The organism is Sporofaciens sp. St.21A7, from assembly GCF_059728535.1.
This window is the reverse complement of the sequence record NZ_BAAGFN010000001.1, coordinates 229,703-287,373: the sequence shown is the minus strand read 5'-3', so window position 1 is coordinate 287,373 and position 57,671 is coordinate 229,703. Positions and strand designations below refer to the sequence as shown.

The 57,671-nt window shown below is 46.9% G+C and carries 52 protein-coding genes, 1 other RNA gene, 2 pseudogenes and 1 riboswitch (2 of these 56 running past the window's edge); of the genes and pseudogenes, 7 read left to right on the top strand and 48 right to left on the bottom strand.

Annotation, left to right across the window (positions count from 1 at the left end):
- The 16 genes from dusB to AC6I3O_RS01380 form a co-directional block, all read right to left on the bottom strand.
- Positions 1 to 107, bottom strand: partial view of a tRNA dihydrouridine synthase DusB gene (dusB, locus tag AC6I3O_RS01455; protein ID WP_497849463.1) — the start only. 847 nt of this gene lie to the left of the window's left edge; the window shows 107 of its 954 coding nt (coding positions 1–107); it begins with the start codon at positions 105 to 107; its stop codon lies off the left edge, out of view.
- Positions 88 to 876, bottom strand: coding sequence for a type III pantothenate kinase (locus tag AC6I3O_RS01450; protein ID WP_497849462.1), 789 nt, complete (start codon positions 874 to 876; stop codon positions 88 to 90). Before AC6I3O_RS01450 ends, dusB begins: the two co-directional genes overlap by 20 nt.
- Before the next feature lie 36 nt (positions 877 to 912).
- Positions 913 to 1,236: a DUF6145 family protein gene (locus tag AC6I3O_RS01445; RefSeq protein WP_497849461.1), complete on the bottom strand. Its 324-nt coding sequence runs from the start codon at positions 1,234 to 1,236 to the stop codon at positions 913 to 915.
- Complete coding sequence (locus AC6I3O_RS01440) at positions 1,229 to 2,215, bottom strand: biotin--[acetyl-CoA-carboxylase] ligase (RefSeq protein WP_497849460.1); 987 nt, start codon at positions 2,213 to 2,215, stop codon at positions 1,229 to 1,231. The genes AC6I3O_RS01445 and AC6I3O_RS01440 overlap by 8 nt, the downstream gene beginning before the upstream one ends.
- Positions 2,212 to 4,308, bottom strand: a complete 2,097-nt coding sequence (gene argF / locus AC6I3O_RS01435) for an ornithine carbamoyltransferase (RefSeq protein ID WP_497849459.1) — start codon at positions 4,306 to 4,308, stop codon at positions 2,212 to 2,214. Before argF ends, AC6I3O_RS01440 begins: the two co-directional genes overlap by 4 nt.
- Before the next feature lie 63 nt (positions 4,309 to 4,371).
- The gene (locus AC6I3O_RS01430) at positions 4,372 to 5,175 is read right to left on the bottom strand and encodes a TrmH family RNA methyltransferase (protein WP_497849458.1); all 804 of its coding nucleotides are present in this window, start codon (positions 5,173 to 5,175) and stop codon (positions 4,372 to 4,374) included.
- Between the two features lie 233 nt (positions 5,176 to 5,408).
- Complete coding sequence (locus tag AC6I3O_RS01425; RefSeq protein ID WP_497849457.1) at positions 5,409 to 6,152, bottom strand: SDR family NAD(P)-dependent oxidoreductase; 744 nt, start codon at positions 6,150 to 6,152, stop codon at positions 5,409 to 5,411.
- 94 nt (positions 6,153 to 6,246) lie between these two features.
- Positions 6,247 to 6,936 (bottom strand): response regulator transcription factor, encoded by a 690-nt coding sequence (locus tag AC6I3O_RS01420; RefSeq protein WP_497849456.1) that lies wholly within the window; start codon positions 6,934 to 6,936, stop codon positions 6,247 to 6,249.
- Positions 6,929 to 8,425: a HAMP domain-containing sensor histidine kinase gene (locus tag AC6I3O_RS01415; RefSeq protein WP_497849455.1), complete on the bottom strand. Its 1,497-nt coding sequence runs from the start codon at positions 8,423 to 8,425 to the stop codon at positions 6,929 to 6,931. Before AC6I3O_RS01415 ends, AC6I3O_RS01420 begins: the two co-directional genes overlap by 8 nt.
- A gap of 106 nt (positions 8,426 to 8,531) precedes the next feature.
- Positions 8,532 to 9,719 (bottom strand): methionine adenosyltransferase, encoded by a 1,188-nt coding sequence (metK, locus tag AC6I3O_RS01410; RefSeq protein WP_497849454.1) that lies wholly within the window; start codon positions 9,717 to 9,719, stop codon positions 8,532 to 8,534.
- Between the two features lie 116 nt (positions 9,720 to 9,835).
- Positions 9,836 to 9,934: riboswitch (SAM riboswitch) on the bottom strand.
- An 80-nt stretch (positions 9,935 to 10,014) separates the two neighbouring features.
- A complete protein-coding gene (locus tag AC6I3O_RS01405; protein ID WP_497849453.1) occupies positions 10,015 to 10,692 on the bottom strand; it encodes a Fic family protein in 678 nt (225 codons plus the stop codon).
- A 92-nt stretch (positions 10,693 to 10,784) separates the two neighbouring features.
- Positions 10,785 to 13,238 (bottom strand): DNA helicase RecQ, encoded by a 2,454-nt coding sequence (gene recQ, locus AC6I3O_RS01400; RefSeq protein WP_497849452.1) that lies wholly within the window; start codon positions 13,236 to 13,238, stop codon positions 10,785 to 10,787.
- Between the two features lie 243 nt (positions 13,239 to 13,481).
- On the bottom strand, positions 13,482 to 14,420 hold the full coding sequence (locus AC6I3O_RS01395; protein ID WP_497849451.1) for an N-acetylmuramoyl-L-alanine amidase family protein: 939 nt from the start codon (positions 14,418 to 14,420) through the stop codon (positions 13,482 to 13,484).
- Positions 14,421 to 14,532: 112 nt separating this feature from the next.
- Positions 14,533 to 15,825, bottom strand: a complete 1,293-nt coding sequence (murA, locus tag AC6I3O_RS01390) for a UDP-N-acetylglucosamine 1-carboxyvinyltransferase (RefSeq protein WP_497849450.1) — start codon at positions 15,823 to 15,825, stop codon at positions 14,533 to 14,535.
- A 210-nt stretch (positions 15,826 to 16,035) separates the two neighbouring features.
- The gene (locus AC6I3O_RS01385) at positions 16,036 to 16,533 is read right to left on the bottom strand and encodes a shikimate kinase (protein WP_497849449.1); all 498 of its coding nucleotides are present in this window, start codon (positions 16,531 to 16,533) and stop codon (positions 16,036 to 16,038) included.
- A gap of 139 nt (positions 16,534 to 16,672) precedes the next feature.
- Positions 16,673 to 17,029 (bottom strand): hypothetical protein, encoded by a 357-nt coding sequence (locus tag AC6I3O_RS01380; protein ID WP_497849448.1) that lies wholly within the window; start codon positions 17,027 to 17,029, stop codon positions 16,673 to 16,675.
- 284 nt (positions 17,030 to 17,313) lie between these two features.
- Between AC6I3O_RS01380 and AC6I3O_RS01375 the strand changes: the two genes are divergently transcribed.
- On the top strand, positions 17,314 to 17,910 hold the full coding sequence (locus AC6I3O_RS01375) for a VanZ family protein (protein ID WP_497849447.1): 597 nt from the start codon (positions 17,314 to 17,316) through the stop codon (positions 17,908 to 17,910).
- A 261-nt stretch (positions 17,911 to 18,171) separates the two neighbouring features.
- On the opposite strand, the gene AC6I3O_RS01370 is transcribed toward AC6I3O_RS01375, so the two are convergent.
- The 14 genes from AC6I3O_RS01370 to AC6I3O_RS01305 form a co-directional block, all read right to left on the bottom strand.
- Positions 18,172 to 18,831 (bottom strand): V-type ATP synthase subunit D, encoded by a 660-nt coding sequence (locus AC6I3O_RS01370; RefSeq protein ID WP_491866115.1) that lies wholly within the window; start codon positions 18,829 to 18,831, stop codon positions 18,172 to 18,174.
- 222 nt (positions 18,832 to 19,053) lie between these two features.
- Positions 19,054 to 20,427: a V-type ATP synthase subunit B gene (locus AC6I3O_RS01365; RefSeq protein WP_497849446.1), complete on the bottom strand. Its 1,374-nt coding sequence runs from the start codon at positions 20,425 to 20,427 to the stop codon at positions 19,054 to 19,056.
- Positions 20,428 to 20,429: 2 nt separating this feature from the next.
- The gene (locus tag AC6I3O_RS01360) at positions 20,430 to 22,199 is read right to left on the bottom strand and encodes a V-type ATP synthase subunit A (protein ID WP_497849445.1); all 1,770 of its coding nucleotides are present in this window, start codon (positions 22,197 to 22,199) and stop codon (positions 20,430 to 20,432) included.
- 124 nt (positions 22,200 to 22,323) lie between these two features.
- A complete protein-coding gene (locus tag AC6I3O_RS01355; protein WP_497849444.1) occupies positions 22,324 to 22,644 on the bottom strand; it encodes a V-type ATP synthase subunit F in 321 nt (106 codons plus the stop codon).
- Positions 22,637 to 23,605: a V0D/AC39 family V-type ATPase subunit gene (locus AC6I3O_RS01350; protein ID WP_497849443.1), complete on the bottom strand. Its 969-nt coding sequence runs from the start codon at positions 23,603 to 23,605 to the stop codon at positions 22,637 to 22,639. The genes AC6I3O_RS01355 and AC6I3O_RS01350 overlap by 8 nt, the downstream gene beginning before the upstream one ends.
- 9 nt (positions 23,606 to 23,614) lie before the next feature.
- The gene (locus AC6I3O_RS01345) at positions 23,615 to 24,208 is read right to left on the bottom strand and encodes a V-type ATP synthase subunit E (protein WP_497849442.1); all 594 of its coding nucleotides are present in this window, start codon (positions 24,206 to 24,208) and stop codon (positions 23,615 to 23,617) included.
- 182 nt (positions 24,209 to 24,390) lie between these two features.
- Entirely contained in the window at positions 24,391 to 24,876 is a 486-nt protein-coding gene (locus AC6I3O_RS01340; protein ID WP_016225858.1) for a V-type ATP synthase subunit K, read from the bottom strand.
- Entirely contained in the window at positions 24,873 to 26,894 is a 2,022-nt protein-coding gene (locus AC6I3O_RS01335; protein ID WP_497849441.1) for a V-type ATP synthase subunit I, read from the bottom strand. Before AC6I3O_RS01335 ends, AC6I3O_RS01340 begins: the two co-directional genes overlap by 4 nt.
- 50 nt (positions 26,895 to 26,944) lie before the next feature.
- Complete coding sequence (locus AC6I3O_RS01330) at positions 26,945 to 27,253, bottom strand: hypothetical protein (protein ID WP_497849440.1); 309 nt, start codon at positions 27,251 to 27,253, stop codon at positions 26,945 to 26,947.
- 192 nt (positions 27,254 to 27,445) lie between these two features.
- Positions 27,446 to 27,940: a tRNA (cytidine(34)-2'-O)-methyltransferase gene (locus AC6I3O_RS01325; protein WP_497853400.1), complete on the bottom strand. Its 495-nt coding sequence runs from the start codon at positions 27,938 to 27,940 to the stop codon at positions 27,446 to 27,448.
- 86 nt (positions 27,941 to 28,026) lie between these two features.
- Positions 28,027 to 29,196 carry an aminotransferase class I/II-fold pyridoxal phosphate-dependent enzyme gene (locus AC6I3O_RS01320; RefSeq protein WP_497849439.1) on the bottom strand — a complete coding sequence of 390 codons (1,170 nt, stop codon included), beginning with the start codon at positions 29,194 to 29,196 and terminating at the stop codon, positions 28,027 to 28,029.
- Positions 29,196 to 29,678 carry an Lrp/AsnC family transcriptional regulator gene (locus AC6I3O_RS01315; protein WP_497853399.1) on the bottom strand — a complete coding sequence of 161 codons (483 nt, stop codon included), beginning with the start codon at positions 29,676 to 29,678 and terminating at the stop codon, positions 29,196 to 29,198. Before AC6I3O_RS01315 ends, AC6I3O_RS01320 begins: the two co-directional genes overlap by 1 nt.
- 27 nt (positions 29,679 to 29,705) lie before the next feature.
- Entirely contained in the window at positions 29,706 to 30,587 is an 882-nt protein-coding gene (locus AC6I3O_RS01310) for an AIR synthase-related protein (RefSeq protein WP_497849438.1), read from the bottom strand.
- A 253-nt stretch (positions 30,588 to 30,840) separates the two neighbouring features.
- Entirely contained in the window at positions 30,841 to 32,604 is a 1,764-nt protein-coding gene (locus AC6I3O_RS01305) for a B12-binding domain-containing radical SAM protein (RefSeq protein ID WP_497853398.1), read from the bottom strand.
- A gap of 216 nt (positions 32,605 to 32,820) precedes the next feature.
- Between AC6I3O_RS01305 and ffs the strand changes: the two genes are divergently transcribed.
- An RNA gene (gene ffs, locus AC6I3O_RS01300) (signal recognition particle sRNA large type) lies at positions 32,821 to 33,083 on the top strand.
- A 471-nt stretch (positions 33,084 to 33,554) separates the two neighbouring features.
- Here the strand turns inward: ffs and AC6I3O_RS01295 are convergent.
- From AC6I3O_RS01295 to AC6I3O_RS01265, 7 genes and pseudogenes are all read right to left on the bottom strand, one after another.
- Positions 33,555 to 35,825 carry a S8 family peptidase gene (locus AC6I3O_RS01295; protein ID WP_497849437.1) on the bottom strand — a complete coding sequence of 757 codons (2,271 nt, stop codon included), beginning with the start codon at positions 35,823 to 35,825 and terminating at the stop codon, positions 33,555 to 33,557.
- Positions 35,818 to 36,867 (bottom strand): AAA family ATPase, encoded by a 1,050-nt coding sequence (locus AC6I3O_RS01290; RefSeq protein ID WP_497849436.1) that lies wholly within the window; start codon positions 36,865 to 36,867, stop codon positions 35,818 to 35,820. The genes AC6I3O_RS01295 and AC6I3O_RS01290 overlap by 8 nt, the downstream gene beginning before the upstream one ends.
- A 205-nt stretch (positions 36,868 to 37,072) precedes the next feature.
- Positions 37,073 to 37,147, bottom strand: a pseudogene (locus AC6I3O_RS01285) (protein adenylyltransferase Fic); the annotation flags it as partial.
- Positions 37,148 to 37,194: 47 nt separating this feature from the next.
- The gene (gene tadA, locus AC6I3O_RS01280) at positions 37,195 to 37,677 is read right to left on the bottom strand and encodes a tRNA adenosine(34) deaminase TadA (protein ID WP_497849435.1); all 483 of its coding nucleotides are present in this window, start codon (positions 37,675 to 37,677) and stop codon (positions 37,195 to 37,197) included.
- Between the two features lie 41 nt (positions 37,678 to 37,718).
- Positions 37,719 to 39,167: a DUF6128 domain-containing protein gene (locus AC6I3O_RS01275; protein ID WP_497849434.1), complete on the bottom strand. Its 1,449-nt coding sequence runs from the start codon at positions 39,165 to 39,167 to the stop codon at positions 37,719 to 37,721.
- 68 nt (positions 39,168 to 39,235) lie between these two features.
- On the bottom strand, positions 39,236 to 40,660 hold the full coding sequence (locus AC6I3O_RS01270) for a deoxyguanosinetriphosphate triphosphohydrolase (protein ID WP_497849433.1): 1,425 nt from the start codon (positions 40,658 to 40,660) through the stop codon (positions 39,236 to 39,238).
- Between the two features lie 10 nt (positions 40,661 to 40,670).
- A pseudogene (locus tag AC6I3O_RS01265) lies at positions 40,671 to 40,871 on the bottom strand (hypothetical protein); the annotation flags it as partial.
- A gap of 1,913 nt (positions 40,872 to 42,784) precedes the next feature.
- Here AC6I3O_RS01265 and AC6I3O_RS01260 point away from each other — a divergent pair.
- A complete protein-coding gene (locus AC6I3O_RS01260) occupies positions 42,785 to 43,495 on the top strand; it encodes a hypothetical protein (protein ID WP_497849432.1) in 711 nt (236 codons plus the stop codon).
- 72 nt (positions 43,496 to 43,567) lie between these two features.
- Here AC6I3O_RS01260 and AC6I3O_RS01255 read toward each other — a convergent pair whose 3' ends face one another.
- Positions 43,568 to 44,047, bottom strand: coding sequence for an RloB family protein (locus tag AC6I3O_RS01255; RefSeq protein WP_497849431.1), 480 nt, complete (start codon positions 44,045 to 44,047; stop codon positions 43,568 to 43,570).
- Entirely contained in the window at positions 44,044 to 44,958 is a 915-nt protein-coding gene (locus AC6I3O_RS01250; RefSeq protein WP_497849430.1) for an AAA family ATPase, read from the bottom strand. The genes AC6I3O_RS01255 and AC6I3O_RS01250 overlap by 4 nt, the downstream gene beginning before the upstream one ends.
- On the opposite strand from AC6I3O_RS01250, the gene AC6I3O_RS01245 reads away from it, so the two are divergent.
- Positions 44,930 to 45,751 carry a hypothetical protein gene (locus tag AC6I3O_RS01245; protein WP_497849429.1) on the top strand — a complete coding sequence of 274 codons (822 nt, stop codon included), beginning with the start codon at positions 44,930 to 44,932 and terminating at the stop codon, positions 45,749 to 45,751. The genes AC6I3O_RS01250 and AC6I3O_RS01245 overlap by 29 nt on opposite strands.
- An 81-nt stretch (positions 45,752 to 45,832) precedes the next feature.
- Here AC6I3O_RS01245 and AC6I3O_RS01240 read toward each other — a convergent pair whose 3' ends face one another.
- From AC6I3O_RS01240 to AC6I3O_RS01230, 3 genes are all read right to left on the bottom strand, one after another.
- Complete coding sequence (locus AC6I3O_RS01240) at positions 45,833 to 47,632, bottom strand: glycoside hydrolase family 2 protein (RefSeq protein ID WP_497849428.1); 1,800 nt, start codon at positions 47,630 to 47,632, stop codon at positions 45,833 to 45,835.
- A 44-nt stretch (positions 47,633 to 47,676) separates the two neighbouring features.
- Complete coding sequence (locus tag AC6I3O_RS01235) at positions 47,677 to 48,300, bottom strand: 4'-phosphopantetheinyl transferase family protein (RefSeq protein ID WP_497849427.1); 624 nt, start codon at positions 48,298 to 48,300, stop codon at positions 47,677 to 47,679.
- A gap of 242 nt (positions 48,301 to 48,542) precedes the next feature.
- Positions 48,543 to 49,673, bottom strand: a complete 1,131-nt coding sequence (locus AC6I3O_RS01230; protein WP_497849426.1) for a transposase — start codon at positions 49,671 to 49,673, stop codon at positions 48,543 to 48,545.
- A 558-nt stretch (positions 49,674 to 50,231) separates the two neighbouring features.
- Between AC6I3O_RS01230 and aroF the strand changes: the two genes are divergently transcribed.
- The 3 genes from aroF to AC6I3O_RS01215 are packed head-to-tail and all read left to right on the top strand — an operon-like array spanning position 50,232 to position 53,080.
- Positions 50,232 to 51,245 carry a 3-deoxy-7-phosphoheptulonate synthase gene (aroF, locus tag AC6I3O_RS01225; RefSeq protein ID WP_497849425.1) on the top strand — a complete coding sequence of 338 codons (1,014 nt, stop codon included), beginning with the start codon at positions 50,232 to 50,234 and terminating at the stop codon, positions 51,243 to 51,245.
- Between the two features lie 9 nt (positions 51,246 to 51,254).
- Positions 51,255 to 52,316 carry a 3-dehydroquinate synthase gene (gene aroB / locus AC6I3O_RS01220; protein ID WP_497849424.1) on the top strand — a complete coding sequence of 354 codons (1,062 nt, stop codon included), beginning with the start codon at positions 51,255 to 51,257 and terminating at the stop codon, positions 52,314 to 52,316.
- A 20-nt stretch (positions 52,317 to 52,336) separates the two neighbouring features.
- Positions 52,337 to 53,080, top strand: a complete 744-nt coding sequence (locus AC6I3O_RS01215; protein ID WP_497849423.1) for an SDR family NAD(P)-dependent oxidoreductase — start codon at positions 52,337 to 52,339, stop codon at positions 53,078 to 53,080.
- A gap of 162 nt (positions 53,081 to 53,242) precedes the next feature.
- On the opposite strand, the gene AC6I3O_RS01210 is transcribed toward AC6I3O_RS01215, so the two are convergent.
- From AC6I3O_RS01210 to AC6I3O_RS01185, 6 genes are all read right to left on the bottom strand, one after another.
- Positions 53,243 to 54,268, bottom strand: coding sequence for an ABC transporter permease (locus AC6I3O_RS01210; RefSeq protein ID WP_497849422.1), 1,026 nt, complete (start codon positions 54,266 to 54,268; stop codon positions 53,243 to 53,245).
- Position 54,269: 1 nt separating this feature from the next.
- A complete protein-coding gene (locus AC6I3O_RS01205) occupies positions 54,270 to 55,262 on the bottom strand; it encodes an ABC transporter permease (protein ID WP_497849421.1) in 993 nt (330 codons plus the stop codon).
- Positions 55,259 to 56,110, bottom strand: a complete 852-nt coding sequence (locus AC6I3O_RS01200) for an ABC transporter ATP-binding protein (RefSeq protein ID WP_497849420.1) — start codon at positions 56,108 to 56,110, stop codon at positions 55,259 to 55,261. The genes AC6I3O_RS01205 and AC6I3O_RS01200 overlap by 4 nt, the downstream gene beginning before the upstream one ends.
- The gene (locus tag AC6I3O_RS01195; protein ID WP_497849419.1) at positions 56,103 to 56,258 is read right to left on the bottom strand and encodes a hypothetical protein; all 156 of its coding nucleotides are present in this window, start codon (positions 56,256 to 56,258) and stop codon (positions 56,103 to 56,105) included. Before AC6I3O_RS01195 ends, AC6I3O_RS01200 begins: the two co-directional genes overlap by 8 nt.
- 121 nt (positions 56,259 to 56,379) lie before the next feature.
- Positions 56,380 to 57,480 carry a sensor histidine kinase gene (locus tag AC6I3O_RS01190; RefSeq protein ID WP_497849418.1) on the bottom strand — a complete coding sequence of 367 codons (1,101 nt, stop codon included), beginning with the start codon at positions 57,478 to 57,480 and terminating at the stop codon, positions 56,380 to 56,382.
- A gap of 2 nt (positions 57,481 to 57,482) precedes the next feature.
- On the bottom strand, positions 57,483 to 57,671 hold the 3' portion of the coding sequence (locus AC6I3O_RS01185) for a response regulator transcription factor (RefSeq protein WP_497849417.1). It continues 474 nt past the right edge of the window; the window shows 189 of its 663 coding nt (coding positions 475–663); the start codon falls outside the window, past its right edge; it ends in the stop codon at positions 57,483 to 57,485.

The following is a 57,671-nucleotide window of genomic DNA, read 5'->3' as shown; positions in this document are numbered from 1 at the left end:
AGACCTGCCCCCTGCTCCTTGCACAAAAGCCGGAACGGCAGATCCGTGACCCCCGCCATCGGAGCGAGGATGTATGGGTTTTCAAGTTCAACATTTCCTATCTTCATACCGCTTATTCTTTTCATAAATAAAACGCAATCCCTTTAGCGTTAACTGCGCATCGTAGATATCAATCACATCCGTCTCCGCCGCGATCATTTTCCCAAGGCCGCCGCTGGCGACCACTTTCGCATCCGCATAACCGGATTCTTCCTTAATCTTCCTCACAATATATTCCGTCTGTCCAATCTGCCCATATACCAGTCCCGCCTGCATGCTGGCCACCGTTTCCTTTGCAATGATAGAGTCAGGCTTTTTGATTTCAATCGCCGGCAGCATTGCCGCCTGTTCGGTCATGGCATGGGCAGAAATCCGAATACCCGGTGCAATTACAGCACCCTCAAAGGTTCCGTCCACGCCCACGATATCGTAAGTCGTGGCAGTCCCGAAGTCAATCACGATGACCGGACCTCCATAGAGTGTATACGCCGCCACCGCATCCACAATCCGGTCCGCGCCCACCTGCTTAGGGTTTTCCGTCACAATCCGGATGCCTGTCTTAATCCCTGCCGACACCACCATTGGCTTGATGCCGAAATACTTGATAAGCGCGCTCCCAAGAGAATGCATGATATCCGGCACAACGGACGAAACAATCACAGCGTCAATATCTCCGCTATGGATTCCCTGCCGTTCAATCAGCTCCTTCAAAGTAATCCCATATTCGTCAGACGTCCTCGGCAGCTTCGTTGTCATGCGGAATGTACCCGACAGCTTCTTCCCTTTGAACACTCCCATCGTAATATTCGTATTCCCCACATCTATGACTAATAACATCTTCTCCTCCATTCATCTTTACAGCCGTCCGACCGCTTACCCTTCCAGAAAAAACACCTTGTAATACATCTGCAGAGCCTCTAACAAATCCTGCTTCTCCCGCTGCAGCTGTTTGATCTTCAACTGGCTCCCAATCTCGTCAAACATGGGGTCAAATTCCTCCGCCGTCACTTCAAAACACAGATTCCCGTCCTCCTCATAGACCAATGTAAGGATTCCTCCCACATCATTTACATAGAGTACGCACATAATCTTCAGCTCATCCTTGACGCTCCCCGGCAGCTGCTCAAAATCCGGGTTCAGATAATATTTCTCCTCATAGGAATTCGCGCCGCAGAGCACCACTTTCCCATCATACATAACCATATACCCCTCTCACGGACACTTCTCCGGCATAGACTGCCCTTTCCTGCCCCTCTGTCCGCACAATCAGCTCTCCTGTGTCATTAATCCCGACTGCGTGCGCCTCATACTCATTCCCCGGCTCTAAGACCCTCACATCCTGATTCCGGTTTACCAACAACTGGTTATACTTCTTTCTCACACCAGACAAATCTTCCGTCTCAAGAAATGTCCCATAACAAGACTCAAACTGCTCCATCACAGCGGCAATCAGCTCCGCGCGCCGGACGTTTGCGCCCAGCTCCAGTTTCAATGACGTTGCCTTATCCCCCAGTTCTTCCGGGAACGTTTCCTGATTCACATTAATCCCAACGCCAATGACGACATAATTAATAAAACTGACCTCTGTACTCATCTCCGTCAAAATCCCGCACAGTTTCTTTCCCTGGTAAATGACATCGTTGGGCCATTTAATCCCGCAGGCAAGTCCCGTGACCTTGCGAATCGCCTCTACCACGGCCACCGCCATCAAAAGCGTCAGTTGGGGCGCCTTGCCCGGAAGGAACTTGGGGTGCAGCAATATGGTCATATAGATGCTGGTTCCTGCAGGCGACTCCCATCCCCTGCCCCTTCGCCCTTTTCCCGCCATCTGCCGTTCCGCCACGAAAAGCGTACCGTGTACGGCGTGTTCACCGCCTTTCTCCCCGGCGTCCTTGGCGCGGATATTGGTAGAATCCGTTTCTTCATAATAGACCACCTGCCTGCCCGCCCACTCTGTCCGGACCAGGCTTTCAATCTCCGCCTTAGACATCACATCCGGGCTGCCCACCAAACGATAACCCTTGTTGCGCACAGCCTCAATCTGATATCCCTCTTTCTTCAAATGCTCAATCACTTTCCACACAGCCGTCCGCGACACCTGAAATGCGTCACAAAGCTGCTGTCCCGACACATAGCCATTACTCTCCTTTAACAAACGCAAAATCTCTGATTTCATGCTCTCTCGCCCAATGTTGCAGCCATTACTGCCTTAATCGTGTGCATCCGGTTCTCCGCCTCGTCAAATACCTTCGACTGCGCTGACTCGAATACCTCGTCCGTCACTTCCATATCCTCAATGCCGAACCGCTCATGAATATCCTTACCAATCTTCGTCTTCAAATCATGGAATGCAGGCAGGCAGTGCAGGAAAATCGCCTCTTCCTTCGCATTCGCCATGACGTCCTTCGTCACCTTATAAGGGGTAAGCTCCCGGATTCGCTCTTCCCAGACTTCATCCGGCTCGCCCATGGATACCCAGACATCCGTGTAGATGACATCCGCACCCTTTGTCCCTTCCGTCACATCCGAAGCCAGCGTAATCGTTCCCCCGCTTTCTTTTGCATATCCCCGGCAAGTCTCCACCAGTTCCTCATTGGGGAAATATTTTTCCGTCGTACACGCCACAAAATGCATTCCCATCTTCGCACAGGCAATCATCAGAGAATTGCCCATATTGTACCTCGCATCCCCCATATAGACCAGTTTTATTCCTTTCAGATATCCGAAATGCTCGCGGATCGTCAGCAGATCCGCCAACATCTGCGTCGGGTGGTATTCATTAGTCAGGCCGTTCCAGACCGGTACGCCCGCATATTTTGCCAAATCCTCCACAATCTCCTGTCCAAACCCACGATACTCAATTCCGTCATACATCCTGCCAAGAACCCTTGCCGTGTCCTCGATGCTCTCCTTCTTGCCAATCTGGGAGCCGCTTGGGTCGAGATAAGTCGTTCCCATGCCCATGTCGTGGGCCGCTACCTCAAAGGAACATCTGGTTCTGGTACTTGTCTTTTCAAAAATCAAGGCAACATTCATTCCCCTGTACTTGTCCACCGGCACGCCGTTTTTCTTCTTTTCCTTCAAATCCTCCGCCAAATCCAACAGATAAGTAATCTCCTCCGGCGTGTAATCCTTTAACGTCAAAAAGCTTCTTCCTTTTAAATTCATCGCCAATCCCTCTCTTAATCCTGTTAGTATATGGACGAACCTTGGAAGGTTCATCTTATCGTTCAACGCTTCGTATTTTTTCCAGACCAGATCGTATAGCTGGTCTACGGTGTATATCTGGTATTTGGGAATCTGCAGCAGCTTTGCCGCCGCCTCCAGCATGCCCATAAATAAGTCTTTACTGCTGAAACCAAGGGGTAATTTCAGGACAAATCCAATCTCTGCCTTTTCAATCTCCCGCATATCCGTGAGTAGCCCGTCGAAATACGCCTCGTCATGGGTCTGCTCCAAATAGTAAATGGTTCCTTCCAGTCCATACAGCATCCGTTTCGCATCGTAATAGCCAATCACAAGATTCTGCCGGCTGCGTTTGCCCGAGAATTCAATGATACTCCCAAGCTTTACCCTTGGGGCAATCTCGTACTTCTCGCTTTCCTGGGGCATCCGTACCCGCGGCTCCCGCCCAGGGCCATAGATGCGCACGGCTATAATGTCCTCGTATCCCCGTTTTACCAGTGAATTTAATGGTACATTATTCACCACGCCCCCGTCAATATATTTCTTGCCCTGAATTCTTTCATTTTTAAATCCGATCAGGTAGGCGCTGGCCAGCAGGAAATCTTCCAGAAACCCCTCCGGGATATCTTCAATACTCAAATCCAACTCCTTGAATTCTGACAGGGAAAATGTAAGCAGGCAGAATTCCTTACCGCAGCGCCGAATCGCCTCCTCATCCACCGTCTCATGGATTAATTGGCGCAGCGGCGTCACGTCTACGCCTCCGTCTTTCAGCATCTTCCATCCTTCATTCAGGAATTCTTTGACGGTCGTCTGCTTCCGGAACAGACGTTCCATCCACTCGTCGTCTACGTCCATGACGGTCGAAAACGTCATCTCCCGCCAGATTCCCTCAGCCTTCTCAATATCGCCCATGCAGATCAACGCGCCGTTCAATGCGCCTACCGAAGTACCGGCAACGGCATTGAACTTCACTCCCGCTTCCACGAGAGCCTTCCATGCGCCAATCTGGTACGCGCCGCGCGCTCCGCCGCCGTCCAGTACCAGTCCATACTCTTTTGAAATATCTATCACAGGTTCCATAACATCACACCTCTTTCCTGTCTGCTGCAATTTGTGCATCTGCCTATTCCTTAACTTCTATAATTAGCCGCGTCTCTGCCGCGCAGCCTCAAACATCAGCACAGAAGCCGCAATCGCCGCATTCAGCGACTCAACCTCGCCCTTCATCGGTATCTTAATATAAGTATCCGCCAATTCCGCAATCTCTTGCGTCAGCCCGTTTCCTTCATTCCCAATCAGGAACGCACAAGGTTTTTGGTAGTCTTCCTTATCATAATCACAGATTCCCTCCAGATGCGCCGCATAAGTCCGAACACCTTTTGCTTTCAGGAATCTGACGGCATCCGCCAGATCTGCCGTATAGCAGAACGGCATCCGGTAGATGGAACCCATGGTCGAACGGATGGTCTTTGGATTATAAATATCGACACTCTCCTGATTCATGATAATCCCGGTGACGCCGGCTCCTTCCGCAGTCCGGAAAATCGTCCCCAGATTGCCGGGATCTTGCAAATGGTCTAACACGATAATGTGGGGAATCTCTCCTTTCGCCACATCTTCCACCCCATACTCCTTCTGTCTGGCCACACAGAGTATCCCCTGAGGCGTCTTGGTATCGGACACATAGCCGAATACCGTATCCGATAATATTTCCACAGCGGCTTTTTTCCTTCCATTCTCCGTCAGGAATTGCCCTGTCATGTCACGTTCTTTCTTATAAAATGTCTCCGACACATAGACTTCTTTCAATATTTCCGATGGCATCTCCCGGAACATCCGGATTCCCTCCACCAGAAATACCTTCTCCTCGTCCCTTGCTTTACGCTTCTTTTTCAGATTCACCAGACGTTTTACTTTCGCGTTGGATGTGCTTGTTATCTTATCCATTCCTGCCCTTTCTGCTTCCATCTCTCCAAACTTATCACGCTATATTATAGACCATCCCGATAGTGAATACAACTATTAGTATTTGTCTTTAAAAGCAATCCTCAACGCGGCAGGCGTCAACCTCACGGATATCGACGAGTTGAAGGAATAACCAGACGGGACTGTTGATGAAAGGAAATATCCATTCCCCTTAATCAACAGTCCCGTCTGAATCATTCACAGCGCCGTCCTTATTACGCTCTCATCGCTCCATCCACAGACAGCACTTCTCCCGTCACATAACTAGCCATATCGCTTGCCAGGAACAGGAACGCATTGGCAATATCCTCTGGCTCGCCAATCCTGCGCAGCGGAATTGCCCCAATCATCGGCTGTATCATCTGTTCCGGCAGAGCAGCCACCATATCCGTCTTCGTAATTCCCGGAGCCACCGCATTTACCCGGATATTGCTCGGCCCCAGCTCCCTTGCAAGAGAAAGGGTCATACCATTTACCGCAAACTTACTGGTGGGATAAGCAACGCCGCCCGGCTGTCCGGATATGCTGACCATGGAGCTTGTATTCAGGATACATCCGCCGCCCTGTTCCCTCATAATGGCAACCGTCGGCTGTATCGTATTGAACAATGCATTGACGTTCAGCTTCATCACCTTCTCGAACTGCCCCTCGGCATAGTTCTCGACCTTTGTGCTGTCAGAAATACCGGCATTATTAACCAGAATGTCAATCCTTCCGAACTGCTCCTTAATCTTTTCAATCGCAGCCTTCACCGCTCCTGCGTCCGAAAGATCCGGGCAATCCCCCGCTACTTCCCAGTCTGCGTTCTCCGCTTTCAGCGATGAAAGCGCCTTATCTACCGTTTCCTGTCTGGAACCGAACAGTACGACCTTTGCGCCGTTTTCCAGATACTTCTTCACGATTGCATAACCAATCCCTCTCGTGCCGCCCGTAACAACAGCCACTTTTCCTTTTAACATGTAACATTCCTCCTGTCTGTCCTGAAATTTGCCCAGGCATCTACCGCCAATCCCTTGGGACATACGGACAATTTTTTATTATAAACCATATGGTCTACACCTTAAATCTGTATCCAACCCCCCATATCGTCTCAATATACTGCGGATTGGAAGTATCCATCTCCACCTTCTCACGAATCTTCTTGATATGCACCGTCACCGTAGCAATATCCCCGATAGACTCCATATCCCAAATCTCCCGGAACAGCTCCTCCTTCGTGTACACATGGTTAGGATGGCTTGCAAGGAAGGTCAGCAAATCGAATTCCTTCGTGGTAAACGTCTTCTCTTCCCCGTTAATCCACACTCTTCTCGCCGTGGTGTCAATTTTAAGGCCCCGGATTTCTATGACCTTATTCGCCTCCACCGCGCTCCCGGTCAGCCGGTCATACCTTGCAAGATGCGCCTTCACCCGCGCCACAAGCTCGCTGGGGCTGAATGGCTTCGTCATGTAATCATCTGCACCAAGGCCAAGCCCCCGAATCTTATCAATATCATCCTTCTTCGCCGAGACCATAATAATCGGCGTATTCTTCACATCCCTGACCTGACGGCAGATGTCGAATCCGTCCACTCCCGGCAGCATCAAATCCAGGATGAACATGTCATAATCCTCTTTCAAGGCTTTCTCAAGCCCTGTTTCCCCGTCATTAGCCACCTCTACCTGAAAACCGCTCAGTTCCAGATAATCCTTCTCCAAATCTGCTATCGCCTCTTCGTCTTCCACGATTAAAATCTTACTCATACACCGGCACCTCCTGATATTTTCTAAGGACAAAATACATCGTCGTTCCCGTCTCTTCCCTGCTGGTTGCCCAAATCTTGCCGCCATGCTCCTCGATAATCTTCTTCACGATAGAAAGCCCGATACCGCTCCCTCCCTTAGAAGAATTCCTCGAAGCGTCCGTCCGGTAGAACCGGTCGAATATATTCGGCAAATCTTTTGCCGCAATGCCTCTCCCATTATCCTCTAACTCAACCTGGACAAAATCCCCCACGTCCTTTACCCGCAGGTTAATCTTTCCCTTGGGCTTGTCCATATATTTCATAGAATTATTCACAATATTGTGGACCACCCGCTTGATCTGCTCCGCATCCGCAATGACCTTCACGCCTCCATCCACATAATTAAAATACCCGAACTCCACGCCCCGAGACTCAAGCTCCACGGACAAATCCTCCGCACAATCTTCAAAATACGCATCCACAGACAGCGTATTAAAATTATAGGGAATCCGGTTGGTATCAATCTTGGTATACAGTGTCAGCTCATTAATCAGCGTGTCCATCTCACTGGCTTTGTTGTATATCGTACGGATATACCGCTCCATCTTCTCCGGGGTGTCCGCCACACCGTCCATGATCCCTTCTGCATACCCCTTAATCGCCGTCACAGGGGTCTTGAGGTCATGGGAAATATTGCTGATTAACTCCTTATTTTCCTTATCAAACTTAATCTTCTCCTCCGCATTATCTTGAAGACGTTTCCGCATATCCTCAAGGCTCTGGCAGAGTTCCCCGAGTTCATCGTCTGCCTCCGCTTCCAGTTCAAAATCCAGATTCCCATCCTTAATCTTCTGCGCCGCAACCTGCATCTTCCCAAGAGGGCGCATCACGCCCCGGTAAATCCAGAGAATCAGCACTGCCGCCGTCAGGATCAGCACCACGACAATTCCGGCCACCACTTCCATGTAAAGCCGCTCAACCTCCGGAATCACGCCGCGCACATTTACCACCACGAACGCGCTCCCCTCTTTCTCATCGGGGTAACAAAAATCCACCTGCTTCACAAGCACCTGCGCATCCCCGCCCAAATAGAGCCCGTTCTCAGGCTCCAATTCCGAAGCTCCATATCCCGGAAGGTTTGCGATGACAGGCTCAGCCTCTTCCATATCCGCGCCGACATAGATCAGCATACTGCCTTTGCGCACCAGAAGATACGCCTGCCTTTTTCTCAATTTCTGGTTAAATTCTTCCAAAAATGTAGCGTCTTCCATCTTGTCAGGATTATCGTCAACCATCTCGTCAAGTTCATGGTAAAATTTTTCCGTAAGGCTGGACAATACGGTAACAGAATTCGACAGACTCTCCGTCGTCATACCGGTAATCTCATAGGTTTTCTCGATTGCGCTCATCTGGTATTTTCCAAACAGACATGCAATTGTCGCCGTCAAAAGAATCGGGATTAAAATAACCGTCAGAAAAGCGATGATCAATCTTGTCTTTAACTTCATCTTCATGCCTCCCGTACAGCAATAAATAAAGTATAGCATGAAAAAGGACGCTTTACAGCAAAGCGTCCATAAACTTTTATAAAATTTTTATAAATAGTCAGACAATCTATAGATATTTCTTCAAAATCTCTACCTTATTCGTCTTCTCCCACGGCAGATCCAGATCCGTGCGGCCGAAATGCCCGTAAGCTGCGGTCTGTTTGTAAATCGGCCTGCGCAAGTCAAGCATCTGGATAATTCCTGCCGGACGAAGGTCAAAATTCTCACGGATCATGTCTACCAGCTTTTCATTGCTAATCTTGCCAGTCCCGAACGTGTCTGCCATGATAGAAGTCGGGTGTGCAACGCCGATTGCATAGGACAACTGAATCTCGCACTTCTTCGCCAGGCCTGCCGCAACAATATTCTTTGCAACATAACGCGCCGCATATGCCGCCGAACGGTCTACCTTCGTGCAGTCTTTCCCTGAAAATGCACCGCCGCCGTGGCGCGCCATTCCGCCATAGGTGTCTACGATAATCTTCCGCCCGGTAAGCCCGCTGTCGCCGTGAGGCCCGCCGATGACGAAACGTCCGGTGGGATTGATGAAGAACTTCGTATCATCGTCCACCATATCCGCCGGGATGACTGCGTCGAAGACATATTTCCGGATATCCTCGTGAATCTGCTCCTGGGTCACATCCGGGTCATGCTGAGTAGACAGAACGACCGCGTCCAGACGTACCGGGATTCCTTCCTCATTGTATTCTACCGTTACCTGTGATTTGCCGTCCGGCCTTAAATAAGGCAGTGTGCCCTCCTTCCTTACTTCCGCAAGCTTTCTGGAAAGCTTATGTGCCAATGCAATCGGATACGGCATCAGTTCCGGCGTCTCGTCGGAAGCGTAACCGAACATCATTCCCTGGTCCCCTGCGCCGATTGCCGCGATTTCTTCCTCTGACATCTGATTGTTCTTCGCCTCTAACGCTTTGTCAACGCCCATTGCAATATCGCTGGACTGCTCGTCGATTGCCGTGAGCACGCCGCAAGTCTCGGCGTCAAATCCATATTTTCCGCGCACATAGCCGATTTCTTTAATGGTTTCCCTAACGATTTTCTGAATATCCACATATGCCTTCGTTGTAATCTCGCCCATGACAAGGACAAGCCCCGTGGTGGTACTCGTCTCGCAGGCAACCCGGCTCATAGGGTCTTGCTCCATCAATGCGTCCAGAATCGCGTCTGAAATCTGGTCGCACATCTTGTCCGGGTGTCCCTCTGTTACTGATTCTGATGTGAATAAATGTCTCTCCATTTTTATTCCACTCCTTTTCTTCTTGATGGCGTACTTTCTCTTCGTCAATGACCGGACACATATGGCATAAAAACAGCCCGCCATAAGCGGACTGTTTTATATCTCATAAACCAATCCTCTTATTGTTCGATTACTCGCTCAGGTTGGCACCTTCCCGTGTCGGGGGTTGCCGCAGCTTCATAGATCCTTTGTATCTCCACTGCTCTGAATAAGAGAAAGTCAGCATGATTAAATTGTCTGTTTTCATATATGAATATAACCTATTTGGAGTGAATTGTCAATATAATTTCTGTTGTTATTCATGTTCCGTCAAAGGTTTAAACTCAATCCCGTCAATACAATTTTCATATAAAAAATGTTTTATCTCTTCCATATTGTTTGTTTCATAAAACTCAATTAACAATTTCGTAAAAGTGGGCTGTAACTCAATAGGGACGGAGATGATCCCACATCCATTTGCAATCATACCATGGTTTCCCGCCAACATAGACGTCCGCTTGTTGCCGTCCAGAAACATCTGTTTCCGAACCAGATAAAGCATCATAGTAAGCGCCCTGTCTGTCGGGTTATCTATCCGGTTAATTTCCGCCATTTCCTCTTTTATCTGTGATTCAATAGGCATATCAGGTTTCCAAGTCGTACCGCCGATACTGACCGGTACATCGCGCAGATATCCGGCACGTATAATCAGATTATCCCCGCCCACATATTGGTTAATCTTACAGACAAACGGATAATCTGTAGGATAATCTAATGTATCAAGCACGAACTGCCATGCATGTTTCAAATTATTCACGGCTACAATATCCGACACCTTAACTCCCTGAACACTCATTCCATTATAAATCGCTTCTGTATCAGGGTAAGTCACTGCCAGTCCTTCCAATCTTGCACTTTTCCAAATATAATCTACAATATTCCTTTTTGCAACAAAAATGTTCTCTTCCCGTGTCATATGGTATTTTGCTTCCATAATCACTCCCCCGTTTCCAATATATCAACAATTCCGTTAATCTATTTGCATCACCCATCATAACAGAAAAATTGCTGCATATCAACAGATGCTTACACAAGCCCATGCTTTTGCAGCCTCGCCCTGATTGCCCCGTTTGTCCTGCCATGTTTCACGGCAATCTGTGACATCTTCATGCCCGCCTTAAATTCACTGACCAGCCGCGCGTCTTCATCCTGCGTCCAAGCCGACCTTGCATTCGCCTGCTTTCCAAGCGCCGCCGCCTCGTCGCCGCTTACCCCTCTTTCGCCGATAAAATAATCTACAATCATCTTCTGGACAGCCTCCGGGTACATAAAGACCTGGTATGGCGTTCCTCTCTGGCTCACTTTATCAATGGCCTTTATTCCCTGTTCCCCGCCTTGTTCTGTCCGGGATTTGAGAAATATGCCCTCTTGTTCTTCCTCTGCCATCAGGCCTTCTGTCATCAAGTAGTCCCATATAACCGTCGTTGTCGCCTTCTTTATATTCCCGGCAGTACTGACAGCGTTCAACCTGTCCCTGATTTCACTAATCGTATAATACTCGGCATATTCAAAATTCTTTGCGTCCTCCGGCTGAATGTAAAAAAGAGCTTTGGAACTTGCGGAGCCTGCCTGGCTATACATATCCGTACCAGTCTGGTTATACATCGCCGCACCTTCCTCTTCCACGTTCGATGTCGTTGCAGAATTGGGATGAGCCGCAGCAAACGACTTGATTGCATCAATAAACCTCTGCCCGTATTTATGGAATTTATTTTCCCCAACTCCGGACACGCCAAGCATATCCTGCCTATTCTCCGGCATCCTGACGCACATCTCAATCAGAGTCTTATCGTTGAAAATGATATAGGGCGGCATTCCTTCTTCTTTGGCAATCGTAAGACGTAACTGCCGGAGTTCTTCAAATAACTTATATCCTGCGCTGGTAAGGGAATCCGTACTTCTTGCCTTTTTCTTACTGGCGGCAGGCATCTCCTTTTCTTCAAACTTCCGGATCATCACCCTTGCGTCTTCTCTCTTTAACCCGGTGATATCCCCCATCTGAAGAACCGGGTACTCCCCGCTGGTCTGGACAATATATCCGTCCCGCTGCATTTGGTCGATCAGAAGATGGAGATCCTTCTCCTTCATATGCTCCAATGCACCATAGGAGCGATACGCATTCGCCCCGACTTCCCGTATGCGGGCGCGGTTCGCCCCAAGCAGCGTACCGACTACAATACTCTGCCCGTATCTCCCTCTGGTTTCCGCAATACAGTTAATAACCCATTTCGCTTCGGTGGTCATATCCACCTCTGTGTAATCTCGGTGGCAATTCCCACAGTTGTCGCAAGGGACGCCTGCGCGCTCACCGAAGTATTCCAATATGTAATTCCTGAGACAGGACGTGGTCTTGCAGTATCCTTCCATAACCTGAAGCCTGTGGGCGTCCCTCTGACGAATCAGTTCGATGTCCTCAGCGTCCATTTCCTCAAAACTCTTCTTCTCAAGCAGGAACTTATTGATCATCACATCCTGCGCCGAGAACAGCAGGATACATTGGGAATTCTCACCGTCACGCCCGGCGCGTCCCGCCTCCTGATAGTAGTTCTCCATACTCTGGGGCATGTTGTAATGGATAACAAACCGGACGTTCGACTTGTCAATTCCCATACCAAAGGCATTGGTCGCCACCACTACCGACGCCCGGTCATAGATAAAATCATCCTGATTCTTCTTGCGGGCCTGATTGTCGATTCCTGCATGGTAACTGGTCACAGGCACGCCCCGCCGGGCCAGGTCTTCAAACAACATATCCACATTTTTCCTAGTCGAACAGTATATGATTCCGCTCTCATCGGGATGTTTTGCGATATAATCTGCCACAAAACGGTCCTTCTGCTTCCCGGTCAGATGCTCCACACGGTAATACAGATTCTCCCGGTCGAACCCGGTCACGGTAATATTGGGGCGGTCAAGTTTTAAAATGCACTCAATGTCGGTCTTTACCTCTTTCGTTGCCGTTGCGGTAAATGCGCTCACGATGGGACGATTTGGCAGGGAATCGATAAAGTCTACGATTTTCAGATAGCTCGGCCGGAAATCCTGCCCCCACTGGGAGATACAGTGCGCCTCGTCCACTGTGACCATGGAAATCTCCCCGTTTAATGCAAAGCGCAGGAACCGGTCGCTTTCCAGCCGCTCGGGCGCCACATAGATAATCTTATACACACCCTTTGCCGCAAGATCCAGGGCTTTAGATATCTGCGTCTCGGTCAGGGAGGAATTGATAAATGCGGCGTGGATTCCGGCTTCATTTAATGACTTGACCTGATCCTGCATCAGGGAAATCAACGGGGAGATTACCAGCGTGACGCCGGGGAGCAATAATGCAGGGACTTGGTAGCAGATGGATTTGCCTGCGCCTGTAGGCATGATTGCCAGAGCATCCCTCCCGGATAGGATTGCCTTTATGATGTCCTCCTGCCCGGTTCGGAAGGAGGCGTATCCAAAGTATTTTTTTAATATATCGACGGCATTCATAATATCATCATTTCCTCCTTGCTTATTGAAGTCCGATTCAAATACTGACTGACATTTATTATATTACAGAATTTCTTTCGTGAAAAGCGATAATTGTATTTGCTGAAAAATAATAGAACCACCGGACAGGACTGGCGTCCACTCCGTTTCTTCATATATTTAAGAAAACAAAAAAAGACAGTCATCACCGAAAAAATGACAACTGCCTCATTTTACATAAACTATTTCACGTCTAACTCAAAATCACCACAGCAAATACTGGTCAATCCCGTCCGCAATCCCCACTGCAATCTTCACCTGATACTCCTCCGACGCCATCATCTGATCCTCCTGCGGGTTCGTCATATACCCCATCTCCAGAATCGTAGTCGGAACCTTCGCCCAGTTAATTCCGCTCATGGTATCCGTCTCCCACACCCGCTCATAACGCGCCCCCGTAGCCGCCACCGTGCTATTCAGTACACAGTCCGCCAGCGCCCTGCTCTGGGCATAAATCGCCCCGTTATATGGATTCTCCGGCGTCTGGCAGATGGTCATCATCCCGTTCACACTGCCGTCCGTCGAGCCGTTGGCATGAATGCGTACAAACGCGTCTGCCCCGGCATCATTCGCCGTCTGCGCCCGCTCTGCATTAGAGATATCCACCTCATTCGTCTCGCGAATCATCAGGACCTCATACCCTCGCTTTTGAAGTTCATCCCTAAGTTTTAGCGAAACCTGCAAAGTCAGCTCATACTCCGGCAATCCCGTGGCTGCCCCGCTGGTTCCTCCTGCTACTTTTGGTTTCGTTTCCGCCGCCCCCGGTCCGACCGGCTCATGCTCACTGTTTCCCCGTATCTGGTGCCCCGCGTCAATTGCCACAAGATAGCCATTCCTAACTGCGCCCGATGTTTCTCCTGTGTCCGATGTTTCTCCTGCAACCTCATCTTCGGAATCCGGATTCCCGGCAAGCCCCTCTCTCTGTTCGCCTGACTGCCCCGATACGTCCTCGCTGTCCGTCACTTCATCACCTGACAGGTCCCCTTCCCCTAATGTTTCCTCATCAAGTGTCTCGTCCTCCCCCGCTCTATCCTCCTGGCCTTTATTCTCATCCACGACAGGCTTTTCCTCATTTCCCCTGGAACACCCCACACACAACAAGAAAACCATCAGTAACCACATGAATCCTTTCCTACGTTTCATCCAACTGCTCCTTACTTAATATTCATAGTCAAATTATATCAAAGTATATACCATCAATCCTATGTTCAACGTGAAACCGGCAGACTACAAACGTAATCTGCCGGCCTTCTCACTACCCTATCTTCAAACGAAATTTCTGAGCCTCTTTCTCGGAGCCAACCTTCTCAATAATCGCCCCAATTCCCCTAAGCTTCTCGTCGAACCGCTCATATCCTCTCTGAATATACACAATATCATCCACAATCGTAATTCCATCTGTAGCCAACCCGGCGATACAAAGAGCCGCCCCTGCACGCAAGTCAGGCGCACTTACCCTTGCGCCGGAAAACCGCTTAATCCCCTCAATGGTTGCAGAATTGCCTTCCACCTTAATACAGGCGCCCATCCTCGCCAACTCATCCAGATATTTAAAACGATTTTCAAAAATGCTCTCCGTAATCGTACTTGTCCCCTTACAAAGAGCTAATGTAACTCCAATCTGCGGCTGCATATCTGTCGGGAATCCCGGATACGGAAGTGTCTTGACATGGGTACTGGTCAAATCCCCCTTGGAGACTACCCGCACAGCATCGTCAAATTCCTCCACCTCACACCCGATTTCCAATAGTTTCGCAATGGTCGCCTCAAGATGCTTAGGAATCACGTTCAATACCGTAACATCCCCTCTCGTCGCCGCCGCCGCGAACATAAACGTCCCCGCTTCTATCTGATCCGGAATGACAGAATACTCCGTACGGTGCAAATGCTGCACCCCGCGTATCTTAATCACATCCGTCCCCGCGCCTCTGATATTCGCTCCCATACTGTTCAAGAAATTGGCCACGTCAACTACATGAGGCTCTTTCGCCACATTCTCCATGATTGTCAGTCCTTCAGCCATCGTTGCCGCCATCATCACATTAATCGTCGCGCCAACACTGACAACATCAAAATAAATATGTTTGCCCACCAGACGATCTGCTTCCGCAATAATCTTCCCATGTTCAATCTCTACATCTGCCCCCAGAGCACGAAAACCCTTGAGGTGCTGGTCAATCGGCCTGCTCCCGATATTACACCCGCCCGGAAGCGCCACTTCCGCATGCTTATACTTCCCAAGGAGCGCCCCCAGCAAATAGTATGACGCCCGAATCTTCTTAATATAATCGTATTCTATGTCAACACTGTTAATATTCTTCCCGTTAATCTTTACCGTATGGCGGTCAACTCTGCGAACACTCGCCCCGATTCCTGTAATTGCATCCAGTAATACATTGATATCATTCACGTCTGGAAGATTATCGACTAATACAGTATCATCTGTCATGATTGATGCGGCAAGAATCGCAAGTGCGGCATTCTTTGCTCCCCCGATTTCCACTTCTCCTACGAGCGGATGGCCTCCTTTTATGATATATTGTTCCATGTGCTGCACCTCAATGTCTAAAATTTATTACTCTCATCTTTCATCTATATTCTATTATCCGTATTTTCAAATATAATAACCTCGGAAATCTCTGGTTTTTCTCTCTGATTTATCCTTATGTACATATAGCCTGCGTGGATATTATACCACAGATTTCGGATTTGTAAAATATTTTTTAATAAACACGTAATTAATTCGTAATATTTATTGTCAAACGGCCACAGATCCCAGAACTGCATCTACCGTATCCTCCAACGAATGTCCGTCCTCGCATATGGTGATATCCGCATACTTTTCAAATAACCGGACTCTTTCGTCGTAAAGATTCTTCAAGGTCTGCCCCTGTTTTAAAACGACGCCTCTGTTTTTGGCATCTCTCAGTCTTTTGTTTATTGTTTCAAAGGAAGCCTGTAAATATACCACTTTCCCAATCTCTTTGTAATGTTTCATCGCATTTTCACAGTAGACCACGCTTCCTCCCGGAGAAATCACCGTCTTTCTTACAGATACCTTCGCATTCACACGGTCTTCAACTGCAAGAAAACCCTCAATCCCTTTTTCCCGAATAATTTCCTTCAAAAGCTTGCCTTCTTCTTCCTGTATCAGTAAATCTACATCTATAAAACGATATCCTAACTGTTTTGCCACAATAATTCCTACCGTACTTTTTCCGACTGCAGGCATGCCAATGAATATGATATTATCCATCCGCCTTCCTCCCTTATCTACTGTCTTTTCATGCATTTTCTCAATATTCTACCATATCTTCTGCGATTCGTCCACCCCTTGTAAAGTTTCGGCAGTTACACCTGTCAAGTGCTTTCATTTTGGGTTCTTACGGAGTAAATCAGAAAAATCTTCTCCTGCAATTTCTGTACTCGCATCTTCTCTGGCACAGTTCATGGTAAGTCATTACCTGAATCAGCTCCATCAGCCAGTCTCCCGTCTCTTCTTCCTCCTCCGCCATCCGGTCATAGATTCTCCTGCACATCATCCGCAGCTGCAGCTGATCCGGAAATTCATCATACATCATACTTCCGTCGTATTCCATCCGGTCACATTCCTCCTCCACATAAGGAAGCAGCCGTTTTGCGGCTCTCGGGTAAATGCTCTTCATATATTCCAAGTCCCGTCTCATCATCTTTTCATCGTCATACAGTAACGGCATTGGATGGGTCATATAAAAAGGTAATCGATTGTCCATGGAATCTCCACTCCTAAGATAAATTATACCCTATCATATGCGCAGAATGGAGATATGTGCGATTTCCGCATTCATCAGAAACCGTTCAGGCAGTCCTATCGGTTTTGCCTAACTTTCAATCGGCCTTTTGAGAATGATGGCGATATAAGAAAAGCTTGACGGAAAAATGACAGAATTGTTATAAAATAGTCACGGCAGGGTCACTTAAATCGCTTATACTAAGCATACATCAGGACGGAAAATAAGAATCACGCCTGAGAGTCAGATAAGGAAGGTGAATTATAATGGAAATGGTGGAAATCAGGAGTATTAAGGAAGCATACAGAGACGGAGGGAATGCGAAGCCAGAGAAACGTATGGAATCATTGAAATTTACATGGGGACTGCTAAGCGTATATCTGGTGGTCCTGACATGGATTATACTGTTTAAGATGCAGTTTGATGTCTCGCTCCTTAGCCATATGAATCTTAGAAGTGTGAATTTCATCCCATTTGCAGAGTCCGCGGTGGTGAATGGCAGAATAGACATATCAGAGATTCTTCTGAATATCGCGGCTTTTATTCCATTTGGGTTCTATGTTTCTATGATTTGCCAGACAGACACATTCAGCTTTAAAGGAGGAAATTTTTTGCGGAAAGTCTTGCCTGTTTTTTGTGTAAGCCTGCTGTACGAGACTTTGCAGTACATTTTTGCCATTGGAGCAAGTGATATCACCGATCTAATCGGAAATACACTGGGCGGAATCATCGGGATTAGTATATTTTCTATGTTTTCTGCATTTCTAGGAGCAAAGGCGGTTAAGATTTTCAATGGTCTTGCGGCGGCGGGGACAGTGATTGTACTCTTGTTTCTGGGGATGCTGCTGTTGGCAAATATGTAAGGGAATCCTGTGCATTAATCTTGAAGTAATAGCGCTCGATATTCGTGTCATCTGTGCGTCTGCCAACGACGATGCAGCGAGCTGCATCCAAGTTAGCAGACGTGCAGATGGCGCGGATAGCGAGCGCTTATTACTCAAGAATTAATACAAAGATGTAAATCGGTCAGCACACTAGAGCAAGAAGCCGCCGGACTTCTAAAATGCATCCTTTCCAGGAAAAGATAAAATGCCCCGATTCCCTAAGGAACCAGAGCATTTAGACTATTCTTTCTCACTATAATGATGCGCTTCCTCCAGCATCATATCTTTTACTTTCATCAGACGAATCTGTGAGCTTCTCTCGTTCTCATCCAGCTTCATCGTGATATACTTGATCGTTGCCTGAGCTTCCGGGATTGTTACATGCTCTAACGCATTTACACGACGTCTGGTCTTCTCGATCTCAGCCGCCATAAGCTGGCATGCTTTCTCTGTCTCCGCAAGTTTCAGCATATCCGGCAGGATATCTGCCAGAGATTTTACGGCACCATCCAAATCACTGGATGTAAATGCGAAACCATAAGAATAGATGTCGTTCGCATCCGCAGTCCTTGTCTTTGTCTCGAAGACAGGAATATTAACGCTCATGACGTTCTTCTGTCCCACCTCAAGATTGACTTCCTGCTTCGGTGTCATAAGTGCTGTGTTCAGTGTCGCCTCGTCCATTCCGGCCTTGGCAATGACAAAGTTCTTATTTGCAGAGAGGATTCCGGCTTCTACTTTCTGGCGAAGCGCCATGTTCTCCTTGACCAAATCCAGGAACTGACGCATCAGCTCATCACGTTTATCCTTCAAGAGTTTATGTCCTCTTCGGGCTGTGACGAGTTTCCTCTTGGTCTTCGTCAGCTCCATACGGGTAGGAGTTATCTGTTTAGATGCCATTTAATAGGTCCCCCTTATATCAAAATTCCCGCCATGCCAGCTCGATTCCGCTTCGCTTCTTCTCGCTACGGGCTTACGCCCTATGCATGATGGTTGTTCCCGCCATGCCAGCTCGATTCCGCTTTGCTCCATCTCGCTGAGGGCTTGCGCCCTATGCATATATACGTAAGCCCCCATTAGCAAGCATGCTTGCATGGTTGCTTCCGTATATATGCGCATGGCTTACTGCTTACCATAATACTCATCTAAGAACTTGTCGTCGATACGTTTCAGCTCTGCCCTTGGCAGCATGGACAATAATTTCCAGCCGATTGACAGCGTTTCCTCGATAGACCTGTCGTTCGTATATCCCTGAGACACATACTCTTTCTCGAACGCCTCGGCAAATTCCGCATATTTCAGATCGATCTCGGTAAGAGCCGCCTCGCCAAGGATGGTCATAAGCTCTTTTGCGTCCTTACCACGAGAGTAAGCCGCAAACAACTGGTTCATCGTATTCGCATGGTCTGCCCTTGTCTTGCCCTCGCCGATACCTTTATCTTTCAGACGTGAAAGAGAAGGCAGTACGTCGATCGGCGGCTGCAGGCCCTTGCGGTACAGCTCACGGCTCAAGATTACCTGTCCCTCTGTGATGTATCCGGTAAGGTCAGGAATCGGGTGCGTCTTATCGTCTTCCGGCATGGTCAAGATAGGAATCATGGTGATACTTCCGTTCTTCCCTCTCTGACGTCCGGCTCTTTCATACATGGTCGCAAGGTCAGTGTACATATATCCAGGATATCCACGACGGCCGGGAACCTCTTTTTTAGCCGCGGAAATCTCACGAAGAGCGTCCGCGTAGTTCGTAATATCCGTCAGGATAACAAGTACGTGCATATCCTTCTCAAAAGCAAGATACTCTGCAGCGGTCAGCGCCATACGCGGAGTAGAGATACGCTCTACCGCCGGGTCATTTGCTAAGTTGATGAACAGGACAGTCCTGTCAATGGCTCCTGTCTCCTTAAAGGACTCGATAAAGTAATTGGACTCCTCAAAAGTAATACCCATAGCCGCAAACACAACGGCGAAATTCTCGTCCGTCCCGCGAACCTTCGCCTGTCTCGCAATCTGAGCCGCAAGCTGTGAGTGCGGCAGACCGGAACAGGAGAAAATAGGCAGCTTCTGCCCACGTACCAACGTATTTAGTCCGTCAATAGCGGAAACACCTGTCTGGATGAACTCCTCAGGGTATACACGAGCCGCCGGGTTCATAGGCAGACCGTTGATATCTCTTCTTTCCTCAGGCAGAATCTCCGGACCGTCGTCAATCGGACGTCCCAGTCCATCGAAGACACGTCCCAGCATATCGCCGGAAACTCCAAGCTCCATGCTCCGTCCAAGGAAACGTACTTTACTGTTGCTCAAGTTGATACCGGCAGCATTCTCATAGAGCTGGACAACAACGTCCTCTCCGTCTACTTCCAATACCTTACAGCGACGCTTCTCGCCGCTGGCAAGCTCAATCTCACCAAGTTCGTCGAATGCGACGCCTTCAACGCCCTTTACCATCATAAGCGGTCCGGCAACTTCCTGTATGGTTCTATACTCTTTTGGCATAATTAGAAGTCCTCCTTCCCAAACGCACCGGCAACCTCTGCGCTTAATTCATTCATAATCTTCTCGTATTCTGCCTCGATATTCTCTGCCGTCGTATATTTATAACGGCCGATACGCTCTCTTACGTCCATTCCAAGAAGAACCTTCATGGATGCGCCCTTTGAAAGCGCCTCAGTAGCCTGCTCGTAGAACGCAAGAACCAGCTTCATCATCAAATACTGCTTCCTAAGCGGTGTGTAGGTATCTACCTCATGGAAGGAGTTCTGATGCAGGAAGTCCTCACGGATAGAGCGTGCCGCTTCCATCTTGAGACGGTCTCCAGGCGACAATGCGTCCATACCAACCATCTGCACGATTTCTTCCAACGCAGCTTCTTCTGTCAGAAGGCTCATCATCTTCTGGCGGCCTTCCATCCAGTCCTCAGCTACCGAACCATTGAACCATCCCTGCATATTATCCAGATACAGAGAGTAACTGGTCAGCCAGTTGATTGCCGGGAAATGTCTCTTGTACGCCAACGCCGCGTCCAGTCCCCAGAATACCTTAACGATACGAAGGGTCGCCTGAGATACAGGCTCGGAAGTATCGCCGCCCGGAGGAGATACCGCGCCGATTACAGACAGCGCGCCTTCTCTTGCATCCTTACCTAGGGAAACCACGCGTCCGGCTCTCTCATAGAACTCAGCCAGACGGGAACCAAGGTATGCAGGATAACCTTCCTCACCAGGCATTTCTTCCAGACGTCCGGACATCTCACGGAGCGCCTCTGCCCAACGTGATGTGGAGTCTGCCATCAACGCTACGGAATATCCCATATCGCGGAAATACTCTGCAATCGTGATACCTGTGTAAATGGACGCCTCTCGTGCCGCGAAAGGCATATCAGAGGTATTGGCAATCAGAACGGTTCTCTCCATCAAGGAACGACCCGTCTTAGGGTCTTTCAGTTCCGGGAACTCGTTCAGAACGTCCGTCATCTCATTTCCACGCTCGCCGCAGCCGATATATACTACGATGTCAGCTTCAGCCCATTTTGCAAGCTGATGCTGGATAACTGTCTTACCGCTTCCGAATGGTCCCGGAACGGCTGCAACACCGCCCTTTGCAATCGGGAAGAACATGTCTACAACTCTCTGTCCTGTTACAAGCGGAGCATCCAGAGGAAGCTTCTTCACATATGGACGTCCTTTACGAACCGGCCATCTCTGCATCATAGTAAGCTCTTTGTCGCCGTCCTTGGTCGTTACCACTGCCACCACCTCTTCGACAGTGAAATCTCCGGACTTAATCTCCTTTACCTTACCGGACACTCCGTAAGGAACCATGATTTTCTGCTCAACTACCTGCGTCTCCTGTACCGTACCCAGGACGTCGCCTGCTTCTACCTCGTCTCCGACCTTTGCCACCGGAACGAAAGTCCATTTCTTATCTCTCTTCAGAGAAGCAACCTCGACACCACGCTGAAGGTTATTTCCCGAAATCTTCATAATATCATCAAGAGGACGCTGAATTCCGTCATAAATGCTTGTGATAAGACCAGGTCCTAATTCAACGGACATCGGCGCGCCCGTAGACTCTACCGGCTCGCCTGGTCCAAGACCAGACGTCTCCTCGTATACCTGGATGGACGCCTCATCCCCATGCATCTCGATGATCTCTCCAATCAGACGCCGCTCGCTGACACGTACAACGTCAGACATGTTCGCATCACGCATACCGGAAGCGATGACCAGCGGTCCTGCTACTTTTTTAATCGTACCTGTACTACTCATTTGCACGAATCACCCTACCTTTCTACATTTTGCAACTTAGCGAGGTTTTTTCGAGCTTAGTTGCAAAGTACATCCCGCCGACTTGGTGAGGTCTTCTCGAGCCTAGTGGCGCGGATGTTTCATATTATTGCTGAGAAAATACGATATCTGAGCCAACGGCAATCTCTACCGACTTCTTGACTCCTGCGACTCCCGCTCCGGTATTGCCTGCAATACCCGGAATCTGGATGATTGCCGGAGTAATCTGCTCCTGATATCTCGAAATCTCATGTTTCAGCTCTGCCGCCCATTTCTCCGTAATATAGATGACCCCATATTTACCGGAGGCAAGCCTTGCGAGCTTCTCTGCTGCTTCTTCCCGGGTACTTACTGGGAATGTGTCAAGACCCAGTGTCGCGAAGCCATAGATACTGTCATAGTCGCCTAATACTGCAATCCTATACATACATTTCCCTTACCCTTTCCCGGATTGAATCATCGGGCAAATCGTTTAATTTCCCGGAAAGTATGATTCGTACCGTTTTAATCTCATTCTGTCTTGCAATTACATAAGCCACTACCGGTCCTATGGTAAATGCATTATATTTCTGCGGGCTGATCGTCTGGATGATGCGGTTGTCGCACCAACGCTCAAATGCTGACGGAGAATCGGCAAGCGCCTCCGCTCCCTCTGCATAAGCGGTTCCTGACAGATACTCCCGGATTGCATCCATGCCGCTAAGAGCCGCCTTGGATAACTGATCCACACTGATGCTGCTGCATTCAGCCATCGCCCGCTTCATAAATTCCATTGATTTCGCGGTTTTCTGTGAACGTACGGCAATCTTGATGTCCGCCACCGCCACCGTAGACTCCGCATAATCGCGGATAATCGGCGCTTTCGACGCTTTTCCGGCCTCATAGACCGCATCAAGCGCTGCCTTGTCGATAATCACATCGCACAACTGCCCGTCCCTGGTGTGAAGAAGCGCTTCATATGCTTCTTCCGCCGCATGCTGCATACTCGCCGGAAGCTTCCCGAAGTTCTTCTCTTCGATGATTTCCACCATCTCTTTGCCGGAAATCTCTACATCGTCGTAGAAGATATGACGGCCGTTGTCACTGGTACACACTTCCTTGATTGCGGCTTTCAGATTATGGAAAAGCTTCGGATAGGAAAGAACCGCAAAGTTATCCATTCCCACAGACAACTCCTTGACAACCTCCCAAATCTTCTCTTCCTCTCTTGTCAGTATCGCCTCCGCATTTCCCGAAGTCTCACTGTCGCCCCATCCGCGCTCCTCCAGGAACTGCAGGCATTGCCCATAGTCCTGGCATGCAATCAACTGGTCAATGACAGCATTCGAGAACAGAGACACCTCTAAAGCACGTATGCGCGCAACCGCGTAGGTATATTGTTCACTCATCAGCGCCTCCTACGAAAATAACATACGATGAACCTTATCTGACAATTCATCTCTCTTTGCATCAAACATTGCCCTTAATGTGCAGTTCTCTTCAATACCGCCATAGACAAGGACGAAACCATTCTCAATATTCTTACCTTCTTTAGACACTTTAAGGCTTCCGCCGTTTGCCTTTGCACTCTTCTCAACTTCTTTGTCAAATCCTGCCGGAATCCTTTTCAGGTCCCCGGACGAGAAGAAAATCTCTCCCTCCTGCGCCAGAGCATACTTTCCGAGCAGTTTCAGAATCATGTCAAAATATTCTTTATCGCCATATCCTGTCACTGTCTCATACGCCTTGTCAAGCACCGATGCGATCATCTCCTGCTTTGCGCCGAGAATCTTCGTCCTGCGCTGCAAATCAATGGATGATACCACACGGTCTTTATAATTAGACACTTCTGCTGCTGACTTCTGGGAGATGCTGCTTCGCCGCTTCTCGGCCTCTGCCTTCGCCTGACTGAGGATATCTTCTGCCTCGGCATTCGCTTTCGCCGTCTTCGCATCGGCAGCCGCCCTTGCCTCATTCAGGATCTGACTTTTCATCTTATCTAATCCAGCCATAGCTATCTGCTCCTCCTATACTTGCAACTTGGCGAGGTCTTCTCGATCCCTAGTTGCATGATACATCTCGCCGGCTTGGTGAGGTCCTTCCGAACCTAGCGGCGCAGATGTCTCCTTATTCCTGCAACTTGGCGAGGTCTTCCCGAGCCCTAGTTGCATGATACATCACTCTCTTCTTAATATTAAATCTGTACTGCGTTTACAGCCAGGATAGAAATCAGAAGAGCAAGGATTGCATAAGTCTCAACCATCGCCGGGAACAGCATAGCTTTACCGAACTGATCTGGTTTCTTAGCTACAATGCCGATAGATGCAGCGGATGTCATTCCCTGATACTTACCGGAAATCAATCCAACGATACCGATTGGCATACAAGCTGCCAGAATCAGAAGCCCTGTCTGCGGATCTAAAGTAGCAGCGCCGCCGCCAAGAAGACCAACCTTAGACAGTGTGATGAATCCAACCAGCAGACCATAGATACCCTGTGTACCAGGAAGAAGCTGCATGATCAGAACCTTCGCGAATTTGCTTGGGTCTTCCGTTACAACTCCGGCTGCTGCCTGGCCTGCGATACCTACTCCGATTGCTGAGCCTGCTCCTGCGAGAAATACTGCTACTGCTGCGCCAAGTAACGCATAAACAAGTCCTAAATTACTCCAAATACTCATGATAAAGTTTCCTCCTTAATATCTACATATTTTGTATCTGATTTGAATGGTTCAAATGGTTTTCCGCCGCCTTCATAGAATTTACCGAAGAACTCTACGAATTGCAGACGGTTCGTGTGTACATACGCACCAAGCAGGTTGATTGCTAAGTTCAGCACATGCCCAACGATAAATACGGCAATGAACCCAATCACACCTACGATTCCTTTACCAAACATACTTCCCATCTGGTTTACTACGGATGCGATAACTCCCGTAGCAAGACCGAGCGCCAGCAGACGTGAGTAAGACAACACATCGCTGAGCCATCCTGTAATATTGTAAATGTCATATGCTCCCAGAGCGATTCTAAGAGCCGGATTCTTGCTCTCACGCCCGGACATCAGCAAAAGCCCAACCGCGCCGCCGATTGCCAATACCTTCGCAAGCATATTCAAAAACGGCGGGAAGACGATCTTCGCCTGTGCAATGGACGCAAAAATATCTGACGGAATCAGCAGTAAGAGCAGTCCGATCAGAAATGCAAACCACAGTACAACGTCGCAGAAGAAATCCAGCACCTTGCCGTCTTTCAGTTCCATATACCCCTTGATTCCAAGTCCCACGAACAGGTGGACGACTCCAAATGCAAGAGAATATACCAGAAGGCGCATCGGGTCATTCAGTGGAATGAACCACAGAGCCGGTACAGTGACCGTCTTGCCGAAGAAGACTCCCGACACAATATCTACAACATTTCCAAAATATCCGCCGAACAAGATTCCCCATACCAGCGTAGATACGCCGCAGTACATGAACATTCTCATCGACTTCTTGAGCCCCGCTTCCATACGCGGGAACTTCTTCAACACCACAAAGCATGCAATCGCTATGATTGCGCCGTATGCGGCGTCAGATAACATCATCCCGAAGAAGAACACATAGAAGAACGACATAATCGTCGTCGGATCAAATTCTCCCTTGTGGGGCAGTCCGTAAGAACCAAGCACGCCTTCCACGCTTGCCGAAAACTTATTGTTCTCAAGGATTACCGGCGGTTCCTCATCCTCTTTCAGTTCCTCCACATCAATGACACAGTCAAAAGACTCTCCGATAGCTTTCTGCACTGCCGGAACCGCCTTTGCCGCGGCATATCCGCTGAGCACGAACGTCCGCTGTGACTGCGGAAGAGTTCCAAGGACTTCGTATTTGTCAGCCCTCATACGGAAATAATCTCCGACAATCTTCAATTCTTCCCTTGCGGAAGAATATCCCTTGATCTCTTCTTCAATCTTTGTGATCTCATTATTCAGTTCTCTAATCTTTGCCTCAAGCTTTTCCTTCTTTACGGAAGGAATCTTACCTGTCACTTGCGAAGGTCTGGCAAAACCTCCTGACCTCAAGGCATCTTCGACCTTCGTCTCTTCTTCCCTAAGACAAAAAACGCTCAGATAGGCCGCGTCCTTATCGCTGTTGATGATTTTTACATCAAGAGCTTCTACCTGAGGCTCACGCTTTGCGACCAGTTCATATACAAACTCAAGCGTTGTCTCTCCCGGCATTGTCCCTAACAGCATTGATACTTTGTCCGTACCCTTAAAATTCATCGGCACATCCAATGCAAGCCATGGACGAAGCGACTCAATCTGATTCTCCAATTTTAGAATATTCGCCTTGTTCTCGGCTATCTCTTTGTTACATGCCACCAGACGGTTGACCTTCGAGATTGTCTCGCCTTTGCCGTCCGCCGCTTCGCCGAACGTCTTCTTGTCGATGAGCTTCTTGCCTTCTAAGCTTGCGAACATCGATCGCTTCTCGGGTGCATACGCTTCTAGCACTGCCAAAGCCTGCTCGACTGCCTGCGCCTGCTTCTCAAAGCTCTGTCTGGCGCCCTGGGTATCCATCTTCTCGAATCCGTCTTCGTCCTCGGCGATCTGATTCATCTCGATTACGCCCATGGCCTGAACCTTCTCTAAGATAGCCTTACGGTCTTTTTTCAGCGCGCAGATACTAATTCTTTGCATCTGCAATACAGCCATAGCCACATCCCTCCTTTACTATCATTCTCTTGTGCGTCTGGCTGTGAAAACTATACCAGCTCTGCAATGACTGCTGATACCACTTCAGACTCTTTCGCCAGCGCATCTTTCCTAAGCGTCGCAATCTCTTTCTCCACGCTGTCCATTGCTTCCTGCTCTGACTTTCGCCCGGCTTCTTTCGCCGCTTCTAAGTCCGCCGCCGCCTTCGCTTTTGCTTCTGCCTCGGCGCGACCCACCATCTCGGCAGCTTCGGCTTTAGCCTTCTCAAGGATCTCGGTACATGCCGCATCTGCTTTTTTTATGATTCCTTCTGCCTCATTCTCCGTCTCCTTGATGGTCCTAATGGTTTCTTCTACCATCTGTTCACCACCTCTCCCTAATTGCTAACCAGGCATACTGTCCCTAGTTAAATATTATTATCATAAAAAATTATAATATAATATTTTCCAAAAGTCCACAATATTATGGCTTTTTCTGGTCATTTTTCCATATATAGACCATAAAAGAAAAATCTTTTATCTATTTTCTCACAATACTAGCCAAATTAACTGTCAGTTCCATGTCAGCTCATGAAGCTCTCCCGCAAGCTCCATGCCCGCAAATCCATTCTGCCTGAGCGCCTCGTACAGTATGACCGCCACAGAATTGCCAAGGTTCAGGGAACGAACGTCCCCTAACATGGGTATGCGGATACAGTCCTCTTTATGATTCACCAGAATTTCTTCCGGTATTCCTGCGCTTTCCTTACCGAACATGATATAGCAGTCCGGCTCATAACGGACTTCTGTATAAATTTTTGGCGCCTTCGTGGTAGCCATATAGATTTTCGCCCTGGGATTGCGTTCCAGAAAATCTTCATAATTAATGTAAGTCGTCACATCCAGTTTCTCCCAGTAGTCCATCCCGGCACGTTTCAGGTTCTTTTCGTTCAAACGAAATCCCAACGGTTCAATCAGGTGCAGCCGCACGTTCGCGGCTACACAAGTCCTTCCGATATTCCCTGTATTCGCCGGTATCTCCGGCTCATGCAACACGATATTCAGCATAATCCCTCCCGGATATTTCCCGGCAGATGTATTTTCAAATGCATCATCTGCCATATGCTTCTTACAACTTTCCTGTCTAGTGCGCTCTATCCCTGCGACCGTAACCGCTCAACGAACCTGCCGAGACGGGCGATCGCTTCCCGCAAGTCATCCAGAGAATACGCGTAAGACACCCGAAGAAATCCTTCCCCGCACGCCCCGAACGCCGTCCCCGGCACAGCGGCTACCTTCTCCTCATCCAAAAGCCTTGTGGCAAATTCTTCCGATGTCATACCAAATTCCTTAATGCATGGAAATACGTAGAAGGCTCCGAACGGCTCGAAGCAGTCCAGATTCATTTTCTTAAATTCATGGAGCAAGAACCGCCTTCTCTGGTTATACGCAGTCCGCATTTCCTGTACCTCATCCTCGCAGTTCCTAAGTCCTTCGATTGCCGCATACTGACTGTTCGTGGGCGCGCACATGATTGCGAACTGATGGATCTTGAGCATCTGCTCTGCGATCCGTTTCTGGGCGCAGATATACCCAAGCCGCCATCCTGTCATGGCAAATCCCTTGGAAAATCCATTGATCACCAAGGTCCGCTCCCGCATTCCCGGCAGAGAAGCGATGGACACATGGTCATATTTGTAAGTCAGCTCCGAATAAATCTCATCCGACAGTACGTACAGATCATGCTTCTTCACCACCTCCGCAATCGGCTCTAAATCCTCCTTCGTCATAATTGCCCCGGTAGGATTGTTGGGGTACGGCAGGACAAGAATCTTGGTCTTAGGCGTAATCGCCGCCTCAAGTTCCTCTGCCGTCAGTTTAAATTCATTTTCCTGTTTCAGCGAAACGACCACCGGGACTCCATTTGCCAGTGTCGTACAAGGCAGGTAGGAGACATAGCAGGGCTGGGGAATCAGCACTTCATCCCCCGGATCCAGCATGGCGCGAAGAGCGATGTCGATGCCCTCGCTCCCGCCTACCGTCACGATAATCTCGCTTGCCGGGTCATAGCTGACCTGTATCTTCCGCTGTAAATATTTGCTGATTTCTTCTTTTAATTCCTTCAGTCCCGCATTGGATGTATAGAACGTCCGCCCTCTCTCAAGGGAATAGATACCTTCCTCCCGTATCCTCCAAGGCGTATCGAAATCCGGCTCCCCGACCCCCAGAGAGATAGCGTCCGGCATCTCACTGACCATGTCGAAGAATTTGCGGATTCCTGACGGTTCGATTTCTACGATTTTTTTAGATAATGGCTCTCTCATTATGGTGTCACAGGCATCCTTTCTGACTTATTTTTGTGGAACATCAAAGTTCCATGGTCTTTGTATTTCTTCAATATAAAATGTGTGGTGGTACTGATTACATCCTCAATCGGGGACAGCTTGCCTGACACGAACCGAGACACTTCCATCAATGTCCGACCTTCTACCGTCACAATCAAGTCATATCCTCCAGATGTGAGATACACTGCCGCTACCTCTGGATAGTTGCAGATTCTCTCTGCGGTCTTGTCAAATCCTTTGTCCCGCTGGGGTTTTACGCTAACCTCAATCAATGCGTTAACCCGCTCCTCGCCTGCTTTATCCCAGTCGATTAAAGTATGATATCCGCAGATAATCTTCTCTTTCTCCATCTGCGCTATCTCATTGGCGATTGACACTTCATCCGAATCAAGGAGGACTGCCAGCTCCCCAAGGTCTGCCCTGCTGTTTTTTTCCAGATATTTTAATATCTGCTTTCTCATTTCTTCCATTTTGCTTACCTCCGTTTTCTACATCAATATTTTATATATCTCATCTGGCGCGGGGCGGTCAAGATACCGCACATCCTCGCCATTATGGATGATTTTGTCATTTCCCGCTGTGAGACGCCCGATGACTGACCCCTGAATCTGGTTCTCCCCCAATGCGTCTGTCAGCGCTTTTCCATCGGCAGTGACCATCAGGAAACTTCCGGCCGACGTCAGTTGATAGGGATTTATCCTGTACTGTTCACAGACTTCAATGGTTTCTTGTAGGACGGATATGCGTTTCATGTCCAAATCAAGCCCTAAGCCGGTGTCCTTCGCCAAGTCCCACAGCGCGGCAAGGATTCCGCCTTCGGTAATCTGGCGGACGGATGATACGCCGGCGCGCCTTGCAATCTCAATTTCCTTTCCGGCAAATAATTCCCTGTGCCTCGACTGAATCTGCCGAATAAAAACCGGGGCAAACCGCTGCCTTAGCTCGTCCCCCTTCTCATCGGCAATGCGCAGCATACCTTCTATGCCAATCCATTTCACAAGGACAATCATGTCGCCTGCATGTGCTGTCTCCATACAGGAATGTTGCATGCTCCCGCCATGCGCCGTCCCACAAGCCAAAACCGTAATGGCTGGCAGCGCAGCCAATGGATTGCTCTGGACCTGTGTCCTAATCATCTCAATTCCCCGCTCCAAACAGGTTTTGCGGAAGGATTTTTCCAGAGCATATATATTGGAATGGTCTGCGCGGGATGGAAACAATATCTGCGCTTCCACACCAGCACACTCTATCCCTTCCGCCGCCAGTGAATTGACCGCCGCCGCTAACGCGTATATACCTATGTCTTTTGACCAGCCCCATGACATGCCGCTGCCAGTTGCGAACCTGCACGTTTCTGTCCTTACTTCCATGCCCTTCTCCCCATTTTCAAGAATATCCCCCATCTCAGGGCCTATAGTGATTATCCCATTAAATACGGTATTATTGTAGTTGCAATCATGGCGACGATTACCACCATAATTACAATCGCTATGATTCTTTTTGTCTTCTTATCATTAAAATTCATATTCTTACCTTCTTTTTCTAATTTTTCGGCATTTTATATATTCTATACTCTTTATGGGACTTTTGCAAGATATTTCAAAGGGTTACGAAATGTATACCTTACAAAGAAAAGGCGTATAAAATTTCGCAAGTCCTGGCATCCTGGCTCAGCACATTCCGTTCTTTATAATCAAACAGCACACATTTTCCCATTAACTCAAAATATTCCAAATGCGACATCTTTCGCATCTGGTTTCTGTCATACGCCCCATATGCCGGAAGATATTTTCGTTCCGTCTCTTCCTTTTCATAAAATGCCCTTACGTCTTCCTTAGAAATCTTATACTCTCCCGCAAATTCTGGACGTGTCTTTGCATTTTCACGCAAATAGTAATCATATGTCAATAATTCCCGGAAATATTCCTGTTCTTGCGGATGCTCTTCTCCTATGTATTGCAGAAGAATCTCATACCTCGTACAGCGCTTATGCTTAATCCCGCCGTAACCGTATGCCTCATAAAACCGATTCAGCTTGTCATACATCGTGAAGGCGGACGGGTATTTCCATCCCAGCTCTTCCAACGTATGGACGAACTGCCTGCTGTTATAGTAGACTTCCACCATCTCTTCGATTCCTTTCAACCGTATCACATCCTCATAGGAAAGCCATCTGGTATACAATACCTCATAGGGCGGGCGGCTCTGGTATACCAGCCCGTATGCATCTTTCTGCCTCTCCATGCCGGAGCCTTTCAGTACCTTTAGAAATCCCAGCTGAAGCTGTTCCGGTTTCAGGCTGTATACATCGTCAAATGATTTTGCAAAGCTGTCGATGCCCTCAAAGGGAAGCCCTGCAATCAAATCCAAATGCTGGTGGATATTGCCGCCTATCCGGATTTTCTCCACGGCATTCCTGACTTTGGCAAAATCCATTGTTCTTTGGATTGCCCGGATTGTATCCGGGTTCGTGGACTGTATCCCGATTTCCAGTTGGACAAGCCCCGGGCGCATTGCGGCTAAGAGAGCCATTTCCTCATCATTGAAAATATCTGCGGCTACCTCGAAATGAAAATTCGTAATCCCATTGTCATGTTCCGCAATATAACGCCAGATTTCGATTGCATGGTCATGCTTACAGTTGAACGTCCTGTCCACAAATTTTACCTGCGATACGCCCTGGTCCAAAAAAAATTGTAATTCTTGTTTGACCAGGTTAATATCGCGGAATCTAAGGTGTTTATCTACCGAAGACAGGCAATAACTGCATGAAAATGGACATCCTCTGCTGCTCTCATAGTAAATGATTTTATTCTGGAATGTTTCCATGTTCTGGTAAACAAAGGGAACTGTGCCAAGCTCGATTGCCTGACGCCATGGGTTGTCTTGTATTCCACATTTCATATCCCTGTATGAAATGCCTTGAACTTCCCGAAGACAGCTGTCATCTATTACAGGATGTCCTTGGAGGGCATATATTTGGCACAGTTTGGCAAATGTCTCCTCGCCCTCTCCCTTCATGATTCCTTTCACTTGCGGCAGACGTCCTAAAACTTCAACAGCATCATAGGATACCTCCGGCCCGCCTAACCAGATTGGCATATGGGGGCACAATTTTGCGATTTCTTTGACCAGGGCTTCGGTATGCTCCATGTTCCAGATATAGCAGGAAAAGCAGAGAATGTCCGGTTTCTTCCTGTAAATATCCATTAGGATATCTGAAATCGGCTGGTTAATGGTATATTCTGTCAGTTTAATCTCCGCGTCCTGCCCGGAGGTTAGACCAGAATATGTTTCAAGCCACTTTTCTGCATAGGCTTTCAGACTATATATCGCCAGATTGGAATGTATATATTTGGCGTTTATCGCCACAAGCAAAATCTTCATACTTTTTCTTCTCATTGGACAGGTTTCTCCTCACTATCTTCTATTTCAATTATAATGAACAAAATGGAAAATCGCAACAAAAGGAATCGCATACCATGCACAACAGGCTATTGAAAAGGCATTACGTTTAGCAGAAAGTTGGCTAAAAAACATAGAAAAACAAAAACTACTCCTCACCCCGTTGACATTTCCCAGAAGATACAGTAAAATTAGTTACTGTGCAGCCGGGGTGCTAGCGGTACCTTGTACCTGCAATCCGCTATAGCAGGGGTGATATTGCGCAGAGGGCACAGGTTTGTAGAGCTGCCCTTGATAAGTGGCGATGAGGCTTGGGTCTTACGCGACGGGAATCTGTGAATCGTGTCAGGTCGGGAACGAAGCAGCACTAAGCAGAACCTTCCGGGTGCCGTAAGGGTGCCTGGGCTGAGTTAACTGTTAAGGTAACGTCTGGGAATCTGCGTTCGAAGCGCAATGCACAAAATAACTTGTATCAAGCATGATCTTAATCTCTGTATCTTTTATCGGACTTTTTCCATTGCAAGCAAGTAGTCTCCTTATCCACCTGATTCCAATCGATAACTAACTTCAACTCTTTTTTCAAAATCAAATCCAGCCATATTCGTGTACTTCTTCCATTTCCTTCTGGTAATGGTATAATGGAAATATAAAGGCTACTCACAAATTATCCAATAGCCGTATCGTTTACCATCTTTACGCTCTATTATCCCCTTGTCTTTCAATACATCCAGACCTCTCTGAACTGTGCGCTTGTTAACAAACAATCATTTTGCCATTTCAGTAGTAGTGATAGAAGCATTTTCTTTAAGCAATGCTAATATTTTTACTTCTATTGTGACATCTTTTGTGACATTTGGGGGCTTTGGAATTCAATACTTCAGCATTTTGAAGAGCAGTTAACCACCTTTTATTTCCATATGCACTTTTCTCCATTATTGCTCGAATACTATATCTTCTTCTGCCTTCGCATATACATCCAACTGATTCTCCATATCCAATTGGTAAACCAGCCAGCCACGCGCCATACACATCTTGATAAAATCATTAATACGATTTACACCATTCATTTCCTTCAATGTTACAACTACTCCAAATTGAAGTGGTTCTTTTCTTCTCTGCAAGCGTTCTTTAGTATTAATCCTAAGTCCCCAAAGACCAGAATCATATGCTTTCCTTGGTATTCTTCTTTCTTTAATCTCTTCACTAATATGCTTGATATTATCCCATTTCCGATACATTTTTCTTGCATCTTCTTCATAAAGAGTAATAAATTTATCTTCAGATTGCTGGTTATTATCTATTGGTTTTATTTTAACTTTTCTGTTTTTGACAACAACTCTACCAAAGTGTATGTCCATTTCAGTGCTTGTATAATCGACACCCTGATTACGAGCACACTGTGGAAAATATACTAATGTTGCTCTTGCATAAAATGGATGTGCATTATCTACAATCGGTACTGGCAGGTTATATGTATATGTCTCATATTCCTCTGATGCACCAGTCAAAATAAAACGTATCTCATCATTCGATGATTTCATAATGTCATTAATATGTTTTGGAACAACTCCATAACCGATACTATGTGAAACATCATCTTTCCTATTCCATCCCGCAGCAGCATCAATCAATAATGCTTTCGCAACTTCTCTACTCAGTCCCATAATGTAAATTAAATATGCCAGTTTTCTTGAAATCCACGGCGCTGCAAACGATGTTCCGCTTACATATGCTGCCCCCATATCATCACGGCATACAACCATTTTATCCTTATAGTTGGAACCATCTCCGCCATAATAACTGATATCAGGCTTATGAAAAAAAGATAATACAGGACCAACTCTAGTATAAGATGCTGATTTTCCTCTAAAGTCTACAGCATTGACTACCAGAGAATTCAGTGAATCTGCTGGCGATCCAATTTTCATATCCTTTTTTGTTTCACCATCCGGAATATTTGTCCCTGCAACAACAAAAATAACGTCATACTCACTTTGTATGCGGTCAAGTTCTGCTGCCTCTGGAGAAATAAAATTAGGCTTGATTTCGAGTTTGGAACCCAATGATAAATTCCATACTTTAATATCCCTGTTTAAGGCAACAATGTTTCGTATCATTTTTAACATGGTAAATGAACTGAAACCTCTATGTGTTGCAACACCAAAATGACGTACTCGGAATCTGCCACACCCATCATCAAGTGCCGGATTACCTTGCGGACCATCTACAATGATATAACTTACTTCTGTCCCATGCTCATAATCTTTTACAGTCAATGGAATATCCGGATCAAGTAAATTTCTATATTCCACCCACTCATGAAAATACACCTTTTCATTAAATTGTGTATCAATAACACCTATTACAGGTTCGTTGGTCGGATGGGGTATCAGGCTTTCTTCATTACTGATCTCCGCCTTATCCTCCAACACCTCGTCTCTCGTAAGCTGAGAAAAATCAGTGACACTCATCGCAATCAGATACGAAGCACGATTATATAGCAGTTTCGCTTCATCCGGATTAAGTCTTAATGTAGTGCCATCAATAATACGTTCATCAACGATATGAATTCCAAACTTTGACAACAATTTCTTCGTTTCAATCCCGGTCTGATAAATTGTTATAATGGACTCCTCTGTTATATCTTCTGTAGCTCGATCAATATCAAAACTTTCAACGTAAAATCCATCCACTACAGCGTTTAAAAAATTGGATTTAGAAAATTCACTAAATCTATCCGCCGGTGTCTCTGCTATCTTTTCTGTTTCTTCGCTAGTAATAATACCATTGAAATATTTTTCAATAACAGATATTGTTTCACCCAAAACTTCAATTGCTTTTTCAATCGCTTTAAGCGAAACATAATGGGTAAATATATGTTTTTGTATCTCTTTACCGTCCTCGTCCGGTTCCCAGATAAACTTAGCTCCTCTAATAGATTCCGCAGGAGATTTACTATTTTCAGACAACAAAATCTTCAATCTATTACTCTTTGCAACAATATGTGTATAGTGTACGCTAACCAAGGCTCCACTAATATCTGTATTTGTTTTCCAGTATTGCAAAATTCTTTTCAATTGCTCAGATAATTCAATAAGATGTAACGAATACACACTTTTTCCCTTAGGAAGTTTCGGCGATCCCGGTTTGGAGCTATTAGGTCTTTGTTCAAATCTTCCTTTTAATTGTAAAATGTTATTCATTCAATACACCTTCTTTCAAATCTCTTGCAATACTACTTTTTGATCTCCCAACCAATATTTCTATTTCTCTGACTGTAAATTTCTGGCTCTGAAGTTTTTTTAAATCACCTGGTTTTTCATTGCAGACTGCATAGTAAAGCCTTCTAAAATAGTCCATACCATCACTTGGATTGCTAAATGCAACAGACGTTTTAATCAAATTTTTCAGTTCCCCTGGATACGGTATATGTGGTATTAGTTTCATTATTTTACGGAATAAGCGGATATCTCTATTTGCCAGTTTTAATTTATCAAGATATTGATCTAACATCTTCTCTGCAATCGAAAGAAGATCTTCTTGAGTATATCTATCAAAATCAATGATTGAATCAAATCTTCTAATTAATGCTTTATCAAAGTATTTATAAAGATTAGTTGTAGCAACTAAAACTACATTTTCATTCATCCGGTCAAATTCTTTCAACAGGGCAGAGGTTGCCCGCCCCATTTCCCGCAGATCATTTTGATTCGTTCGATCTAAAGCCAAAGCATCGATTTCATCAAACATAACAATTACCTTATTCGGTTGAACGAAACTATTTATTTCCTTGAACAACATGGATAAATTCTTTTGTGTCTGTCCCAGCTTACTATCAATCACTGCTGAAAAGTCTACCATAAAAATTTCTCTATTCAATATTCGTGCAAGTTGCTTAACTGCCTCCGTCTTCCCTGTTCCTGGTGCCCCCTGAAACAAAAACTTATTAATTCCAATATGATGTTCAATTGCATTTACTACGCCTAATAAATCACTGGTAATTACATCCGGAAGTAACAGCATATCTTCCTTCCCACCAATTTTTTCAAAAAAGGGAGAAGCATTCTCCGATATCTGTGGTACAAACGTATTCACATTGGACAATAAGGACATAATATACTCTGAAAGCTGATAATCTCCAGAAGCATCAAATCCTTTAGCGATTTCATAAGCTTCATTTCGAAAGCCCGCATCATTCTTTTCCGTATAATATTTTATTAAGCTTATCACATTTTTTTTCTTCATGATACGTACTCTCCTTCTCATTTTTCTCTATGCTCTAATCATAACGCTTTGGGACACTTTTGTCAATACTGGGACAATAACTAACAAACCAAAAGAGCATTTACACACAATCTTGTAAATGCTCTTTTGGTTTTTCTCTAGCAAATTTTATGTACAGAGCAGTTTGCCGCTGTTACGCCGTTTTCTGCAAGTGTCTCTGTGTTACATTTCCATCTCTGAATGGGTGGGCGATATACATCCCCACATATTTTTCAACAATTTCATCAAAGGTCGATTGAGGCTCCACCGCTTTGGCTTTTCATTTTTAAGAGCCATAGTTATCTCCTTTTAGCCGCCCCCATTCTTTTTTGATTCTCTTAATTCCTTAAAAAATGTTTTCATCATCTGGCTGCATGCATCTCCCAATACCCCTGTCTCAAGCTCGGCCTGATGGTTAAACTCTTCCATCTGCAGCAGGTTCAGTATCGAACCGGCACACCCCGCCTTAGGATTCATGCATCCCACGACGACCCGCGACATTCTGGACTGAACGATAGCGCCGGAACACATCTGACAGGGTTCCAAAGTCACATACATCGTACAGCCCTCCAGCCGCCAGTCTCCCATCTTCTTACTCGCTTTTCGGATTGCAATCAGCTCTGCGTGAGCTAAAGTATTCTTATCTGTTGTCCGCCGGTTATATCCCCGGCCTATGATTTTGTCCTCATACACAATCACACAGCCAATCGGGACCTCCCCGATTGCGTACGCTTTCTTTGCCTGCCGGATTGCCTCTTTCATGTACTTCTCATCAATATTAACCTTCTGCATGCTGTTCTCCATCCATACCGGCGTCTCGCCGGAAATGCCGCTTATTGTGTTCTCAACATTCTCTTAATCGGCCTGCACCAGTACCCAAATTGCTCCTGGCTGCTCTTCTCATCATCCGTCAAATCCATATCCGTATCCTTGTGTGGGATAAACTCGGAAAAGCCAAACGAGCTTGCCGCCTTTGCCTCCTGCGGGTGATAGATTCCCGGCACGCCGAGCCTGTATCTTTCTCCGTCATCAATGATAGCAAGATGATGGTAATTATAGTATCCATGTAAGAGAAAACTATTGTTCGCCCACTTCCACTCGCATCTGGGCAGTCTTGCCATGTCATTTCGCTGAATCTTCGTACATCGGAAATGTTCTTGGGGCATGGGCTCCCTTGTATCCCCGCAAATGTTCTCGATAGGTTCTACCGTCATCTCCTGACCAAATTCAACATCTGCATCGGATTGCGGGAACATGCCTCCTCCTTGAGCAGCCCCTTCTACGCCTGATTCCCTTACACTTGGTTCGATTGGCTCCTCTCTGACAGGCGTCTTCTCCACAGGTACGCCCGCATGCATGGCATGTTCTGGCATGGCCGGAATATCCCGCATGCCCATGTCATCCTGCATCCTCCCCTGACCTTGCATTGCATTTCCGCCCATTGAATCTATATTCTGCACCGGACTGCTTCCTTGTATGGGGTTCATCTGACGCATAGGATTTCTTTCCGGTACAGGGCTCATTTGGCCCATAGAATTTTCTCCCCGTACGGGGTTCATTTGACGCGCCGGTCTTCTTCCAAACATCGGATTCATTTGCTGTTCCGACATCCCTTCCGGCTCTGGCTCTTCCTCTGCAGACGTCCCTCCCGGCTCTGATTCCTCCTGCGCTGACATCCCTCCCGAGACCGTCTCCTCCGGCATAACCTCATTTCCAAGTACAGCATTTTCCTGTCCCGCTGGTTCGCCGCTTTGCTCAGACTCATTAAGCCCCTGCATTCCTTCGCCCTGCGCAGGTTCTTCCTCTTGCATCTCCTCCTGCGGCAAAGCATGCTCCACCAAAATTCCCTCTTCCGGCACGGCATCCTCCACAGGCATCTCTTCCTTTTGTACGTTATCCGGCCTCAACACCCGCATACGTCCCACGTCAATCACCGTATCATTCCATACTGCCGCATACTTCCGCCCTGTCTCACTCTCCAGAATAATCCCGTTAATTTTCTGGAAATTCTCCGGCACAATCACGTCCTCTTTCGTATAAAACAACCGGTAATTAATGGCCGGGGCCACATTGTCCACCGTTCCCTGCCAAATCCCCGCACACCCGCCGTCCTCATCAAAGAACAGATACAAATCAAGTTTGCGCTCTCCCTTCATATGCAGCCCTTTGCCATGAATACTCAGAGTGCAGTCCTCATCCTTCTGTTCTACTTTAACAAATCCCACATTACGCAGTCTTTTTCCCTGTTCATATTCATACAGATAACGAATAAAACGCTTCAATCCATCACTTCCAATCCTGGTCTTTTTATCACAATCTATTCCCCAGGATAGGAAAAAATACCTTGTCCTTATAAAATTGCTTTCAATTCCTGATATAAGCGTTTCGCATAACTATCCGTCATTCCGCAAATGTAATCCGTCGCCAAAAGCAGCCTCAAATACAGCCTCTCCACCTCCGGCTTACCCTTGGCCTGATAATGGTACGCCCTCTTATAATTGCTCGAAATAAATGAAACCATACGCTCGCTGACAGAATCCATTTCCTGCATCTCATCGTCATATTTTACGACCGCATTCATGAACATATCCATCAAAAAGTCAATCATCGCTCCTTCCGCCACCTCCATCCGGTAAATGGCATCCGACGTAAATACCTCGCGAAACGCCAGATTTCCCAACAAATCCATAAGCGGCGCGGCGGATGTCTGGTAGAACAAATCCTGCCCGTAACGCCCCTCCATGATTGCCTGATAATTCTTGGTAAACCCGTAAGTTGCGCTGCCAATCAAAAATCCTTGAACTCTCACAATCCAGTTCTTGACCGCATATTCTTCCGGCTCATCCACCTGCTTCTCCTTTCCGGAAAGGTACAACGCCCGAAGCTTCTCTGCCGGCCTAAAATCTGCCATGACGTCGCCGGGATATGCCTCCTCAAGCCTTACCATCTCTTCTAAAAGCTTATGGTAACTTAAAAATCCCTTCACAAATGCATCCTCAATATCCGCCGTCTTGTATGCAATATCGTCCGCCGCTTCCAGAATAAAAGTCAACGGATGCCGTTTCCCGTTCGTTCCGGTCTCTCGCGATATTTCTTCAAAAATATCTTTGTCAGCATAATAGTATCCCATTTTCTTGTCTTTAATATTACCGGAAAATTCATCAATGCCAATAGACGCCACCGGGTACTTCATGATTGTTGAAAGCAATGCATAAGTAAGGTTCATTCCATTTTCGTCTACAAGAAAATGTAACTTGCTGACCAGCCGCAATGCCTGGGCATTTCCCTCAAAATGATAGAAATCCTCCCGCATCTGCGGCGTAAGCACATGGTCAATAGTTTTCCCATGATACTCCATGACAGGAAGATTCCTCCGGAACCAATCCCGGATAGCGTCCTCCCCAAAATGACCGAAAGGCGGATTACCGATATCATGAATCAATCCCGCACACTGCAGAATATTGCAGATATCCTCCTTCATCTGCGGGGTGAAACTATTATCTTTCTTATGCACCAAAATATTTTCCCCTATATTCTGCCCCAAGGATTTTGCAAAAGAAGACACTTCCATGGAGTGGGTAAGCCGCGTCCTTATAAAATCACTGCGGTCCAGCGGAAACACCTGCGTCTTATCCTGCAAACGCCGAAATGACGCACTGCCGATGATACGGTGGTAGTCCTTCTCAAATTCGCTTCGCAAATCTACGTTCTGCCCGTCCCGATGCCTACGGTTCTTACGTTTTCTCTTTGTTGACAATAATTGTTCCCAATTCACGGTATCTCTCCTAATCCAGATAGATTGGCGGGTCGTAATCCTTCCCTAAAAGCTGTTTCTTGCGCTCCTGATATCCCAAGAACGCCCACTCTGTCATGTCTGTCCACTGATGGTTCGCCCGGTCGTAAACCTGCACATAGCCAATCCGGGACGGATGCATCCGCACGCTGTTGGTTTCATATTCCTTTCCGGTATATGGATTCATGTCTCCTTTGTCTTCCTCGTCCTCCTGAAGCTCCTCTTCCTGAACCATTTCCTCCGGATAACCGACATTTAGATATTCTTCCTCATATCTATCGCCTGAATATTGGTTTTCTGAATATCCATTTTCCGAATACCCGCCAACATACGCTCTTGCAGAATATTCACTTTCCAGACCGTCTTCTCCATAGGATTCAACTGAAAATTCTCCTGAAAAATGGCTTCTCTCATATCCGCCTTCTATATATTCACCGCCGGAGTAGCTTTCTCCGTATATTCTGCCGCCTTCCATTTGGCCGCCTTCTGGATCATTTTCCTTCAGATACCCGTTCTTCAACGCTCCATCCTGTGACTCTCTTTGGCCTTGCCCGCCAACGCCTGGTTCTCTTCCGCTATCAGCAGTTTCCTTCTCTGTCCGGGACTGCTCTCTTCCAAGTTTCTTGAACCGCTGCTTTAGATACGCCCTCCAGCCATGGGGCTTTTCTTCCTGCACCGGCTCCTTTTTCTCTGTCTTTTCCAAAGATTCTATCTCTTGCAGCAATTCTTCTACATGCCCGCTTTCCGGCTCGCCTAGATATTCCGCTCTATTCCCTTCTCCATAATCTTCCGAATATCCCGTATACACCCGTTCGCCATGGCTTTCCGGAAAGATTGCCTGTGTCCTGCCTCCATATTCTTCCGATTGTTCCTGCACACCAGCATATAACTGCCCGTCTGATTCACCAGCCCCCTTTATCCTTACCTTCTCATCCGGATAGTCAGCTCCTCTTCCCTGAGGATTCCCTTCTGAAAGACCGGCTTGGCTTCCCTGTACATGTTCTCCTAAATGTCCTTCCTTGCTTTCCTGCCCGGTTTCTCCTAAATGTCCTTCCTTGCTTTCCTGCCCGGTTTCCTTTATGTATCCCGTCTTACTTTCCTGGGAACGCTCCCCTATATGGCTTGCAACACTTCCTTGCGGGCGTCCTTCCAAATGTCCCGCTTCATTGTCTTGTGGGTGCTCTCCTACATGGCTTGCAACACTTCCTTGTGAATATCCTTCCAAATGTCCCTCTCTGCTTTCCTGCGGATGCACCTCGTTATGCCCCGCCTCATTCCCTTGCGGATGCTCGTCCGGATCATGTGCCGAATTTCCATGTTCATCCCCTTCTTTCGGGATGTCCCTGATATCCCGCTCTACAGCCGGCGCTTTGCCATTCCCCGCAAACTCTTTCTCCGCTTTGGCTTCTCCTGCCGCCTTCTGCATCAACGCATCCAGTTCCTCATGGATATCCACCAATTCCCCAATAGTTATGTCCCTCTCATGTGTCTGGACGTGGGACTCTTTTGGTTTCACTTTTCCTTCCGGCTGCTCTTTTTCTCCGCCTTCGCCAGACGCCGCCTTGTCGGATACCTCCTTTTCTGCCGCCGCCTCTTTCGGTTCCGCCAAGTCTTTTCCCTCAGACTGCCCCGCCCCACTTGCCGCGAAAGCCTCTGTCCCTGCACTCTGCCCTGTCTGCGTCTCGCTCTCTGCTATCGTTCTTTCATCCAGAATATTCAACTGAAACGGACACCCCAGAATTTCTGCAATCATCCGCATATCCCGCTCCTGAAAATTATCCCGCCCAAGCCTCTGTGTCAGATTCTGGCGGGACATCTTCTTCCCGGTACGCGCCTCTACCTTCCTTGCGAGTTCCTTAATCGTCATATCCTTACGGCTCAAGATAATCTTGACCTGCTCTCCAAACGTTAAATCCTGCATTCCTCGTCCTCCTTAACGAACCAGACTTTTGCCAATCTATTGTAAACTCTTTTGTTGTCAGGTAAACCAAAACTTTTCCCTTTGCTTATTCTAACAAATACTTAAAATCCAGTCAATAAAACTTCCCAACACTCTTAAAGTTTCTTCCTGTTCTTCCGATATATTTGTATAAGGAGGATTTTCACATGCGATTAAATTTTTCACCAACATTACAGATTAACAATCTTTTTCAATCATATCAGATAAACCGAAGCGCAGCCAACAAGGTTGGCGGTAAGGCAGAATCCTCTGAGGAAGAACGGCGCGATACATTTACTCTGTCTTCAAGAGGAAAAGGCGCGAATATGATTAACAACCTTATGAAGCAGAAGATGGAGATTACCGACCGCAAAAATTCTCTGATTGCCTCTACAATCGAGAAAGGGGCTTCTATGGAGACTATCAAGACACAATTAGAAGCCTACGACGAGCAGCTTGAGAATATCGATGTACAGATTACACAGGCGATGGCCAGGGAGCTCGAAAAGAAAGAAGACAAGGAGAACGCCGACGATACCCCTAAGACAAAGGAAGAACTGGAGAACGAACGCATGACTGATATCGTGACTTTGTCCGGCGACGTACAGAATGTTGATATGCTGGATTCGGTCAAGACGAAGGTAGATCGCAGGATTACGATTCTGGAGTCCGAGATTTCCCTTGACACCGGGCGGTTAATCGATTCCGATTTCAAGAAGGAAGAACTGTCTGAACTGAAAAAGAAATCCGCCTTACTTGCATCCGATATCGGTTCTAGGATGGCAGAGATTGCGGAAGAGATTGAAGAAGATAAGGAAAAAACGCCGGAGGAAGAGAGCGGCACGGAGGATACGGCAGTACCCGAACAAGAGAGCTGACAAGCCCGGTCAAATAGCAAGCCGGAATCAAACATGAGCAATAACTTTCCGGCTTGCTATATAATAATTAGTCTATTTCCTATCCAATGGTAATAATTCAAAAAACGGATTGGTAACGGCATATCGTACCCCTTTTGCCGCACACTGCCGAAGAACTGTTTTGAATTCAATAATTTTATTGGACGCAATATGGTCATCCACATCAATAACAATCCAAAATTCATCCTCCAAATGCTTATCAAACTCATATATATGGTCGTTTTCTTTTTTGAATGTCTCCAGCCTTTCTAGAACATATTGAGGACTCGATTTATTTTGCTCATTCCATTGTGCCTGTGTCCGTTCTGACCGGGGAATTTTCAAAAAATCTTTTCTAGCAGATACAAGACATATTTGACTTGAAATGTCCGAAAATACTTTTTCTGATAAAATTTGAAAATATTCTTCCTCTGTTATAGAACCTTCACAAGAAAAAAATATGATTTTTGAGCTACGAGGACGTTTCTCCCGTTTTGGGCATGGTATCATCGGTGTTCTGGTCGATAACTTCATTTATCAAATCCCCCTTTAATTACAGGAACAGCCCCAAACCGTCCTGCTAAGTAACTTTTAACGTTTGAATATCCGTCCACCATATCAGAGGGTATCGTATAATCCGAAAATGGTTTCAAATAACTTTCTCCCAGTTTATTTTTTTCTAAAAACCATATTTCATCTTGAGCTAAATCTTCTAAACTAATCAGATTAATATCATGAGCAGTGAAGATTAACTGATTTTTATGTTCTTTTGCAATAAAATCATTAATAAATGTTCTTGTTAATTTTGTATGCAGACATCGGTCTATCTCGTCTATAAAATACACCGAAGCTTTTGCAGTAAGACCAAAAAGAATAGGCAGTAAATCCAGCAGTCTTTGAGTTCCGTCCGATTCTTCATCCTTATGAAACGGAAAAGTTTTTCCTGCTAAAGAATGCTCCAATATCATTTCGCACAGCATTGGTTCTCCGTTTTCTTCGTTAAAAATGAACAGACGACCATTAATATTAACCAATCCTTCTCGTTTTTCTGTAATCTCATCTATTATTTGCTGCGGGATATCCATATCTTTTAACAAATTCGTCAATTGTACTTTTTTTGTTTGAGCAAATATCCTATCAATGCCCGTATCATAATTCACTAATTTAGACGATAAAAATCTGGCAAAATTCTCGTTTTGCATTAATCTCATTTCAAGCATGTGTACCCGAGAGGACGGGAAAATAATCTGAATATTGTAAAACCATTCCATTATATTTTCCGCAATCGAAAAACCATTTTCTGATAATTTGTATAGGAATAACTGATTACGTTGATTCTTTTTTATAGTTTCTTTCAGTAATTCGGCAAGAAATCTTTTTTTGCTATTCTTTTTGCCCAAATATCGAGAGAGTTCTATGGATGTCACATCATTATCATCGGTCATTCTCTGGAAAATCGGCTCAAATGTAGATTTCCCCAATATCATCAGCCATTCCGCGTCTACCCGATATTCATCTACAGTCCGGGAACTTTTGAAGACTCCTAACACATTATTTGACGATTTAAGCAAAAAACTCTCAGAATATCCGGAATTAAAAGAAATGATATACCACATTTTATTCCATGGGAGAAAATTTGCCTATGAAGCGGAGAACCATCGCATCCAAATCGGAAAAATGTTTGGTTTCCTAAAAGAAGAGAAAGGAATTGTCAGCATTTCCAATAGAATTTTTGAAATGAAACTATACAATCTTCTAATCTCCGAAAATGAAACTGACAGCAAAATGTTCACAGCCGCAGAAATGGAAAAGAACCTGTTTATCAAAGGTGGAATCCTCCACATGGAGCTTGTGATGGAAAAATTCTGTGAATTTTTTGAAGAAATCTATGGCGGCGCAAACGACAGATTTATTGAAGAAAACGGAAGACGGATATTCCTGATGTTTTTACGTCCTATTATTAACGGAAGCGGGAACTACTATATAGAATCCCGAACGCGGAACTTAAAACGGACAGATATTATTATCGATTATCGAGGGCTTCAAAGCATTATCGAAGTAAAAATCTGGCATGGACAAGAATATAACCGACGGGGCGAACAACAACTGTTGGAATATCTGGAATACTATCATCTGAAAAAGGGATATATGCTTAGTTTTAATTTTAATAAGAGCAAACAGACGGGAATACGGCAAATTATATTAGAAGACAAGCTGTTGGTCGAGGCAGTTGTTTAGACATGACATCGACAGGGCTGCCGTCCCAAGGCAATTCATTTCACCTTAGCGCAGCAGCCCTGCCGGTTATCAGAAAGGCTGTCAGAGCCTCATCTTCTCATTCAATTCCCGTACCGTCTCCGCCTCTAATTTTAATACCTCCCGGTCATACGTCAGAATCCCGTTCGTCTCTTCCTCCACATCCGACAGCTGCGTATACACAGTAGCCGATAAGCCTCTTGGGATATTCGGAAGGACTTCCCGTTCTATCCACTCCCGGTATCCTGCGGTCAACTCAGATTTCTTCCGGTAAATCCGATACCCGTAGACCTTCCGGAACATATGATGCCCCGGGACACACAGAGAATACCCTCCAAACTCCGTAAGCGCCGTCGCTCGCCTCTCAGCCTTTACATACAATGGAAAGAAATAATCATGGATACTCCTGATATCCCCTCCCCCTTGGTCAAACCAGCCGCTCGCCTGGTCAATCAGCCTTGTTCCGTCCGATTCCCTCGCGATCTGCGTCACTGTTTCCCCATGGAACTGACCCCATCCTTCATTGAAAATCACCCATGTCACAATAGACGGATGGCCATACAAGACCCGAATCGTCTCGCGCATCTCCGCTACGAACTGCCGCCTCCCCTTCTCGTCCTTTCTCCCAAGAAGCCACAGTGCACAATCATGCATCCGCAGATGAAAATATTCCATAGCAGTAGCCAGATATGTCACATACCATGACTGGTAACTCCTGCCCCCGTTCACCATGTCCTGCCACACCAGCATCCCAATCCTGTCACAGTGATAATACCAACGCTGGGGTTCAATTTTCACATGCTTCCTCAGCATATTAAACCCAAGCTCCTTCATCCTGCGGATATCAGAAACCATCGCCTCGTCACAGGGCGGAGTATATAATCCCTCCGGCCAGTACCCCTGGTCCAGCACCCCGCGCTGGAAATAAGGGCTGTTATTCAAAAATATCCTCGGGATGCCCTTTGCATCCTTCTCCACACTGACCTTGCGCATAGCAGCATAACTTCTTACCAAATCTTCGCCGGCTTGAATCTCAATATCATAGAGAAATGGATCCTCCGGGCTCCAGCTATGCATATCCGGCACCGGAACCCGGACATCCTCCCCCGCATGCCCTTCTATCTGTATCGGCTGCATTTCTCCGGACGACAATGTAATTACAATTTGTCTTGACACCTCTGGTTTGATTCCGCTGCCATCCTGCTGCCTTGATGCCTTCCATGTCCCCGCAAGACCCACCCTGACGCAAAATGCCGACTCATCATACAACGGCGTCACTCTAAGCTCTCCAATATATACATCGGGCACCAGCTCCATCCAGACCGTCTGCCAAATACCGCTCTGCGCCGTATAGAACATGCCTCCTCTTTTTAATTTCTGTTTTCCCCGGCTGTAATAGAACGCATCGCTGTAGTCCCTGACCTGTACCGTCAGTTCATTCCCCGTTTCCTTCAAAAAATCCGTTACATCCACCGAAAACGGCAGATAACCGCCAAGATGTCGTTTGGCTGCTCTCCCGTTGACAGACACCACAGCATACTGATCCACTGCGCCAAAATGCAGAATCCACCGCATTTTGCCCACAGGACATACCTCGTCCGGCAACGCCCTGTGATACCATAATGTTTCCTGGGGCTTTAACTGTCTCCCCACCCCCGAAAGAGGAGCCTCCGGGGAAAAGGGCACCAAAATACGCCCGTCATACTTCCGTAGTTCTTCCCCCTCCCCCGTAATCCCATAATCCCAATAACCATTTAGGTTCACATAACTCTCTCTTTGAAGGAGCGGCCGCGGATATTCCATAAGAACATGTTCCCGGTCAATCCGCTTCCCCCACCTTGTTTCCAACTGCTTTCCTTTCATACGACGCCTCCTGCCGCTTTTCCAACACTGTATTTGCCTTTTATCTATAACCGCAGGACATGAAGCCGGCTGTCAATCTCCTGATCCGTCGTACAGACCGCAATCCTGGCGTTGACTGCCTCTTTTGCATACTCTTTATAAATATAATCCTCCGGGTACTCCTCGGGTCTTTGCAGCAGCACAGGCTCATCTCCCTGATCCCACCCAATCTCAAAGGAACGCATGTCCATCGCCATCCCCTGTCTGGTCGCCTTCATAAAGCTCTCCTTCAATACCCAGTACCGATAGAACATGCGTACCCGTTCTTCTCCCTCCTTCCTCATAATATGCTCATACTCACTCTGGCAGAAAAAACGTTTCGCCACAGGCTGCCGGAATTCTTTAATCTCTTCCAGGTCACACCCCACCTTAACCTCCGGCTGGTCGCTGAACGCACAGAGCGCATAACCTCCCGAGTGGGACAAATTGAACACAGCGTCTTCCCCAAGTGCGTACTGTGCCCTCACCCGTCTCCAGAGGCTCCATACCCCTGCGCTCTCCGCCCTGCCCTTCGCAAAGCAGTACTTGTCTGCTTTTTTCCTGCGCCAGCCCGGCAATTCCTGATAATACTGCCGATATACGCTCTCCTCCATTAAGGGCGTAATATCTGCGAGCCATACTCTTACCATATACATCCTTCCTCTCTATGTTTCTTATTATAGCATACCTTACTGGACAAAGTCCACCCGCCCCGCAAGGGGCCAGCTTTGACGCTTAAATTTATGTTTACTTTCTTAGAGCACATTGGATTCCATTTTCTCACATCCATTTATCGTAACATCCGATTTGAGCCATAAAATCCCTACGCCCTGTTTCCGTACGTTTTTTCTTTATCGTCTATCCTTCCATCACCACCTCTCCCTAATGCTTTCTATATAAACCGTATCTGTATCTTCTGATTTATCTCTTCCTTATATTTCTCTAGCAGCAGTTCCTTCATGGATTCCATCATCCGCTTATGCTTTTGCTCCAAACTTTGCTTTACTTTCTTCCATATCCGCTCCCATGCCTCCAGGAACTGTCCGATCATATGTCCAATCTGAATCAGGTAATAATGGTTTTTCAACGCCTGGTAATTCCTGCTGTACAGATGCTCCAGATAGTATCCATGCTTCTTCTGTGCATTGAATCCCTCATTTTCAATCCTCCAGCGCATCCTTCCCCTCTCCGTCAGATCAGCCACATTTTTTCGGGTGACAGGCAGATCCGTCAGAAACCAGAATTCTTTTTGAATGATTTCTGCTCTTCCTTTTTTCTTCCCCTTTTTACTGAGTTGTTCTTGATATTCCCCGTATTCTGCCAGATTCACCTTATACCCTTTATAATCTATCTCTGTTACGTAATCATGCCATTCCTTCCCCGTCTCTCTTTTGCGTTCCTGATAATTCTTTTCTATTCCCTTCAATTTCCGGTATTCCGTTCCGATTGTTGGGATACTCCCTTCCTTATAACGCAGAATATATTTCCAATTTTTTCTCTTGCATCTCTTAAAAAAACCTTCACAGGCATACAGGCTGTCACCGCACAGGCAGATTGGCAACCTTGGAAATGCCTTTTTCAGCTTCTCCATCAAACGCCAGCACGCTTTCCTTTCACAATCCTGCTTCTCTATCTCCTTCCCATCTTCATTGTCTACGAATTCTGTTTGGATACTGATGAGGATTTTCGGGTGTAATACCAGTTTCGCCTCCAACACATAATAATAATTCTCCTGGTACTCCTTTCCCGTCCCTTTGTTATGAATCCGGTGCAGACTCTTCCCGTCCAATTCCCCACGGCTACTGCAAAGCTGCGTCCCGTCTATGATTACCTGCCAGTATTTTCCCCTGATACGCATATCTTCAAATACCCGGCTGCGCAACCATCTGCGGCATAGACAATTGATCACATCCTGCAGATTTTTCGGCTCCAGTTTTTCCAGATACCGGTTGATGGTTTCCCAATAAGGCAATTCATCCACTACAGCTTCTTCTTTGCACAAGCTCCAGACATTTTTTATCATGATCTCCGAATTGAATTCTTCACTTGTTTTCCGCATACTACTGATGTAAAATAGAGAAGAAAGAATACGGGTCATAAGAAGTATCACACCCGGATAGGTAATATAACTCTGATTCCGGGGATCTGGTAATTGTTTTAACAATGACAAAAGATCTGGAAAATGGTGTCGGATCAGCTTGGCTAATTCGCAGGCAAGATGAAACTGTTCCAGGTGTTCCCTAGCTTCTTTTCTTGTGATTTTTATTCTCGCTTCATGGTAAAACCTCCTCTCTTTTATGGGTACTGCGAAAAAATAGTTTGTCGTTAATTCTATTATCTCGTATTTCCCCGTAAAATGGGAGGTTTTTTTACGAAAATTTTTTAAGCGTCAAAGCTGGCAAGGGGCATGTATTACGGAATGCCCTTTGGGTATATATTCTTAAAAAATGCGGAAAAAGTGTTGACAACCAGATTTTGATGCGGTAGTATAAAATTTAGTTTTAGTTTCACACTTTAAACAGCTAAAATTTTACAGTATAAATATTCTGACAATTATTTTACACATGGAGGATTACAGATTATGATTATTGTGCTAAAACCTCGTTCCACCCACCAAGACCTTGTCCGGGTGGAGCAGATGGTTAAAAGAAGGGGATTGGACACCCATATTGTAGAAGGTTCCGACATGACCATCATTGGGTGTATCGGGGATACCACAAGAATTGATTCCAAACTCTTTGAAGTGGACTCTGCCGTCGAAAAGGTCATGCACGTCCAGGAACCCTATAAACTGGTGAACCGGGCCTTCCACCCTGAGGATTCTTCCGTCGATGTCTCCGGCGTCAAGGTAGGCTGCGGAAACCTTGCAATGATTGCCGGTCCCTGCTCCGTCGAATCCTTTGAACAGGTGCTTGAAATTGCAAACGCAGTCAAGGCAAGCGGAGCTAACCTGCTGAGAGGCGGCGCATTCAAGCCAAGAACCAGCCCCTACTCCTTCCAAGGCTTAGGCTTGGAAGGCCTTGACATCTTATGCGCAGTAAAAAAAGAAACCGGGCTTCCCATCGTCACAGAATTAATGTCGCCGGACTATCTAGACATTTTTAATGAAAAAGTAGACTTAATCCAAATCGGTGCGCGTAACATGCAGAACTTTGACCTCCTAAAACAACTGGGACAGTTAGACCGCCCCATCCTCCTCAAGAGAGGGCTGAACGCGACCTACGAAGAATGGATTATGTCCGCAGAGTACATCATGGCTTCCGGCAATGAAAATGTCATCCTCTGTGAGCGGGGCGTCCGTACATTTGAATCCTACACAAGAAATACATTGGATCTCCAGAGCATTCCCGTTGTACGCAAGCTCACCCACCTGCCAATCATTATAGACCCGAGCCATGCAGGCGGCAAATGGTGGCTGGTAGAGCCAATGGCAAAGGCTTCCGTCGCAGCCGGGGCAGACGGACTTATGATTGAAGTACATAACAACCCTGAGTGCGCCTTATGTGACGGCGCCCAGTCGCTAAAACCAGATAAATACGGCACTTTAATCAAAGAAATCACTCAGATTGCCAAAGTAATCGGCAAGAACATTTAGGAGCAGCCTATGAAACTAACCGTAAATTTAGGAAAAGACAGCTATCCCATTTATATCGAAAATGACCTGCTGAAACGTGCAGCACCACTGATAGGCGAAACATTTTCCGGCAGGAAGATCATGATCATCTCGGACGACAATGTTTACCCCCGTTACGGGCAGCAGCTTACGGAACAACTATCCGCAGACTATGACGTAAGCCGCCTTGTACTTCCCCATGGGGAAGCGACCAAAAGTTTTCAGTCGCTTCCCAGCATCTATGCCGCATTGCTTTCGGCAAAGATTACAAGAAGCGACCTAATCGTTGCACTTGGTGGCGGCGTAATCGGTGATTTAGCTGGTTTTGCCGCATCCAGTTTTTTAAGGGGCGTAAAATTTGTCCAGATACCTACCTCGCTGCTCGCCCAAGTAGACTCATCCGTCGGCGGCAAGGTGGCGGTAGACCTGCCGGAAGGGAAGAATCTGGTAGGCGCATTTTACCAGCCGAAACTGGTGTTGATAGACCCTATGGTACTGGACACTCTGGACTTGCGTTTCATCAATGACGGCATGGGCGAAGTCATTAAATATGGCTGCATCAAGGATGCCGGGCTGTTCCAGGCACTGGAATCCCACAGTTCCTTCTCAGAGCTTAAAGAAGAACTGCCTGCCATCATCCAAAAATGCGTGGATATCAAGCGCGTGGTGGTCGAACATGACCAGTTCGACACAGGAGAGCGGATGCTCCTGAATTTCGGGCATACCCTGGGACATACCATTGAGCAGTATTACCATTATGAGCGGGAAAGCCATGGAGAAGCAGTGGCAATCGGTATGTATCAGATTACAAGGCTTTCCGAAGACGCAGGGCTTACCGCAGACGGAACTGCCCAACGCATCCGCAGGCTGTTACAGACTTATGGACTGCCTTGTGAATGCGGGCTTCCTCTGGCAAAACTGACTCATGGGATTGCCGTAGATAAAAAGAATCTGAACAATAAACTGAACGTGATTCTGCTCCATGATATCGGAGACAGTTATATCCATCCTACAACACTGGAATTTTTCGGTCAAAACGGTAAAAATATATAATCTATCCGGAGGTATCTATCTTGAAATTAGAAGGAAAAATTGCAATTATAACCGGCGCCGGCAAGGGAATCGGACGGGAGGCTGCGCTTGCCGTCGCCGCAGAGGGCGCGGCAGTCGCAGCCGTTGCCAGAACCCAGGCAGACCTTAATGAGACGGTAAAAATGATTGAAGATAGGGGTGGTTCTGCCGCCGCCTTTTCCCATGACCTTACCATAGGTACGGAAGTACAGGCAATGGTCGATGAGGTAATAGAAAAGTATGGAAAAATAGATATTCTTGTGAACAATGCAGGCGGATATCCGTCTGAGGTCTACAAAAATATCGAACATCAGGCAATCAAGCTCTGGGAGTGGTCGGAAGAACAGTGGGATCAGATTATTAAGACCAATGTCCGTATCCCATTTTTGTGCATGAAGCATGTGCTTCCGGTCATGATTTCCCAAAAAGGCGGGAAAGTCGTCAGCGTTTCCTCCCGCATGGGACGGATTGCCTCTCAGATGGGCGCATATGCCGTAGCCAAGGGCGCCATCATTACCATGACCAAGACCGCCGCCATCCAGACGCAGGAATACGGTATTCAGGTCAACGCCGTATCGCCCGGAATCGTAGATACGCCGGGCCAACGGGTGTATAACCATTCCGTCGGGCAGGACAATGTAAAGATGGGCAGCGCGGCTGATGTGGCAAAGGCAATCGTTTACCTGCTGTGCGATGCGCCTCCGGTCATGACAGGACAATCCATTGATTTGTTCACGACCGTTTGATACTTCAAATTTCGTTTTCGATTTGTTTACAATTAATTCTTATTTTTAACATACTTTTATCACAGTTTCCGATTATACTATAATTGTTCGATAACACGAACAACAAAATTCTTTTTCATAACTTTTTCCTCAGGACTGCACTCCTCCCAATATGCAGTCCTTTTAAATTGCTCTTTTATGGTATTGACTGCGCCGCCCGGATACCCACATGTAGAGGAAAGACCACCCCACACAATGCCCGGCAAGAATCCCTATATCTTTCACCGCTTTTGCCCCGCCGCCTGCCGATAAGTCCAGAATCCCCTCAAACGTCGCCTGAGAAGGGACAAGATAACAGACTGCCGACAGAACCGGCTGGCTGATTCCCAAGATAAAGTCCAAAATCGGCACAGCCATGAACAGCAGCATTACCACCTTAATATCGATCATACCTGTCATCAGTCCCTCCGACGCCCCGCCAATCAACATCCCCACCAGCGCCGAGACAAACACCGAGAGAACAATCAATGCCAGCATTAGGAACATATTTTTCCAGGAAAACCGGAAACAAATACAAGCCGTAAGAACTGCCGACAGACATCCGAAGATAAATCCCACACTGATTTTCTGCACGATATACTGTCTGCGGGTCATAGGCAAAATCTCGTTGACAAAAGCCACGCCGTCCTCCTTTTCGGAAATCATGTTCATAGCGTTAAACGTACATCCCATAAACATAGCCACAATCAATATGGCTGCCGCAAACATATCCCCAAGCCCCGCCATCACGCCGGGACGCTCCAAAATCTGAACCTTCGCCTCTGCCGCCTGATTTCTCCTTTCATAAAGCACAGGCAGCGTGTCGGCAGTCCTTAGGTATATCTCAAGCTCATCTCCGGACACCATCGTCCTGATACCATTCCCCGCTGTCTCTACGCCAATCAGGTTCGTTGACGGCTCCTTCACCGCATCCGCCAGTTCCTCCGGCGTCCGATAGACCATAACCGTTCCGTAGCGATTTAGCCATGCGGCAGTATGGGATAAAATCCCCTCCTCCAACACGCCAAAAGAAAGCGTTCCTCCCAGCGATGAAAAATCAATCTGTCCGGCAAGACCAAGCGCAGCCGCTACAATCACAGGCAGCAAAAAGGTCATGAGACAGAACTTATCATGAAGCACACTTTTTAATTGATAACGCAGACCCTTCATACTACCCCTCCCTTCTCATTTCCCTGCCGAACATGTATCGCGCTGCGGCAAACAAGACCGCAATCCCGGCCAGGCACCCCAGATAGTAACCAATATTTGCTTCCTGCATTTCAAAATATGCATTTTTTAATCCCATGTAAATGTGATAGAAGGGATGAAAGCGAATCCAATCCAATTTTACCGCTGTATTTGCCACTAAGAACACAGGCGTTGCCGCAAAAATCGCAATCACCAGATACGCAAGGGTAAACTGTCGGAAGTCTTTCAAAAGCAGGGCGCATACCAGCCCGGTCAACGCCATGATAAGGGACAAAAGCGCCGTCTGAAGCAAAACTTGCGGCAATAGAGATACCGCATCCCTAACCCCTACCCCCAGCAATGTAAGCAACAGGGCAAATATCAAATCACACAATAGGAACAACAAAAGCTTGGACAATAAAAACAAATTTTTCTGTATGGGAAGGACGGCATGGACACGGATGACTCCCATACTCTTTTCCTTGAACAATATCGCGGCAATCCCCAGAAACCCAACGGCTGCAATCTCAAAAAACAGCAATTCACAGGTAATCTCTTTCCTGGCTTTCTGCTCCGGCGTATTGGAACCGATGACCTTGGCACGCTCGCTTCCTGACGGTTCAAGAAGGGAAAGGGCATAATCAGCCCGGTGGCGGTCAATTTCTTCTGTTCGTCCATATAATATAAGCTGTGCTTCCCCGGTACTTGCGTCAATGCCGACAGCATTTGCGTCATGTAAAAGAGCCGCGTCCATTTCTTCCAAAGAATCCACCCGATGCAAAAGCCGGGAAGCATCCCCTTGCGTTCCTTGAGGGTCGTACAGATATACTTGGTATATCGGTTCTTCCATAAATCTGACGTACCCGAAATTGACATATAAAGTGTAGAGAATTAAAAATACCAGCGACATGGGGAAAAATTTCCCAGCCGCCATGAGCCAGACATCTTTTTTCAGCAGAGCGCGAAACCCTTTCATTCAGACAGCCCCCTTCCTGTATATTGGATGAACACATCCTCCAGTGTCGGCTCCCCCGAATGAATACTCAGGATTTCGTCATGGGGGAACCGAACGCCCCCTTCCATCTCCGAAAGCTCCATCGTCCGCTCTTTCCGTTTTCCCCGGTATAGATAACTGACCAAAATACTCTGGCTGCTGTTTTGTTCTTTCAGATGTCCTGGCGTATCCAGCGCAACGATATTTCCGCCCGCTATGAATGCCACCCGGTCGCAAAGAAGGTCGGCATCCTGCATATTATGGGTCGTCAGAAATACGGTCGTCCCTTTCTTTCGCTCTTCCTCAATGATTCTGCGGAACAGGACTGCTCCGGAAGGGTCGAGCCCGCTGGTGGGTTCGTCCAGAAAGAGCAGTTTTGGATTGCTTAAAAGCGCCCTCGCCATGCTTACTCTCTGCCGCATCCCCTTTGAGTAAGAGGATACGGGCTTTTTGAGGAAATCTTTCTTAAATTCCAGTTCATCCAGTAATTCATCCACATTGCGGAGCTGATTTCGGGGATAAAATGAAGAAAAATAATTCAGATTATCCACTGCGCTTAGGTTCGCATACAGATATGGGAATTCAAACAAGACGCCAATTTTTTGGAAAAATTCCTGAGTATGTACTCCGGCAATATCCTGCCCGAACAAAGACACTTCGCCGCCATGCCCTTTCAGTATTCCGGTAAGAATCTTCTGGGTGGTGGATTTCCCGGAGCCGTTCGGACCCAGGAACCCAAAAATCTCTCCGTCGTTTACAGTAAAATTAAGACCGTGCAACGCCTGTTTACCCTTTTTGTAGGAAAATGTCAGGTCCTTTACATTAATCATCTTCATCACCCCATTTCCCACGCCGGTTATTCTGTTTCTCCTGCTGGCGGCGGCTCCACCATTTTACCCATTTTACCTTTAAGGGAATTATGACGACCAATATGATTATGATTAGAAGCCACCAATACCATTCCATGCCTGATAACATCTCAAATTCGCCTCCTATTCATGGAAATATTTGTTTTGATGGCATTAGATTATAGGATTGAAGTGAAATAGAAGTGCGATTCGTGTGAAGTTGATGTGAAATCAAAAAGGAAATCCCTATATTAAGGAACCATCGGAAAACAGAAGAAAAATTCCATTCCCCCTCCCACATTTTGCACCCCATAATCGACATGGTACATAGATAAAATCTGCGCGGTAATGGCAAGCCCCAACCCGGAACCCTTGGATTTATTATCCGGGCTTCGGTAAAATTTGTCCCAAATCCTCGCAAGCTCCTCATCCTTCAATGGCAGGCATTGATTGAAAACAGCAAAATGCACAAACTCCTTCTCACAACACACAGACAGCCGGATATCTCCGCCTGCCTGCACATATTTCTTCGCATTCCCAATCAGATTATTAAGCGCCTGCTCCATCCGCTGCCGGTCGGCGCGCACAAAAACCCTCTCATCCGGAAGCTCATACCTTATTGGACGAAGTCCACCCGCCCCAAAAAAATCATCCGTCTCCGGCGCATCAAGAAGCAGACGACCAGCCACCGTCTCCACCAGCTCCACAAAATCAAACCGCTCCTCCGTAAGCTTTACTGCCCCGGCTTCCAGAGCCGATAAATCCAGCAAAGCTGCCAGCATGTCATCCATGCGCCCGGCGGCATCCAAAATCCCCTTCACATACCGCTTCTTTTTCTTATCCTCTGTCTCCTCTGAAATCCCTTCCGCATAAGCCCGGATAAGGCTTAGCGGAGTCTTCATCTCATGGGACAGGCTGTCCGCCAGCTCTTTCCTCTGTGCAAGCAGGATACGCTCCTGCTCCACATCTTTCTCTAGCCGGGTATTTGCCGCTTCTAACTGATTAAGCGCCGAATGCAGGTTAGAAAACATCCGGTTCAAGCTCTGCGACAATTCACCAAATTCATCCCCTGTATCAACATCACAATGTGCCGAAAAATCAAGCTCTGCCATCTGCCTTGCCGTTTCATTAATCCTGCCAAGGGGAGCCGAAATCAGCTTGCCAAGCAGCACATCCACAGCCATAATCACCCCAACAAGCAGCACGAACCAAATCCAAAAACCGATGTCCCGGTTAACCGGCATCTCTTCTGTAATGAGATAAAACAGCACGATTGCTCCGCCAGCCATCTTTGACAGCGCCATAGTCTTACTGCGCACCGTCCCCAAATCATAGAACCTTCCTCTCTTCATGCTCACACCTCAAACTTATATCCCGAACGAATCAAAGTCACGATATGATATCCTTCGTCCTTCATTTTCTGCCGCAACGTCTTGATATGCGTATCCACAGTCCGGGTATTTCCCTCGTACTCGTAACCCCAGATGCGGTTCAATAACTGCTCCCGGGAAAACACCTGATTTTTGTTCTGCATGAACAGATG

Excerpts from the sequence above, each read along its gene's own strand:
- AC6I3O_RS01305 (WP_497853398.1), bottom strand. The coding sequence starts at position 32,604 with ATGAAGATTTTGCTTGTGGCGATAAACGCCAAATATATACATTCCAAT.
- AC6I3O_RS01430 (WP_497849458.1), bottom strand. The coding sequence starts at position 5,175 with ATGGATAAGATAACAAGCACATCCAACGCGAAAGTAAAACGTCTGGTG.
- aroB (WP_497849424.1), top strand. The coding sequence starts at position 51,255 with ATGAAACTAACCGTAAATTTAGGAAAAGACAGCTATCCCATTTATATC.
- AC6I3O_RS01205 (WP_497849421.1), bottom strand. The coding sequence starts at position 55,262 with ATGAAAGGGTTTCGCGCTCTGCTGAAAAAAGATGTCTGGCTCATGGCG.
- AC6I3O_RS01260 (WP_497849432.1), top strand. The coding sequence starts at position 42,785 with ATGCGATTAAATTTTTCACCAACATTACAGATTAACAATCTTTTTCAA.
- AC6I3O_RS01315 (WP_497853399.1), bottom strand. The coding sequence starts at position 29,678 with ATGAGAAAGCAGATATTAAAATATCTGGAAAAAAACAGCAGGGCAGAC.
- AC6I3O_RS01370 (WP_491866115.1), bottom strand. The coding sequence starts at position 18,831 with ATGGCATCTAAACAGATAACTCCTACCCGTATGGAGCTGACGAAGACC.
- AC6I3O_RS01445 (WP_497849461.1), bottom strand. The coding sequence starts at position 1,236 with ATGTATGATGGGAAAGTGGTGCTCTGCGGCGCGAATTCCTATGAGGAG.
- AC6I3O_RS01380 (WP_497849448.1), bottom strand. The coding sequence starts at position 17,029 with ATGGACAATCGATTACCTTTTTATATGACCCATCCAATGCCGTTACTG.
- AC6I3O_RS01320 (WP_497849439.1), bottom strand. The coding sequence starts at position 29,196 with ATGAGAGAGCCATTATCTAAAAAAATCGTAGAAATCGAACCGTCAGGA.
- AC6I3O_RS01250 (WP_497849430.1), bottom strand. The coding sequence starts at position 44,958 with ATGACCGATGATAATGATGTGACATCCATAGAACTCTCTCGATATTTG.
- AC6I3O_RS01325 (WP_497853400.1), bottom strand. The coding sequence starts at position 27,940 with ATGCTGAATATCGTGTTGCATGAGCCGGAGATACCGGCGAATACAGGG.
- AC6I3O_RS01335 (WP_497849441.1), bottom strand. The coding sequence starts at position 26,894 with ATGGCTGTATTGCAGATGCAAAGAATTAGTATCTGCGCGCTGAAAAAA.
- AC6I3O_RS01195 (WP_497849419.1), bottom strand. The coding sequence starts at position 56,258 with ATGTTATCAGGCATGGAATGGTATTGGTGGCTTCTAATCATAATCATA.
- AC6I3O_RS01235 (WP_497849427.1), bottom strand. The coding sequence starts at position 48,300 with ATGGTAAGAGTATGGCTCGCAGATATTACGCCCTTAATGGAGGAGAGC.
- AC6I3O_RS01295 (WP_497849437.1), bottom strand. The coding sequence starts at position 35,825 with ATGAATAACATTTTACAATTAAAAGGAAGATTTGAACAAAGACCTAAT.
- AC6I3O_RS01340 (WP_016225858.1), bottom strand. The coding sequence starts at position 24,876 with ATGAGTATTTGGAGTAATTTAGGACTTGTTTATGCGTTACTTGGCGCA.
- AC6I3O_RS01360 (WP_497849445.1), bottom strand. The coding sequence starts at position 22,199 with ATGAGTAGTACAGGTACGATTAAAAAAGTAGCAGGACCGCTGGTCATC.
- AC6I3O_RS01230 (WP_497849426.1), bottom strand. The coding sequence starts at position 49,673 with ATGATAAAAAATGTCTGGAGCTTGTGCAAAGAAGAAGCTGTAGTGGAT.
- AC6I3O_RS01345 (WP_497849442.1), bottom strand. The coding sequence starts at position 24,208 with ATGGCTGGATTAGATAAGATGAAAAGTCAGATCCTGAATGAGGCAAGG.
- AC6I3O_RS01415 (WP_497849455.1), bottom strand. The coding sequence starts at position 8,425 with ATGAAGTTAAAGACAAGATTGATCATCGCTTTTCTGACGGTTATTTTA.
- AC6I3O_RS01350 (WP_497849443.1), bottom strand. The coding sequence starts at position 23,605 with ATGAGTGAACAATATACCTACGCGGTTGCGCGCATACGTGCTTTAGAG.
- aroF (WP_497849425.1), top strand. The coding sequence starts at position 50,232 with ATGATTATTGTGCTAAAACCTCGTTCCACCCACCAAGACCTTGTCCGG.
- AC6I3O_RS01450 (WP_497849462.1), bottom strand. The coding sequence starts at position 876 with ATGTTATTAGTCATAGATGTGGGGAATACGAATATTACGATGGGAGTG.
- murA (WP_497849450.1), bottom strand. The coding sequence starts at position 15,825 with ATGGAACAATATATCATAAAAGGAGGCCATCCGCTCGTAGGAGAAGTG.
- AC6I3O_RS01310 (WP_497849438.1), bottom strand. The coding sequence starts at position 30,587 with ATGGAAGTAAGGACAGAAACGTGCAGGTTCGCAACTGGCAGCGGCATG.
- AC6I3O_RS01425 (WP_497849457.1), bottom strand. The coding sequence starts at position 6,152 with ATGTTAAAAGGAAAAGTGGCTGTTGTTACGGGCGGCACGAGAGGGATT.
- AC6I3O_RS01355 (WP_497849444.1), bottom strand. The coding sequence starts at position 22,644 with ATGTATAGGATTGCAGTATTAGGCGACTATGACAGTATCTATGGCTTC.
- AC6I3O_RS01420 (WP_497849456.1), bottom strand. The coding sequence starts at position 6,936 with ATGAGTAAGATTTTAATCGTGGAAGACGAAGAGGCGATAGCAGATTTG.
- AC6I3O_RS01375 (WP_497849447.1), top strand. The coding sequence starts at position 17,314 with ATGGAAATGGTGGAAATCAGGAGTATTAAGGAAGCATACAGAGACGGA.
- AC6I3O_RS01240 (WP_497849428.1), bottom strand. The coding sequence starts at position 47,632 with ATGAAAGGAAAGCAGTTGGAAACAAGGTGGGGGAAGCGGATTGACCGG.
- AC6I3O_RS01440 (WP_497849460.1), bottom strand. The coding sequence starts at position 2,215 with ATGAAATCAGAGATTTTGCGTTTGTTAAAGGAGAGTAATGGCTATGTG.
- argF (WP_497849459.1), bottom strand. The coding sequence starts at position 4,308 with ATGGAACCTGTGATAGATATTTCAAAAGAGTATGGACTGGTACTGGAC.
- AC6I3O_RS01245 (WP_497849429.1), top strand. The coding sequence starts at position 44,930 with ATGGATGTCACATCATTATCATCGGTCATTCTCTGGAAAATCGGCTCA.
- AC6I3O_RS01365 (WP_497849446.1), bottom strand. The coding sequence starts at position 20,427 with ATGCCAAAAGAGTATAGAACCATACAGGAAGTTGCCGGACCGCTTATG.
- AC6I3O_RS01210 (WP_497849422.1), bottom strand. The coding sequence starts at position 54,268 with ATGAAGGGTCTGCGTTATCAATTAAAAAGTGTGCTTCATGATAAGTTC.
- AC6I3O_RS01200 (WP_497849420.1), bottom strand. The coding sequence starts at position 56,110 with ATGATTAATGTAAAGGACCTGACATTTTCCTACAAAAAGGGTAAACAG.
- AC6I3O_RS01405 (WP_497849453.1), bottom strand. The coding sequence starts at position 10,692 with ATGGAAGCAAAATACCATATGACACGGGAAGAGAACATTTTTGTTGCA.
- metK (WP_497849454.1), bottom strand. The coding sequence starts at position 9,719 with ATGGAGAGACATTTATTCACATCAGAATCAGTAACAGAGGGACACCCG.
- tadA (WP_497849435.1), bottom strand. The coding sequence starts at position 37,677 with ATGCAGAAGGTTAATATTGATGAGAAGTACATGAAAGAGGCAATCCGG.
- recQ (WP_497849452.1), bottom strand. The coding sequence starts at position 13,238 with ATGAATGCCGTCGATATATTAAAAAAATACTTTGGATACGCCTCCTTC.
- AC6I3O_RS01385 (WP_497849449.1), bottom strand. The coding sequence starts at position 16,533 with ATGGATAATATCATATTCATTGGCATGCCTGCAGTCGGAAAAAGTACG.
- AC6I3O_RS01330 (WP_497849440.1), bottom strand. The coding sequence starts at position 27,253 with ATGGTAGAAGAAACCATTAGGACCATCAAGGAGACGGAGAATGAGGCA.
- AC6I3O_RS01290 (WP_497849436.1), bottom strand. The coding sequence starts at position 36,867 with ATGAAGAAAAAAAATGTGATAAGCTTAATAAAATATTATACGGAAAAG.
- AC6I3O_RS01255 (WP_497849431.1), bottom strand. The coding sequence starts at position 44,047 with ATGAAGTTATCGACCAGAACACCGATGATACCATGCCCAAAACGGGAG.
- AC6I3O_RS01190 (WP_497849418.1), bottom strand. The coding sequence starts at position 57,480 with ATGAAGAGAGGAAGGTTCTATGATTTGGGGACGGTGCGCAGTAAGACT.
- AC6I3O_RS01395 (WP_497849451.1), bottom strand. The coding sequence starts at position 14,420 with ATGAAACGTAGGAAAGGATTCATGTGGTTACTGATGGTTTTCTTGTTG.